This is a genomic window from Nocardioides malaquae, assembly GCF_015070385.1.
Taxonomy (GTDB): Bacteria; Actinomycetota; Actinomycetes; order Propionibacteriales; family Nocardioidaceae; genus Nocardioides; species Nocardioides malaquae.
In genome coordinates this window covers 1-55756 of the sequence record NZ_JADCSA010000016.1, presented here as the reverse complement: position 1 = coordinate 55756, position 55756 = coordinate 1, and the positions used below count along the sequence as shown (strand labels likewise).

The following is a 55756-nucleotide window of genomic DNA, read 5'->3' as shown; positions in this document are numbered from 1 at the left end:
TTCACCCCCCGATGGTCACAGGACGGAGGCCCCGACGGGCACGGATTCGCTGAAGTCCGTCGCGCGGAGGCCTGACCAGGTGGGCGCTCAGGCGTAGCGGGCCGCCCGGTCCGCGGGGGCCCCAGGGCCGGACGCCAGGAGCTGGGTGAGCTCGTGCTCCAGCACCGCGCCCACCCGTCGACAGAACGCCTCGGGCTCCTCGGCGGCGTCGGGGAGCTCCTCGACGATGCGGTCGACCGTGCCGCGCGCGAAGAGGTCGGTCGACCGCACGTGCTGGGCCCGGGCCATGTCCGGCGCGTGGTCGACGGTGCGGTGCACGATGGCACTCGCCCCTTCGGGCGGCAACGGGGAGAGCCACGCGTGCTGGGCGGCGACCACGCGGTCCGCGGGGAGCAGCGCCAGGGCCCCGCCCCCGGTGCCCTCGCCGAGCATCAGCGAGAGCGTCGGCGCGTCGAGGCTCACGAGCTCGGCGAGGCACCGCGCGATCTCGCCGGCCAGCCCGCCGTTCTCGGCCTCGGCGCTCAGCGCGGCACCCTGGGTGTCGATGACGGTCACCAGGGGCAGCTGCAGCTGCGAGGCGAGCTGCATGCCGCGCCGCGCCTCGCGCAGGGCACCGGGTCCCATCGGGTGGTCAGGGGTCTGGCTGCGCCGGTCCTGACCGAGGAAGACACACGGCGCGTCACCGAACCGCGCCAGGGCGATCAGCAGCCCGGGGTCGGCCTCGCCCTGGCTGGTGCCGTTGAGCGGCAGGACGTCGCTGGCCGCGTACTTGAGCAACCGGCGTACGCCCGGACGCTCGGGGCTGCGCGAGCGCGTGACCGACTCCCACGCGTCCACCGCGGTCACCTGCGGGAGGCCCGGGTCCGGCGTCACGGCTCGCGGGTGCCGGGCGCGTTCGATGATCTCGAGGGCCCGGTGCACCACCTCGCCGATCTCCTCGGGGGGCACGACTCCGTCGATGATGCCGCGGGCGAACAGGTTCTCCGAGGTCTGGACGCCCTCGGGGAACGGCTCGCCGTAGAGCGCCTCGTAGACGCGGGGGCCCAGGAAGCCCAGCAGGGCGCCGGGCTCGGCGACGGTGATGTGCCCCAAGGAGCCCCACGACGCCATGACGCCGCCGGTCGTGGGGTGGCGCAGGTAGACGAAGTAGGGCAGTCCGGCGGCCTTGTGCGCCGCGATCGCCTCGGAGATGCGCACCATCTGCACGAAGGCGACCGTGCCCTCCTGCATCCGGGTGCCTCCGGAGACCGGGGCGCCGAGCAGGGGCAGGCCCTCGGCGGTGGCGCGGCGGATGGCCGTCACCAGGCGGTCCGAGGAGGCCGTGCCGAGCGAGCCCGCGAGGAAGGCGAACTCGCCGGCCAGCACCACCACGCGCCGTCCGCGCAGCGTGCCCTCGCCGGTGATGACCGACTCGTCGACGCCCGACCTCTCGCGCGCCGACGCCAGCTGTTCGGCGTACGCCCCGCTCGCCGTGGAGTGGTTGGGCGCGGTGTCCCAGGACTGCCACGAGGAGTCGTCGAGGACCAGGTCGATCAGCTCACGGGCCGAGAGGCGGGTCATGGACACAGGGTAGGCGCCCGGGAGGTGCCGGACGCCGCCCACGTCACAACGGCGCGGAGACCGGTTCGCGAGGGGTGCTGACCTAGCCTGAGCAGGTGTTGATCCGCAACGTCCGCCCGGTGCCGCTGACGGCGGGGCTGCCCGGTGTTCCGGGCGGTGGTGTGCCGGCCTCCAGCGAGCCGGTTGACCTCGAGCTGCCCGACGCCGGCGAGCCCGGCCAGGTCGTCGACGCCGACGGTGCCTGGGCGATCCCCGGGCTGTGGGACGCGCACGTGCACCTGGGCCAGTGGACGTTGGCGACCAGTCGCCTCGACACCAGTGAGGCCGACAGCGTCGAGCAGGCCCTCGACCTGGTGCGCGCCCGCCTCGCCGAGCGCCCGGGGGAGGCGGTCGTGGGATTCGGTCACCGACCGCGCGTCTGGCCGGCCCGGCCCACCACGGAGGCGCTCGACCGGGTCACCGAGGCGGTCCCGATCGTGCTGGTCTCCGGCGACGCCCACCACGGGTGGCTCAACTCGACGGCGTTGCGACTGCTGGGCCTGGCGCACCGCGAGGAGGTGGTCAGCGAGGACGAGTGGTTCGACGCCTCCGCCCGCCTCAGCGACGTCCTCGGCTCCGAGCGGGTCGACGCGTGGGCGTACGAGGCCAGCCTGCGCGCCGCCGCTGCCCTGGGGCTCACCGGGCTCGTCGACCTCGAGTTCGGTGACTCCCCCCTGACGTGGGCCGACCGCTGGACGCCCGCCCTCGACCTGCTGCGCGTCCGCACCGGCACCTACGCCGCCGACCTCGACGACGTCATCGCCGCGGGGCTGCGGACCGGTGACGCGATCGAGGGCCATGACCGGCTGCGGGTCGGTCCGCTGAAGGTGATCAGCGACGGGGCGCTGACCACCGGCACCGCCTGGTGCTGCGAGGAGTACGCCAACACCCACCCACCCACGCAGGGTGCGCCCAACCAGAGCCCCGAGGAGCTGCGCGAGCTGCTCACCCGGGCCACCGGGGCGGGCTGGGAGGTGGCCGTGCACGCGATCGGCGACCGCGCCGTCCAGATGGCCCTCGACGCCGTCGAGGCGGCCGGGGCCCACGGGTCGGTGGAGCACGCGCAGCTGGTGCGCCTCGAGGACGTACGCCGGATGGCGGCGCTGGGGGTCCGCGCGAGCGTGCAGCCCGCCCACCTGATCGACGACCGGGACATCACCGACCGCGTCTGGCCGGGCCGCGGCGCGCGTTCCTTCGCGCTGCGCTGGATGGTCGACTCCGGTGTCCAGCTCGCCCTGGGTTCGGACGCTCCCGTCTCCCGGCTGGACCCGTGGCTCGCGATGGCGGCGGCGGTCCACCGCTCGGGCGACGAGCGCGAGCCCTGGCACCCGGAGCAGTCGTTGACCGCCCGGGAGGCGTTGGCGGCGAGCGTCGACGGCGTGCGCCGACTGCGCGAGGCCCGCGACGTGGTGCTGCTCGCCGACGACCCGCTGCGTGACGTGGGTCCGTCGGCGGAGGTCGCCGCCCACCTGGTGGCGATGCGGCGTCAGGTGCTGGCGACGATCGTGGACGGGCGGGTCGTGCACCACTCCTGACGCGCCAGAGCTCCCGTCAGGGCGCCAGAGCTCCCGTCAGGGCGGCGGCGCTCCCGTCAGGCCAGCGCGATGGTGGCGTCGCGCACGAAGTCGGGGTCGTCCAGCAGCTCCCCGTACGCCTCGCGCAGCTGGCCGACGCGGTAGCGGACGGTCTGCGGGTGCACGAAGAGCGCCTCGGCCACCGCCTCACGCCGACCCCGGTGGAGCAGCCAGGCCCGCAGGGTTTCGGAGAGCTTCGCGCGGGCGCTCGCGGTCAGGTCGTCCAGGGGGGTCAGCACGCGTGCGCGCAGGTCGGCGAGGGCCTCGGGGTCGGAGTGCACGACCAGCGCCGCGAGGTGGGCCTCGGTGTCCAGCGGCGCGGCGGCGCTCGGGTCCTCGGGCAGGTCGAGGGCGAGGGCACGGCGTGCGCGCTCCCACGAGAGGCGCGCCTCGGTCCACGGCCGCGCCGGTCCGACGGCGGCCCTGGGTCCCTGCAGCGTGCGCAGCAGCAGGGCGCGGGGCGCGTCCGGCACCAGCAGCACGACGCGTCCCTCCTCGCCGGTCGGGTCCTCGATCCTCAGCGTCTGCTGGGCGGCGACCCGCATCACCCCACCGGCCTGGGAGTCGGGCATGAGCACGGCCGTGAGGGTGCGAGGTGGCTCCCACTGGGCCCGGGTGGCCGCCGCCACGAGCGCCTCCTCGGCGACGCCGTCGAGCAGGGCCCGGGCGAGCTCGTCGAGGTGCTGCTGGCGTACGCGACCCGACGAGGCCATCTCGTCGGAGTGGCCCGAGACGCTGGCGTCGGAGAGCTGGTCCATGTAGGCGAAGACGAGCTCGGCGAAAGCGGCGATGGTGGCCGCGTCGACGCCCTGGTCGACGAGGAACCGGGCGAGCTGGCGCCACGACTCGCGGCTGCCGACGCGGTAGGCCGCCAGCAGCGCCTCCATGGAGCGACCCGACCGGGCCTCGCCGCGGCCCAGCAGGTAGGCGCCCTCGCGGGCCGGTCCGGTGGGTTGCCGCGGGTCAACCTGGGTGGAGGCGACGGCGAGGTTGATGAACCCACCGAGCGCGAGCTGCACCGCGCCGCGGATGTTCTCGCCCATCTGGCCGGAGAGGGCGCCGGCGTAGGACGGCACGTCGGCGATGATCGCGGTGACGGCCGCCTCGGCGACTGCGGGCAGGCCTCGGCGCATCACGTCGACCACGCGGGGGTCGAGCTGGATCTCGGTCAAGATTCCTCCTGGTCGCCCGTCTTGGAGCGAGTCTATTTGTTCGCACGGTGTGAAGGAGGGGGTCCCGCGGGATGGGCGGCGGTGAGTTCCGCAGTTTTCCGACGCGGGGAGGGCCCCTCTGCCAGAGTTCGTCGCGCGGGTCGCCTCCACCGGCCCCCGAGCGGAGGAGCGAGCATGAGCGAACCCCACATCGGCGAGATCCGGCTCTTCGCCGGCAACTACGAGCCTGTGGGCTGGGCCTTCTGCCACGGTCAGCAGCTGTGGATCAGCGACCACGAGGCGCTCTTCACCCTCATCGGGACGACCTACGGGGGCAACGGCTTCACCCACTTCGCCGTGCCTGACCTGCGTGGCCGGGTGCCGCTCCACCAGGGTCAGGGGCCCGCGCGGGTCCCACGCACGCTGGGGGAGATGGGCGGCCAGGAGTCCGTCACGCTGACGCCCCAGATGCTGCCCCCGCACACGCACACCGTCCGCGCCTCGCAGGAGACCGCGACGTCGCGCACCGCCGTGGGCCAGGCGCCGGCCGTGCTGCCGGGCAGCGGCAAGGCCTACGCGGTCGGCCCAGCCGAGACGGTGCTGAGCCAAGCGAGCCCCGTCGGGGGCGGGCAGCCCCACGAGAACCGCCAGCCCTTCCTGGCCCTCAACTACATCATCGCCCTCGAGGGCATCTACCCCTCGTTCTGAGAGGACCGACATGTCCGGACTCGACCCCTTCGTCGGAGAGGTTGCCCTCTTCGGCTTCGACTACGCGCCCCAGGGGTGGGCGTCGTGCGACGGCCAGTTGCTGCCGATCCGTCAGAATCCCGCGCTCTACTCCATCCTCGGCACCAACTTCGGCGGCGACGGCAGAATCACCTTCGGCCTGCCCAACCTCAACGGGCGGGCCGCCCTGGGTGCCGGCTCCGGACCTGGGCTGTCGTCCTACCAGGTGGGCGAGTTCGGCGGTCAGGACAGCGTCGCCCTGACCCAGTCGGAGATGCCGGTCCACACCCACGCCACGATGGCGTCGTCGGGGGCCGCGACCACCGGAGCTCCGGTCAACGCGGTGCCTGCAGCCGGCAACGTGACCCTGCGCACCGGGGGAGAGGCGACCCTCACCGAGGTCCTCGAGATGGCCGGCGGCGGACAGCCGCACTCCAACATGCAGCCCTCGTTGGTGATGCGCTACTGCATCGCCCTCGCCGGCATCTACCCGCCGCGTTCCTGAGGAGTCACGATGTCCATCGAACCTTTCATCGGCATGGTCAAGTGGGTGGCGTTCGCCCAACCGCCGCGGGGCTGGGCCCGCTGCGACGGGCAGCTCCTGCCGATCAGCACCAACCAGGCGCTCTTCAGCCTCTTGGGCACGCGTTTCGGTGGAGACGGGTGGACCAACTTCGCGTTGCCCGACCTGCGCGGCTGCACGCCACTCGGGGCCGGTGGCGCCTCCACCATGGGTGAGCGGTTCGGGAAGGAGACCCATACCCTCGCCGCGGCCGAGATGCCCCAGCACACCCACGCCTTGCCGGCCTCGGCGAACAGGGCCACCAGCGAGGTCCCGAGCGCTGCTGCCCCGATGCTCGGGGGCGGCCAGCGGGCCTACGTGGACCGAGGGCTCGCCCAGGGCACCATGTCTCCGGCAGCCGTCTCGGCGCTCGGGCAGGGCGCCGCCCACGAGAACATGCAGCCCTTCCTCACGCTCACCGCCATCATCGCGTTGCAGGGCATCTACCCCTCACGGGACTGACGTCTTTGTTCCCTCCGAACAATTAGCTCGCCTTCTTTCACGTCCTCTGGTCGAGAAATGACTCCTTCTGGCCGCCAGACTGGGGGATGTGACAGCCACCCTGGACCCGCACGTGCAGCGCGCCGCCGCCGAGGCGCCGCGCCGCCGCCTGCGTGACCGCGCCGTCCGCCTCCTCGAGGCGACCACGACGCCGTTGCTGCCCGCCGACTACCTCGACCTCTTCGCGCCGCTGCGCTCGGGCGCCGAGCTGCGGGGGCGGATCGTGGGCGTCGAGCCCGAGACCGCCGACGCGGCCACGATCCTCATCAAGCCGGGGGCCGACTGGGCCGGTCACGTGCCGGGCCAGTACGTGCGCGTCGGCATCGACGTCGACGGCGTACGCCAGTGGCGTGCCTACTCGCTGACCCACGGTCCGCGCACCGACGGCCTCATCTCGATCACCGTCAAGGCCGTGCCCGACGGTGTCGTGAGCAACCACCTCGTCCACCACTGCCCGGTCGGCAGCCTGGTCCACCTCGAGCAGGCGGCCGGCGAGTTCGTGCTGCCCGACCCGACCGGTGGCAAGTTCCTCATGGTGACCGCCGGCTCCGGCGTCACTCCGGTGATCGGCATGTTGCGCAACCTCTTCCCGGTCGCCGACTCCGGCGTCGTACGCCTGCCGCGCAGCGAGCGCTTCGACATCGTCGTCGTGCACGTCGCCCCCAGCGAGCCGGACTCGATCTTCCTGCGTGACCTGAAAGCGCTCGACGCGGCCGGACTGATCCGCCTCGTCGCCCGCTACGACGACGAGCACGGTGTGCTCGACGTCAATGACCTCGAGTCCTTGGTGCCCGACCTGGTCGAGCGCACCACCCTCGCCTGCGGGCCCTCGGGCCTGCTCGACGCGCTCACCGAGCACCACGAGCGCATCGGCGTGGAGCTGCTCATCGAGCAGTTCCGTACGTCCCGGGTCGAGCCCGGCGAGGGCGGCACCCTGCACTTCGAGAAGAGCGGCAAGGAGCTCGTCGTCGACGGCGCCACCACGATCCTCGACGCCGCCGAGGACGCCGGGATGCTGATGCGCTCCGGCTGCCGCATGGGCCTGTGCATGGGCTGCCTCATCCCGATGACCGAGGGCACCGTGCGCGACCTGCGCAACGGTGAGCTCACCACCGCCATCCCCGGCGAGTCCGGCACCGTCAAGGTCCAGACCTGCATCAAGACCGCCGCCGGCCCCTGCCACTTCGAGCACTGAACCGCCTCGAGCACCGAAGGAGAGACATGACCGTCATCCAGAACAAGTCCGACAACCCGATCGCCCACCTCACCAAGGCGGACATCGCGGAGCTGGGCCGTGAGCTCGACGCCATCCGCCAGGAGATCATCGACTCCCGCGGCGCCTCCGACGCCGCCTACATCCGCAACATGATCAAGACGCAGCGCTACCTCGAGCTCGGCTCGCGCGGCGTGCTGCTCTTCTCGGTCTTCCCCCCGGCCTTCGTGCTCGGCACGCTGGGCCTGAGCATCTCCAAGATCCTCGAGAACATGGAGATCGGCCACAACGTCCTGCACGGTCAGTGGGACTGGATGCGCGACCCGAAGATCCACTCCTCGACGTGGGAGTGGGACAACGTCACCCCTGCCGACGCGTGGAAGCACTCGCACAACGAAGTGCACCACACGTACACGAACATCGTCGGCAAGGACAACGACCTCGGCTACGGGATCATGCGCGTCGACGAGGACCAGAAGTGGTACCCCTTCTACATCGCGCAGCCGGCCTGGAACTTCATCAACGCCTGCTTCTTCCAGTACGGCATCGCCGCCTACGACCTCGAGCTCGGCAAGAACCTCTCGCGGCCCAAGGAGAAGCGTCCGGCCGACTTCGACGAGCAGGTCAAGAAGGTCCTGGTCAAGATCCGCAAGAACATGACGCGTGACTACGTGATCCACCCGGTGCTCTCGATCCCCACCGGGTCGTTCCTGCCGACCATCGCGGCCAACCTGATCTCCAACTGGGCCCGCAACGTGTGGAGCCACTCGGTCATCATGTGCGGCCACTTCCCCGAGGGCGTCGAGACCTTCGAGAAGGAGATGCTCGACGAGGACGAGACCCGTGGTGACTGGTACCTGCGCCAGATGCTCGGCTCGGCCAACATCTCGGGCTCGAAGTTCATGCACGTCATGACCGGCAACCTGTCCCACCAGATCGAGCACCACCTCTTCCCCGACCTGCCCTCCAACCGCTACGCCGAGGCGGCCGTGAAGGTGAAGCAGGTCTTCGAGAAGTACGGCCTCAATTACCACGAGGACTCGCTGCCCAAGCAGGTCTACTCGGCCTGGCACAAGGTCGTGCGCCTCTCGCTGCCCAACGGCTGGCTCGAGACCACCACGGTCAAGAACCTGCCCAAGCAGGTCGGGATCCTCGCCAAGATGGTCGGCGGCGACAAGCGCACCCGTCGCGTCCTCCAGCGTCAGCTCGACGCCGCCGTCGCGAAGCGTCGCGGTGCCGTGGTGCGCCCCGAGGTCGTCGAGGCTGCCTGACCGGCGTCTCGCCCGACGGGCACGACCTGACGTGTGACCGCGATCACCGCCATGATGGCGGGATGAAGCGAATCGCGTTGGTCGTGGCCGTCGTCCTGGCCCTGGTGGCCCCGACCACGGTGGCCGTGGCCCAGAGCCAGTCCGACCCGGAGCGACCCAACCCCCCGGCCAACGTGCAGGCGAGGGTGGACGGTCTCTCCGTCATCGTCACGTGGGACGCACCCGTCCCCAACGGCGTGGAGATCACGGGCTACACGGTGATCACCAACTCCGGTCCGCTGGGCCCGCGGTGCGACACCGACGGCGCCCTGACGTGCACCTTCGAGGGACTGCCGGTCAACACGCAGCTGCGCTTCTCCGTCGTTGCCAACGGCGGGGGTGGCCTCGGCTTCTCCTACCTGTCCGCAGAGTCGAACCCGGTCGTCATCACGATCGACCCGGTCTCGATCCCGGGCGCCCCGGTCGACGTGCGGGCGAGCGTGCAGGGCTCGGCCGTCACCGTGACGTGGGCCCCGCCGACCACCTCCGAGCCGGTCACCGGCTACACGGTGATCACCAACTCCGGTCCGCTGGGGCCGCGCTGCGACACCGCAGGCGCGCTCACGTGCACCTTCGAGGACCTGGCGCCGGGGGAGTACTGGTTCCAGGTCGTCGCAGTCAACGACGCGGGGATGTCGTTGCTCTCCGAACGCTCCGAGACGGTCGTCGTCGGTGGGGTCACCCCGTCGCCCACGCCGGAGCCGAGTCCCGAGCCGACGGCCAGCCCCACGGCCGGTCCGACCCCGGTGCCCACCCCGACCGCCGAGCCGACCCCGACCCCGACCCCGACCGTCGAGCCGACGCCGGTGCCCACGCCGACCCCGACGGTCGAGCCCACCCCAACGACCGCCCCCACGCCGACCCCGACCGTCGAGCCGACCCCGAGCCCCACGCCGACGGTGGAGCCGACGCCCAGCCCCACCCCCAGCCCGTCCCCGTCACCCACCACGTCGCCCAGCCCGGAGCCCGATGCGAAGCCGATCACGATGGTGCGGGCCCCCCGCATCAAGGGCCAGGCACGCGTGGGCCGCGTGCTGAAGGCCACGCGGGGCGTCTGGCGCCCGGGGCGCGCCAAAGTCCGCTACCAGTGGTTCGTCAAGCGCGGCAAGCGTTTCGCCGCCGTGAAGCACGGTGACCGCGCCCGCCTCAAGGTGACGCGCGCGCTCAAGGGCAAGCGGTTGCGGGTCCGGGTGACCGTCCGTGCCGCCGGCCACGAGACGTACGTCTTCACCAGCCGCCCGACGGTCCGCGTACGCAGGCGCTGAGCGGGGCACCACGACCGGGGTCAGTCGCCCGGCTGGCACCGTGCCGTGAGAGGGTCTGAGGCGCAGCAGCTCAGCGTGAGGGAGTGAGGGCCCATGGGCAAGGACGAAGGCACGGACCCGCAGACGGCGCGTACGCCCCGACGCGCGACACCGGTGGCCAGCGTGGTCATGGTGCTCGTCGGTGGACTGGTGTGGTTCTTCTTGCACAACCTCTCCCCGCTCCACCCGGTCGTGAGCGTGCTCGTCGCAGCCGCCGTCGGCCTGGTGGTCGGGTTCGTGGCCCAGGAGGTCGCGGCGCGCCGTCGCCGATGACCCGGGGCTGACGACGTGGGTTGGGTGCTGATCGCCCTGGTGGTGCTCCTGTGGGGTGCCGTGGGGCCGTGGACGATCGTGATCGTGGCCGGTCTGCTGGCTGTGCCGCGACTGCGCCAGCGGGTCCCGCGGCCGCGGGTGACCCGCCGTGGCGGGCTCATCGCCGGCGCGGTCGTGGCGGCGGTCGCCGCCCTCGTCGTCGTGCTGCCTGACGGGCTCCTGCCCATCCCCGGCAACGGGGGTCTGCTGGTCACGCCGGCCTACGAGGGACGTCAGGTCGCGGCCAGGCCGCTGGAGAGCCAGCAGCCGCCTCAGCATCCGTGGTGGGCGCAGTCGCAGGCAGGACGGCCCGGGCCGCTCGGCGACCGCCCCGAGACCGACACGGCCTGGTACGGGCGCGAGAGCTGTCGCAGCATGCAGTTCGCCTCGTCCGGTCGCCTGGTCGCAATCTGCGAGGACCGCACCGGCCCGCTGCTTCGGGTGCTGGACCCCGACTCGCTTCGACCGTTGGTGACCAAGCGAATGCCGGCTGCACGCGAGACCGACGACGTCGTCGAGGCCGAGGCGTGCTCGGGCCTCCGCTTCCACCTCGACAACGGCGACCGCGCGGTGGTGGCGACCACCGATGGCCGGATCCAGGCGATCGCGACCGACGACGCCTCCGGCGAGCCCGACCTCACCGTCGACCAGACCTGGAACCTGGAGAAGCTGCTGGGCCGCGGTGACTGCGTGGTCCAGGCGCTGACCGACTGGTCGGGGCGCATCTGGTGGACCAGCCACCTCGGTCGGGTCGGGGTGCTCGACACCGTGGCGGGCGGCGCCAAGGTGATCGACCTCGACGAGAAGATCACCCAGCCCTTCGCCGTCGACGAGTCGGGGGTCTTCGTCGCGACCGACACCTCGCTGCACCGCCTCGTGCTCGATGACCGCAAGGTGGTGACGGTGAGTTGGCGCACCGAGTACGACCGCGGCGTCGAGGTGAAGAGCGGACAGCTGGTGCGTGGCACCGGGTCGGGCCCCGCCCTGGTCGACGACAACCTCGTCGCCCTCGCCGACAATGCGGAGCCGCGCACCCGCATCGTCTTCCACGACCGGGCCACCGGCGCTGAGGTCTGCTCCTCCGCGGTCTTCGACGGCGGCGAGTCGGCCGTCGAGACGAGTCTGGTCAGCGTCGGCCACGGCGTGGTGGTCACCAACGACCACGGCAACGGACGGGCCTCCACGGTGCTCGGCTTCACGCCCACCGGGGGCGTCGCCCGGGTCGACCACGAGCGGGGAGCGTGCCGGGTGGTGTGGAGCTCCGACGTCACCGCCGTGGCCGCGCGTCCCGTCGTCTCCTGGGCCACCGGTCTGGTCTACACGGTGACGAAGAAGCCGTCCTGGTGGGGCGTCTCGGCGTGGTACCTCACGGCGCTGGACGTGCGTACGGGCGGCCACGCCTTCTCGGTGCGCACCGGCACCGGCGCGCTGCACCGCACCCTGCACAGCTTCGTGGCCCTGGGTGACGACGGAGCCGCCTACGTCGGCAACCGCAGCGGCCTCGTGCGCGTCCGCGACGTGCAGCGCGACCGGGACTGACCCCCGGCTCAGGGAGTGACGGCCATCCCGGCGACGATGCGCGAGACGAGCTCGGCGTCCCCCTCGGCGTCCACCGAGACACGGTCGGGGCCACGGCGACCGCCGGCCAGCAGGGTGAAGGCCTCGCGGTCGAGGCGCAGCACCACGTCGGCGCTGTCGGGCACCTCGGTCAGCTCCTCGCCGCGTCCGGCGTCGGTGACCCGCCAGGCACGAGGAGCGTGACCGGCGACCTCGAGGCGCAGCGTCGTGCCGGCCGGGGCCTTCGCCCGCTTCGCGAGCACGAGGCCGAGGGACTCGGAGAGGTAGTCGACGGTGTGTCGCGCGCCGGGGCTGTCCATGCCCCCGGGACGTCTGACGGCTCGGCGCACGTCCTGCTCGTGCATCCACAGGTCGAGGGGACGGTTGCGCCACAAGGTGTGGTTGCTCCACCCGATCGAGCCGAAGGGTTCGCGGGCGGGCGCGTCGGCCACCGGGGCGGCGTCGGCGAGGATCGCAGTGTGGGTGGCGGTCGCCGACTCCCGGATCTCGTTGAGGAGGTCGTCGCGTGACCGATCGGCCCGGCCCACCACGCCCTGCTCGGTGAACTGCCCCATGAAGCCGCGGGCGTGGGGCACCTCGTCGAGCTGGACGTCGTCGTGGGCGCCGCCGGCCAGCAGGTGCTCGAGGTGGGCGGTGTGGGCGACGACCGCGCGCACGTCCCACCCGGGCAGGTCGGTGGGCGTGGCCCACTCCTCCTCGGGCAGCTCTTCGAGCAGGCGGGTGAAGTCGTCGATCGAGCTCCACCACAGGTCGACGTAGGGCGTCAGGTCGGTCATGCGCACACCTTAGGGGGTGACGCCGACCACCCGCGCCGCGAGGCGGGCGACCAGCCGCGGGGCAGAATTGCCGGGTGAAGGTACGCGCCCCCGAACTTACCGGCCGAGGCTGGCTCAACACCGACCGCGACCTGACGATCGGCGACCTGCGTGGCCGCTTCGTCCTGCTCGACTTCTGGACCTTCTGCTGCATCAACTGCCTGCACGTGCTCGACGAGCTGCGCCCGGTCGAGGAGAAGTGGGCCGAGGAGCTGGTGGTCGTCGGCGTGCACTCGCCGAAGTTCGTGCACGAGGCCGACCCCGAGGCGCTCGTCGCCGCCGTCGAGCGCTACTCGGTGCACCACCCCGTGCTCGACGACCCCGAGCTGACCACGTGGTCCGCCTACACCGCCCGCGCCTGGCCGACGCTGGTGCTGGTCGACCCGGAGGGCTACGTCGTCGCCCAGTACGCCGGCGAGGGCCACGCCCCCGCCGTCGACGCGCTGCTGGGCGAGCTCGTTGCGCAGCACCGCGAGCGCGGCACCCTGCAGCCCGGCGACTCGCCCTACGTCGCCCCCGAGGTCGCGCCGAGCGACCTGCGGTTCCCGGCTGCGGGCGTACGCCTGCCCGACGGCCGCGTGGCCGTCGCCGACGCGGGCCACGACGAGGTGGTCCTGCTCTCCGCCGACGGCGAGGTCGAGCAGCGCCTCGGTGGCTTCTCCGAGCCCAACGGCCTCTGCCTGCTGCCTGCTGACGTCGCGGAGGAGGTCGGGTACGACCTCGTCGTCGCGGACACCGTCGGCCACCGCCTCGCCGGCGTCATGCTGTCGACCGGCCAGGTGCGTACGCTCGCCGGCGACGGCCGGCAGTGGATGGCCGGCGACGGCACCGACCGTCTCTCCAGCCCCTGGGACGTCGCCTGGTGGCGCGACCGGATCTGGATCGCGATGGCCGGCATCCACCAGCTGTGGACGTACGACCCACGCACCGGCGCCGTGGAGGTCGCCGCGGGCACGACCAACGAGGGCCTGCTCGACGGTCCGCTCGACGAGGCGTGGTTCGCGCAGACCTCCCGGCTCGCCGTCGACGAGGCCCGCGACCGACTCTGGCTGGCCGACTCCGAGACCTCGTCGTTGCGCTGGGTCGAGCTCGACGCCGACGGCACCGGGCGCGTGACCACCGCGATCGGCACCGGCCTCTTCGACTTCGGCTTCCGCGACGGCCCGGCAGATCAGGCGCTGCTGCAGCACCCGCTGGGGCTGGCCGTGCTGCCCGACGGGTCGGTGGCCGTCGCCGACACCTACAACGGGGCGGTGCGCCGGTGGGTGGAGACCGAGCCCGGCGCGGCGCAGTCCGGCGAGGTGACCACCGTCGCCACGGGGTTGAGCGAACCCAGCGGCCTGCTGCTGAGCGTCGACGGCGACGCGCTCGACGTGGTCGAGTCGACGGCCCACCGGATCACCCGCATCCCACTCGGCGGTGTCGTCGAGGTCGACGCGTTCGCCCATCGCACCCAGCGGCCGGTGACCGAGGTGAGCGCCGAGGTCGAGCTCGTCGTCGACTTCACGCCGCCGCCCGGACAGAAGGTCGACGATCGCTTCGGGCCGCCGTCACAACTGCTGGTCAGCGCCACCCCCGAGGCGCTGCTGCGCGAGGGCGCGGGCCGCGGCACCGACCTGGTGCGCCGGCTCGTGCTCGACCCAGCCGTCGGGGAGGGGGTCCTCCACGTCGCTGCCCGGGCCGCGAGCTGCGACGCCGACGGCGGTGAGGGCGCGGCCTGCCACATGGTCAAGCAGGACTGGGGCGTGCCCGTACGCGTCGTCCCCGGCACCGAAAACGACCTGCGGCTGCCGCTGGGCGGGACCGCCTGAGGCGCTCTGCGGGGCTGCGACGTTTCGTCGGGGCCCGGGCCGGGCACCACCTTCCGCAGACAGGTGCGGCACCGGCCGCGCCACACGCAGGGAGGTAGCGCCATGGGACTCGGACTCGGAATCGTCCTGATCGTGCTCGGACTGATCTTCGGTCTGGGCGTCGTCAACATCCCCGGACTCGACGACTACGTCGCCACGGAGACGCTGGGGTGGATCCTCGTCATCGCCGGTGTGCTGTCGCTCGTGCTCGGCCTGGTGATGAACAAGCAGCGCAGCGAGACCCGCCACGTCGAGGAGCGCCGCGTCGACGGTCACGTCGACCGCCGCGACGTCGTCTGAGGTCGTACGCAGGTGGCCGACAGGTCACCCGGACATGACGAAGGGCCGCACCCCGAGGGGTGCGGCCCTTCGTGCGTGATCAGGCGCGGATCAGAACGCCGCCTCGTCGATCTCCATGACCGAGAGGTCGGTGGCCTGGGCGATGGCGAGCTCCGAGCTGATCTTCGGCAGGTTCTGCGTGGCGAACCAGGACGCCGCGGCGACCTTGCCCTCGTAGAAGGACTTGTCCTTCGCGGAGACCTCGCCACCCAGCTTGGCCAGCGCGACCTCGGCTCCGCGCAGCAGCAGCCAGGCGCAGACCACGTCGCCGAGCACCATCAGCACGCGGGAGGTGTTCAGGCCGACCTTGTAGATGTTCTTGATGTCCTCCTGGGCGGACATCAGGTCGTTGATCATGTGGCCGACCAGCGCGTTGGCGTCCTCGAGGGCCTTGGCCAGCAGGCCACGCTCGACCTTGAGGCGCTCGTCGCCCTCGGGGGATCCGATGAAGGCCTCGATCTCCTTCGCCAGGTGGCCCAGGGCGCGGCCCTGGTCCTTGACGATCTTGCGGAAGAAGAAGTCCTGGCCCTGGATCGCGGTGGTGCCCTCGTAGAGGGTGTCGATCTTGGCGTCGCGCACGTACTGCTCGATCGGGTACTCCTGCAGGAAGCCGGAGCCACCGAAGGTCTGCAGCGACTCGGTGCCCAGCAGCACCCACGAGCGCTCGGAGCCGTAGCCCTTGACGATCGGGAGGAGCAGGTCGTTGACGGCGACGGCGAGGCGGGCCTCGTCGGAGTCGCTCGTGCCCTCGTGCTCGGCCTGGATGACCTGGTCCTGCCAGGAGGCGGTGTAGAGCACCAGGGCGCGCATGGCCTCGGAGAACGCCTTCTGCGTCATGAGCGAGCGGCGCACGTCGGGGTGGTGGGTGATGGTGACGCGCGGGGCGGTCTTGTCGGCCGACTGGGTGAGGTCGGCGCCCTGCACGCGGGTCTTGGCGTACTCCAGCGCGTTGAGGTAGCCGGTGGAGAGGGTGGCGATGGCCTTGGTGCCGACCATCATGCGGGCGTTCTCGATGACGTCGAACATCTGCGCGATGCCGTTGTGCACCTCGCCGACCAGCCAACCCTTGGCGGGCTCGCCACCGCCGACCTGCGGGTCGCCGAAGGTGACCTCGCAGGTGTTGGAGACCTTGATGCCCATCTTGTGCTCGACGTTGGTCACGTAGATGCCGTTGCGCTCACCGGTCAGCTCGCCGGTCTCGTGGTCGAAGTGCCACTCGGGCATCCAGAAGAGCGAGAGGCCCTTGGTGCCGGGGCCGCCGGCACCCTCGACGCCCTCGGGACGGGCGAGCACCAGGTGCATGACGTTCTCGGTCATGTCGTTGGTGGCGGAGGTGATGAAGCGCTTCACGCCGGTGACGTTCCAGGAACCGTCCTCGTTGGGCGTGGCCTTCGCGCGGCCGGCGCCGACGTCGGAGCCGGCGTCGGGCTCGGTGAGGACCATGGTGCAGCCCCACTGGCGCTCGACCATGATCTGGGCGACGCGCTGGTCGCGCTCGAGACCGTTGGAGTTGTTCCAAACGACGCCGGCGAACGGCGCGCCCGCGGCATACATGTGCACGGGTGCGTTGGCGCCGAGCACGAGCTCGCCGATCGCCCAGTTGATGGTCGGCGGGGCGAGCGTGCCGCCCAGCTCCTCGCGGATCTGCAGGCGCCAGAACTCGGAGTCCATCCAGGCCCGGTAGCTCTTCTTGAACGACTCGGGGATGGGGGCGCTGTGGGTCTTGGGGTCGAAGACCGGCGGGTTGCGGTCGCTGTCCTCGTAGGAGGCGGCGATGTCCTCGCGGGCGAGACGGTCGACCTCGGCGAGCACCTCGCGGGCGGTGTCGCTGTCGACCTCGGAGAAGGGACCCTGGCCGAGGATCTCGTCGCGGCCGAGCACCTCGAAGAGGTTGAACTCGATGTCGCGCAGGTTGCTCTTGTAGTGGCTCACTGCCCCACCTGTTCCTATCCGTGCAACCGACCTGGTGTCGGTGCGAGCGTGGTTCATGGCCGACCCGGCTACCGGTCGGTAACTTAATTGTGCCCCGGGGTTCCAAGTGGGTCAACCCAACTGCCCACATCTGATGACGCGACGTGAGCCACGCCGCGCGTCACGTGCTTGACGAGACCCTTTTGGGCACCTAAGTTTAGTAATTGGGTTGTCTTTATGGATCGAACCAACTTGGTCGATCCGCTGAGGTCGCCCCCCTCCCGCCCAACGCGCCGACGCCGGCGCTCACGAAAGTCCGTGGCCCCATGCCCCTCCTGGTCCTCCTCGCCGTCTTCGGCTTCGTCGCGCAGCTCGTCGACGGCTCCCTCGGCATGGGATACGGCGTCACGTCGACCACCATGCTGGTGGGCGTCGGCGTCGCCCCTGCAGCCGCCTCGGCATCGGTGCACTTCGCCCAGATCGGCACCACCCTGGCCTCGGGCATCTCCCACGCGAAGATGGGCAACACCGACTGGCGGACCGTCTCCATCCTGGCGGTGCCCGGCTTCGTCGGGGCGTTCTGCGGCGCGGTCTTCCTGGTCAGCCTGGACGCCGAGCTCGCCAAACTGTTGGTGGCCACGCTGTTGCTGCTGCTCGGTGGCTACGTGCTCTTCCGCTTCCTGGTGCTCGGGGGCGGCCGCCCGCGCCTCAAGGAGCGCAACTCGCCGTTCTTCCTCGTGCCGATGGGTCTCTTCGGTGGCACCCTCGACTCCATCGGGGGTGGCGGATGGGGGCCCGTCGGCACCACGACGCTGCTCTCGTCGGGTCGGCTGGAGCCGCGCAAGGTCGTCGGATCGGTGTCGACGACCGAGTTCGTCGTGGCCGTCGGTGGGTCGCTGGGCTTCCTCTTCGCCATGCACTCCGAGGCCATCCCGTGGCGCTTCACCGCCGCCCTGCTGGTCGGTGGAGTGCTGGCCGCCCCCATCGCCGCCTACCTCGTGCGTCACATGGCACCGCGGGTCCTGGGGGTCGCCGCCGGCGGCCTCATCATCTTCACCAACTCCCGCACGCTGGCGATCTGGGCCGGTGCGTCGGGCGCGGCCCAGGCCTGGCTGCTGGGGGCCGTCGCCGCGGTCTGGGTCGGTCTCCTGGTCTGGGTGGTCCGCCGCGAGCGCGCCGTACGACGGTCGCCGGCCGCCGCGGTCGAGGTGCGGGAGCTCGTCGACGCGTGAGGCACACGCCCGCCACGCTCCGGGCGTACGCCCCCGTCGCGTCTGACAGACTGGGAACCATGCGCGTCTCCGCCAAGTCCGACTACGCCCTGCGCGCGCTCATCGAGATGGCCCGCAGCACCGACGGTCGTCCGGTCAGCGCCGAGGAGCTGGGGCGGCGCCAGGAGATCCCGCACGGCTTCCTCCAGGCGATCCTCGCCGACCTGCGCAAGAGCGGGGTCGTCGTCTCCCAGCGGGGCCAGTCCGGCGGCTGGCGGCTGGCGCGCGACGCCTCGGAGGTCTCGGTGGCCGACGTGATCCGCGCCGTCGACGGACCGTTGGTGTCGGTCTACGGCCTACGCCCGGAGTCGGTGGAGTACAAGGACTCCGCCGAGGTGCTCCAGCACGTGTGGATCGCCGCCCGCCACTCGCTGCGTGACGTCTTCGAGCAGGTCTCGATCGCCCAGCTGTCGGCCGGCGACCTCCCGGAGGCGGTCACCTCGCGCACCGCCGACGAGGACGCCTGGCAGCCCCACTGAGGTCGCGCCGTCACTCCTCGGGCTTCGGCTGCGTCGTCAGCCAGGTGAGCAGCGGACGCAGCGCCTCCCAGTCCGTGCGTACGCGCTCCACGAGGTCCGCGCCCAGCGCGTCGGCCTCGAAGCCGTAGGGGCGGCCGACGAAGAGCTGCTTGTGGCGCAGCAGCTCGATCCGCGGATGGTCGACGGTGTAGCCGCGCGGCGCCGTCTTCAGCTGGTCGCCGCCGATCTCCCAGCCGTCCTTCTCGTAGCGCCGCACCAGGCGCGCCAGCGCCTTGCCCGACTTGTCGTCGTCGATCGCGGCGCGCACCGCCGCCAGCCGCGGACCGCTCGCCTCGTAGAAGCCGGCGCCCACGCGCGTACCGCGGGGGGAGATCTCGAAGTACCAGCCCGTGCGCGGGGCGACCGCCACGAACATGCCCTGGTGGGTCTTGTAGGGCGTCTTGTCGGCGCGGAAGCGCACGTCGCGGTGGGGCCGGAAGATCTTCGCGGCGCCGAACTGGGGCGCGAGGGCGGCGGCCAGCGCCTCGATCGGGCGGCGCACGGACTCCAGGTAGACCTGCTTGTGGGCCTCCCAGAACGCCTTGGTGTTCTCCATCTCGAGGTCGTCGTAGAAGTCGAGGGCCGCGACGGGGAAACCGGTGAACTCCACGGCAGCCACCGTACGTGCAACCGAAACCTCGCGCCGCGAGTCGTACCCCTGACAGGCTGGTGCGAGCGCGGGAGGAGAGCGTGATGGGGGAACGACCCGGCGGGCCGGACGACGTGGTCGCGCAGCTCTTCGACGGCGCCTACCGTCGGCTCGTCGTGCAGCTCCACGGCGTCTGCGGTGACCTGACCGAGGCCGAGGAGGTCGTCCAGGAGGCGTTCGTGCGTGCCGTCGCCCGGGGGCGCCGCTTCGCCGAGCTGGAGAACCCCGAGGCGTGGCTGCGCACCGTCGCGGTCAACCAGGCGCGCAGTCGGCACCGACGCCGAAGGCGGGGCGAGGTGCTGCACCTGGTGCGCGAGCGCCAGGCGGACCGGCCGGGTGACCGATCGGGAGCCAGCGACGCCCACGTGACCCTCGTGGCGGCGCTGCGGCAGCTGCCCGCCGCCCAGCGGGAGGCGATCGCCCTGCACCACCTCGCCGACCTGCCGGTGACAGAAGTCGCCCGCACCTTGGGCGTGCCGGTCGGCACGGTCAAGGCGCGGCTCAGCCGCGGGCGTACGGCACTCGCAGCACTCATCGGCGACGAGGCCCCCGTGGACGCCGCACGGGCAACCCCGACGGTCCGGGCCACGAGGAGGGAAGACGCATGACGCGACTCGACGACCTGCTCCGTGCGGAGCGCGAGCGACAGCACGAGGTCGAGGTGCGGCCGCCGTCCTACGAGTCCCTGCGGGAGCGAGGCCTCCGCCGGCGCCACCGTCGGCGGGCGGCCGGAGCGGGGGCGGCGGCGCTCGTCGCGGCGGTCCTCGTGATCGGGGGGCAGGCGGTGGTGGGTGGACCCTCTGCCGACCTGGGCGTGCCGCCGGCGACCTCGCCCACGAGCAAGCCCACGACCTCGCCCACCGACCCGGAGGGGCCTGAGAGGCCCGAGCCTGTGCCTCCTCAGGGCACTGACAAGGCCGCCGCGAGCCCCGACCCGTGGCTGTACCGGCTCGCTGTGGCGCCCGGCGACGACGACGTACGCGCTGCCCTCTGGCGGCGGTGCCCGCGCCGCTGCCCGGGTGGGGAGTGGGAGTTGAAGCTCACCCGCGACGGCTTCGCGACGTCGGTCTCCGTGCCGGTGCCGGGGGCCGACTTTGAGTCGAAGGTGACCGCCCTGGGTGGGGACGCCTTCCATGTCTCCCAGCTGGAGGGGGGACTGGTGGTACGGCCCGACGGCTCCACCACACCCTTGCGGGTGGAGGACGTGCCCGGGCCGATGGAGGACGGCGAGACATTGGTGCGGGCCCAGACCTGGGGCGGGCGTCTCGTCGCCCTCGACCCCGACACCGCCGTGGCGCGCCCCCTCTCCATCCCTGACCCCGGCGCCCAGGTAATGGCCCAGTCCGACGGCACCCTGCTCGGCTGGACCTGGGCGCGAGGCGAGGGCATGAAGGTGATCTGGTCCTCCGACGGGGCGCGGACGTGGCAGGCCAAGGCGTTCGACGGTGGGGTGAGGAAGACCGTCACGCTGCTGCCGTCTGCTCGGCCCGGCGTGCTCGCCTTCGTGGAGAGCGCAGCACAGGTGACCAACGAGGAGGGTTTCACCATCTTCCCGTACGCCCGCGTGCACCGTTCCCTGGACGGCGGCGACTCGTGGGAGACCTTCGAGGTCGAGGGCCGACCGGCGACCTCATACGGTCAGGGCGGCGTCGCTCCTGACGGAACCCTGGTGCTCGACGTGGAGGAGTGGCTGGATGACGCCGGACGACAACCGGGCTTCCACGCCAGCGACGGCCTGGACTGGTCGGAGCTCACCCTGACCCGGGCTCGCTCGGCGGACTCGGACCCCGAGATCACGATCCAGCCGCAGGGTGACGAGGTGGTGATCAGCGTGATCAATGACGGGGTGGGCGTCGTGGAGGTCTCCCGCGATGCCGGTCGCTCCTGGGGCCGCCTCGCGGCCCAGTGACCGCAGGAAATGCAGATGGCGGAAGGTGCGAGTCACCTGGTGACCCGAACCTTCCGCCGTCTGCGCGCGGAGCGGACGACGAGACTCGAACTCGCGACATCGACCTTGGGAAGGTCGCGCTCTACCAACTGAGCTACGTCCGCAACACCGGGGCCGGCCCCGGCTGCTGGAGATGTTAGCCGATCCGCTCCAGCGTCGGGTGCTTGGGCGAGACGGTGTCGCCCGACGAGCGCCCGGTCAGGCGCCGGTGGATCCAGGGCCCGAGGAACTCCTTGGTCCAGCGGACGTTCTCGGCGAGCGCCTCCTTGCGGCTCAGCACCGGGGCGGGTGGCACGTCGTCGCGGACCAGCTCGTGGGGCAGGCCGAGGGCGTCCAGCACCTGGATCGCCATGTACTGGTGGCCGGCCGCGTTGAGGTGCATCCGGTCGGGGTCCAGGTGGGTCGCCAGGTCGACGTCACGCATTCGCCACTGGTCGACCAGCGTCACGTCGTGGGTGTCGGCGATCTCGCGCACCCACTCGTTGAAGATCGCCATCCGGCCGCGCATCGCGCCGTACAGGCCGTAGGTCCCCGGGTCGAAGAGCGTGAAGATGACGACCTTCGCTCCACTCGCCACGAGCTTCTCGATCGCCTGCTCGTAGCGGTGGGCCAGGAGGTCGAGGTCGACCTTGGGGCGGAGCACGTCGTTGCCGCCGCCGTGGATGGTGATGAGGTCTGGGGTGAGCGCGAGCGCCGGGTCGACCTGCTCGTCGATGATCGCCGGCAGCTTGCGCCCGCGGATGGCGAGGTTGGCGTAGCGGAAGTCGTCGTCGAGGGTGGCCAGGTGCTCGGCGACCCGGTCGGCCCAGCCCCGCAGGCCGTTGGGGCGGGTCGGGTCGGCGTCGCCGACGCCCTCGGTGAAGGAGTCGCCCAGGGCGACGTAGCGCGTGAAGCTCATGAGCCCCATTGTCGGGTGCCCACCAAGGAGGCGCCACGTCACCGCGCACAGGATTTCTTGACTCGTGAGGTCCGTCACCGTGGGTCCTCGCGCGCGGGTAGGGTGCGAACGTGCTGCTCTCAGACCGCGACATCCTCGCCGAGATCGACGCCGGACGCATCGGGATCAACCCCTGGGACCCCGAGATGCTCCAGCCCTCGAGCATCGACATCAGGCTGGACCGTTTCTTCCGCGTCTTCGAGAACCACCGCTACCCCCACATCGACCCGGCGGCCGACCAGTCGGACCTGACCCGCATGGTCGAGCCGGAGGGCGACGAGGCGTTCATCCTGCACCCGGGCGAGTTCGTGCTCGGGTCGACGTACGAGGTGTGCTCGCTGCCCGACGACATCGCGGCGCGGGTCGAGGGCAAGTCGTCGCTGGGCCGCCTGGGTCTGCTCACCCACGCCACGGCCGGCTTCGTGGACCCGGGCTTCTCGGGTCACGTGACCCTCGAGCTCGCCAACGTGGCGACGCTGCCGATCAAGCTCTACCCGGGCATGAAGATCGGTCAGCTCTGCTTCTTCCGGCTCTCCTCGCCCGCCGAGCACCCGTACGGTTCGGAGAAGTACGGCTCGCGCTACCAGGGCCAGCGCGGCCCGACGCCCTCGCGGTCGTACGCGAACTTCCACCGCACGCACATCGGCTGAGCGACCGCCCGGGTCGCTGCCCCGGGCCCGGAGGTGGCTGCCGCACCCGCGTCGAAGTGACGTGGGCCACTCGGTGTTGCCAGACGCAGGAGTAAGAAGGTTAGCCTTACCTAAGCAACCTTCCTGCTCCTTCGAACGCCCGAGGAACCACCATGAAGCGCCGTCTTGGCTCCGCGCTCTCCGTCGCCCTGCTGGCCGCCGGTCTGACCGCCTGCTCCACCGGCTCCACCGACACCTCGTCCACTGACGATGGTGCCACCACCAGCAAGGTCGAGGACGGCGCCTACCCCGTCACCATCGAGCACGCCTTCGGCGAGACCACGATCGAGGAGGAGCCGAAGCGCGTCGCCACCGTCGGCTGGACCGACCAGGACCACGTGCTCGCCCTCGGCGTCGTGCCGGTGGGGGCCACCGAGCTCACCTGGGGCGGCAACGACAACGGCTCGTCCGACTGGTTCGACGCCCGCCTCGAGGAGGTGGGCGGCGAGGCGCCGACCCGCTACTCCGACACCGACGGCATCCCCTTCGACGAGATCGCCGAGTCGCAGCCCGACCTGATCCTCGCGACCAACTCGGGCATCACGCAGAAGGACTACGACAAGCTCTCCGAGATCGCCGAGGTCGTGGCCTACCCCGAGGCTCCCTGGGTGACCTCGTGGCGCGACTCCCTCGAGATGGTCGGCGACGCGTTGGGACGCCCCGCGCTGGCCGACGAGCTGCTCGAGGAGTCGGAGCAGGTCATCGCCGACGCCCGCGAGGAGCACCCCGAGGTCGACGGCACCAGCTTCGTCTTCACCTACTTCACGCCGACCGACCTCTCCAAGGTCGGGATCTACGGTGACCAGGACCCGCGCGTCGAGATCATGGAGGAGTTCGGCCTCGTGACCCCCGACTGGGTGACCGAGGTCGTACCGGACGGTCAGTTCTACGCCGACGTCTCCGCCGAGCGCGCCGGCACGGTCGAGTCCGACCTGCTGCTCACCTACGAGGAGACCGAGGGCGACACCGCCAAGCTGGCGGAGAACCGCCTCCTGGGCCGCATCCCCGCGCTGGCCTCCGGCCAGTTCTTCGCGGAGCCCGACAAGGAGCTCGGCATCGCCGTGACCAACCCGACCCCGCTGTCGATCCCCGTGATCGCCGACGACTTCCTGCCCAAGGTCGCCGCCGCCCTGGGTGGCTGATGACCGTCCACACCGTCCGGGTCGCCGAGCCGGACACGCCCACCCTCGGAGCCGACCGCGTCGCCACACCGGTCCGGCGCCGGGGGTGGCTGCCCTTCGCCGTGCTGGCGGCGCTCGCCGGCGCCGCGGTGCTGTCGGCGACCGTGGGGTCGACGCCCGTCGCCCTCGAGGCGTTGTGGCAGGGGGACCACCCCGACCATGGCATCGCCGCCGCCCGGCTCGACCGCACGGCCCTGGGCGCTGCGGTCGGCGCGGCGTTGGCGCTGGCCGGTGCATTGCTCCAGGGCTTGACCCGCAACCCGGTGGCCGACCCGGGCCTGCTCGGCATCAACTCCGGCGCCTCGCTGGCGGTGGTCGTGTCGATCTCGGTGCTGGGGGTCAGCACGACCGTCGGCTACGTCTGGGCCGCGCTGCTCGGCGCCGCCGCCGCCGGCCTGCTCGTGCACACGGTCGCCGCGGTCGGTCCGGGCGGCGCCACCCCGGTGAAGATCGCCGTCTCCGGTGCCGCCGTGACGGCAGCCGTGACCAGCTTGACCAGCGCACTCCTGCTCATGGACCGGGCCGCGATGACCTCGTTCCGCTTCTGGTCCGTCGGCACGTTCGGCGGCCGTGACTGGTCCGTCCTCTCCGCCGGGTTGCCGTTCCTCGCGGTCGGGGTCGTCCTGGCCTTCGCCGGCGCGCGACTCCTCGACGCGCTCGCCTTGGGCGACGACGTGGCCCGCGGCCTGGGGGCGCGGGTGCGCCGTGACCGCGCCGTCGTCGGGCTCGCCGCAGTGCTGTTGGCCGGCACCGCGACCGCCCTGGCCGGACCCATCGCCTTCGTCGGCCTCGTCGTGCCGCACGTCGTGCGGGCGTACACGGGGCCCCGCCACGGCGTCCTGCTGCTCTGGTCGGCGCTCGTGGGCGCTGTCCTGGTGCTGCTCGCCGACACCGTGGGCCGGGTGATCGCGCCGCCCTCGGAGGTCCAGGTCGGCGTGATGGCGGCGCTGGTGGGGCTGCCGTTCTTCCTGGTGCTGGTCCGCAGGATCCGCGGGGGTGGACTGTGAGCACAGGGCTGAGCTCTGGGGTGAGCACGGCCGTCGAGCCCGAAGACGCCGTCGCGACGGTCCGCGCCGCAGCGGCCGTGCCCGTACGCCGTCGGCGCCGGCTCGCCGTCGGCCTCGCCGTCGTGGTGGTCGCGCTGATGGTCGTCCGCGTGCTGCTCGGCGGCTTCACCGTCACCGTGCCCGATTTCTTCCGCATCGTCTCGGGCACCACGATCCCCGGCGCCAGCTTCATCGTGATGGAGGTGAAACTGCCGCGCGCCGTGCTGGGTGCGCTGGTGGGCGTGGCCTTCGGCGTGGCCGGTGCCGTCTTCCAGGCCACGCTGCGCAATCCACTCGCCAGCCCCGACGTCATCGGTGTCTCGGTGGGCGCGAGCGCCGCCGCGGTCGCCGCGATCGTGGGCCTCGGCCTCGACGACTGGGGTGTCTCCGTGGCCGCGGTGGTCGGCGCCCTCGGCGCCGCGGGCCTGGTCCGGTTCGTCGCCGGCGACCACGCCACCCACCGCCTGGTGCTCGCCGGCATCGGTGTGCAGGCCGCGATGCTCTCGGTGATCCACTACTTCTTCACCCGCGCCGACGAGTGGGACGCCCAGTTGGTGCTGCGCTGGATCACCGGCTCGCTCAACCAAGCCGACTGGAGCACGATCGGGGTCCTGCTGGTCGTGCTCGCGCTCCTGCTCCCGGTCACGGCGCTCATGGCCCGCGCGATGCGGGTGGTCGAGCTCGGCGACGACCTTGCGCTGAGCCTGGGGGAGCGTCCCGCACGTCTGGTCGGACTGCTGGCGCTGGCCACGCTGCTGGCCGCCGTGGGGGTGGCCGCGGCCGGCCCGGTCGCCTTCGTCGCATTCCTCTCCGGGCCGATCGCCCGACGCCTCAATGGCGGGCGTACGACCCTGCTCGGCGCCGCGCTCGTCGGCGCCGCCGTCGTGGTCGGCGCCGACTTCGCCGCCGCCGAGCTGCTCGGGGGCACCAACTTCCCGGTCGGTGTCGTCACCGGTGTGCTCGGCGCCCCTTTCCTGCTCTGGCTGGTCGCGACCGGCCGCACCCGAAGGAGGTCGGCATGACCGCCCTGCGCCACCCCCCGGACCCGAGCCCCGTCCGCCCGAAGAGCGGGTCGCGCCTGCGGGCCGACGCCGTCAGCCTCGGCTACGACGGCCGCCGCGTCGTCGACGACCTCACCCTGGCGGTGCCCGACGGCCGGGTCACCGTGGTCGTCGGCGCCAACGCCTGCGGCAAGTCGACCCTGCTGCGGGGCCTGGCCCGACTGCTGCGCGCCGAGGGTGGAGCGGTGCTGCTCGACGGCCGCGACATCCACGACCGTCCCACCCGCGAGGTCGCGCGTACGCTCGGGCTGCTGCCCCAGACCGCCATCGCGCCCGAGGGCGTCACCGTCGTCGACCTGGTGGCCCGGGGCCGCCACCCGCACCGCGGGCTGGTGCGGCGGTGGAGTGACGAGGACGACCGCGCCGTCGCGGAGGCGCTCACCCTCACCGGCACCCTCGACCTGGCGCAGCGCCCGGTCGACGAGCTCTCCGGAGGCCAGCGTCAGCGGGTGTGGGTGGCGATGGTGCTGGCCCAGCGCACCGACCTGCTGCTGCTCGACGAGCCGACCACCTTCCTCGACCTGGCCCACCAGGTGGAGCTGCTCGACGTGCTCGCCGACCTCAACGCCGCCCGCGGCACCACGGTGGTGATGGTGCTCCACGAGCTCAACCTCGCCGCCCGCTACGCCGACCACCTCGTCGCCATGAAGGACGGCCGCGTCGTCGCCGCCGGTGACCCGCGCGAGGTGGTCACCGAGGAGCTGGTGCACGACGTCTTCGGGCTGCAGGCCTGCGTCGTGCCCGACCCCGTGACCGGGACGCCCCTCGTGGTGCCCGCCACCACCCGACGTCGCCCCCTCGGCACGCCGGCACCACCCACCCAGGAGGACCGATGACCGTGACCGACGCCCCCACGCTGCCCATGGTGCTGACCGAGGTCGAGGTGGCGCGCGTCGAGCGCCTCTCCTCCAGCTTCGTGCGTCTCGAGCTCGCCGGCCCTGCGTTGGCCGACGTCGGCCAGCCCACCCCTGAGCAGCCCTGGTTTGACCAGCGCTTCAAGCTCGTGGTGCCCCACGCCGACGGCGGCATCACCGACGTGTCGGCGGCCGACCCGACGTGGCTGACCACCTGGATGGACCGTCCCGAGGCCGAGCGCGGCCACATGCGCACCTACACCGTGCGTGAGCTGCGCGGCACCGGTGCCGACACCCGGGTGGTCGTCGACGTGGTCGTGCACGGCGGCGACGGCGGACCGGGCGAGCGATGGGCGGCCGCGGCGCAGGTCGGCGACCGGGCCGTGGTGCTGCTGCCCCGGCGTGGCGTCCCCTTCGGCGGCGTCGAGTTCGTCCCGCCGCTCGGGGCCGACCTGCTGCTGGTGGGTGACGAGACCGCCGTGCCCGCGATCTGCGCGATCCTCGAGCAGTTGCCCGCCGCCGCCCGGGGCGCAGCGTTCATGGAGGTGCCGCACGCCGACGACGTCCTGGGTGTCCGTGCCCCCGCCGGCGTCGAGGTGACCTGGGTGGCGCGCGAGCAGCGTACGCACGGGGAGGCGCTGACCGCCGCGGTCACCGCATACGTCGACGGCCAGGCCGTGGTGCTCGCCGAGCCCGAGGAGGTCGACGCCGACCTGTGGGAGACGCCGACGTGGTCGTCGTCGGGCGAGGACGTGGTCGGGGTCGCCGACCGCGCCGACCTCTACGCCTGGATCGCCGGCGAGGCCGGGGTCGTCACCAGCCTGCGTCGTTTCCTGGTCAAGGAGCGGGGGCTGGCCCGCGGTCAGGTGGCCTTCATGGGCTACTGGCGCCGGGGTGTGGCCATGAAGTCCTGACTCAGGCGACCTGCTTGAAGGGGTCGTGCTCGGCGAGCAGGCGGTCGATGCGGGCCTGGTCGATGCGGTGGTGCACGGCCTGGTTCTCCTGGTTGTCGCGCACCACCTTGGCGAGCGTGAAGGTCGAGGAGACCAGGAAGAGAGACGTCATCGCGAGGAAGGCGCGCGCCCACGGGTCGAGCGGCAGGAAGACGACGGCCCACGCGATGCCGAGCAGAGCGACGGAGAAGGCGATGACCGACTGCACGTAGAAGGCCTGGGTGTTCTTGGCGGTGGCGGGGGTGTTCTTGTCCATGCCTCCCAGCCTGTCGGGCAGAGAAATGCGGCGGAATGGGTGTGCGTACTCAACCCACCCGGGTGCCGCTACGCGGTCGGGCACGCGCAACTGTGCGCAGGATGCGTCCGCGGGCCGTGGTCTTCGCATCATCTGCACAATCGCCCGGCCAACCGGGAGCGGCCAGCGGCAGTGAGTGCTGACGTACGCACCACTGCGTGCCACGCGTCGAGGCGCCGAGGCGCGTGCGTACGCCCCAGCGTGCGGTCCACGTCGGCCAGCAGGTCGCGCGTGTCGCGCAACAGGTCGCGCGAGGTGTATCCGCGGCGGACCCACCCTGGGGCCTCCACCACCCGGTGGAACTCCCGGATCACCGTCTCCCACGGCGACTCGGACCGGCCGTCGGCCAGCGCGAGGACGCGGGGGAGGCGAGGAGCGCCGCGACGCCGGGCGGCGGCTGCGTGGGCCAGGTGGACCGGGTCCGCCAGCCGGAGGTGGAGCGCCGCAAAGCGCCCCGGGTGACGGGCAGCCATCCCCGACGGGGGTGCTGACCGCTGGAGGTGAGGAGGACGTCCATGGGCGAGAGTCTCGCCACGTCCGGCGTGAGCCGACTGCCCTCGGTGACGGTCTGTGGAGCGTCGGGATGCTGGGGAGGTGCCCTGGCCGGTGGTTCAACGGAACTGTGCGCGAAAGCGTCAGCGGATGGTGAACCGGATGGTGCGCTCGGTCACTGCCCGCGGGCTCGCGTTGTCGGTCACGCGCAGGTAGAGGGTGTATGAACCGGAAAGGGTGAAGGCGTCACTGATGATGCCTTCCGGCACTCGCCACACGACCGGACTCGTGCTGGCGGTGGGGGTGGATGGAGTCGTGTCTGCGGGCCGCCACGTGCCACAGCCGAAGAAGCTGTAGCCGTCGGAGATTCCCGAGGTTCCGGGGTTCCAGCACTGGGTGCCGAACCAGTTGACGCGTTGCAGGCGGTACTCGACCCGGTAGATGCCGTTGGCGTCAGTGGCGGTGCCACACGGAGTGCTGCGGCCGCAGGACAAGATGGCGTCTGCGGAAGCCAGTTCGGGGGAGAGGTAGATGTCACCGTCCTCCGGCGCGGTGAACGTCACGCTGGGCGGCAGGTTCGTCGTGCCGCACTGGATGCCGGTCGCCGTGACCAGCACGCCCACTCGGCGCTCCTGGGCCGAGCGCCACGGCGTGGTCGCGCTGCCCTTGAGTTGCGAGATCCCCACGAGGTTGTAGGCCGCCTGGGTGCTCGAGACCTCCGCCTTGGTGAAGGTGATCGCCACCGGATCGTTGGCCGCGCCCGTCGGCGAGACCGTCTTGATCGGGGAACCGGTGATCGGGCCGTCCACCGGCGTCCGGTACCAGAGCATGCGATATCGGGGAGAGGCCACCTTGGCGTTGACGACGATGTCGGCGCCCGACTGCACGCACTGGTTGGTGTCGGCGAGGTCGAAGATGCGCACCTGGTGGCCCTGGATGACGCCGGCCTCGAACATCCCCGGGTCACTGAAGTAGGCCTCGGTCATGGGCACGGGCGCCAACGACGCCGTGGCCAGTCCGACGGCGGCGACGATCGCAGCACCGGACGCGGCGGTGGCGGCCGCACTGGACCCGGATCGCGGAGTGTCCGGGGCGTCATCGCGCCGCGATCGCCTGCTCCACAGGCTGGCGAGCAGGAGCGCGACGATGATGCCCGCGGCGAACATCGCCCAGGGGCTGGCCATCCAGTTGGCCAGGTAGCCGAGGTAGGGCACGTCGAAGAAGACCCGGTCGACCTCGGTCACCAGGTAGGCCTCGTCGTCGGGGCCGGCGTTGGAGTCGCCTTTGAGCGTAAGGCTGACCTGCTCACCTGCGCCCTCGTCGATCTCCACGACGCGGTGGGTGACCCGGACGCCTTCTGCGCTGATGACGGTGACGATGTCGCCGACCTTCACCTCGCCGGCGTCGACGGTGCGGGCCAGCCCGAGCGCGCCGGCCTCGATGGCGGGAGCCATCGAGCTCGAGCGGAAGATCAGGGGTTGCACCCCGGCGGCGATCGTTGCGATGCCGAGGACCAGGGAGATCGCGCCGAGGAGGGCCGTCACCCACAGCACGGCGTTGCCGGCCACGGAGATCCCCCGAGTCAGCTGCGGGGGGATCACGGCGCGCCGATCTGCTTCGCCTCGAGGGCGACCTGCACGGTCGTCGACGCACTTTGGATGCTGTTGGGCGCGTCGAGGTCGAGGCCCGCCAGGATGCAGACTTGGATCTCCTGGTTGGGGGCCAGAGCGACAGGTGCATTGCCGGGGGTGACCACGCGGGGGGTGGTCGAGAGCTGGTGGGGGTTCCCCGTCCACAGCGTCGCGGTGTTCTCGCCCCACCACATCGTCCCGCCGGTGCAGGTGCCGGTGCGGTTCACGGCCTCGCGGGTGCCGGTGTTGGAGGCCACGCCTCCGAGCATGGTCTTCGCGACGAGAAAGCCCTCGCCGCCTGACCAGAACGAGTTCGTGGTCGAGGTGCCGACGCCGGTGAACGTCAAGGGCGTGGAGCCGACGTTGCGGATGTGCAGCTCCATTGCGACCGACTCACCGGGGGAGACGTTGTCGAGCTGCATCACCGAGTAGTTCCAGTTCTCGTTGAGGCCGACGGCCGACCAGACGACCTGGCCGGTCGCGGGGTCCCGACCACCCAGCTGCAGGTCGAGGCGGCCGGCCGCGATCGTTCCGGTGGTGAAGGTGGCGTTGTCGGCCCAGTAGGCGCTCGTGCCGACGGCGGCGAAGCCGAGGACGAGACCCAGGGAGAGCAGCAGACGCACCTGGACCGACGCGAGCCAACGCCACGCGGTGCGCAGCGGCGTACGCCTCGTGGGGGTCACGGTCTCAGGCACGGTCACGTCGTCTCTCATCCCAGATCAGCTTCTTCGGTTTCATCATGGCGCCGGCGGACAAGCATGACCAGCCAGAAGGCGGCCGCCAGGGTGGCGAACAACCCCGGGAGCCAGAACACCTGGTCGATGCCGTCCTCGAACGGGCGTGCCGCGTCCGGGGCAGCGTCAGGGTCCGGGGAAGGGGTCGGTGTCCCGTCGGGCGTACCGGGCGTCCTCGATGGTGCGCTGGGGCCCGGGAGGGGAGCCAGGGCGTCGTCGGAGCCGGGCGTCGTCACCGGAGGTCCACTGCTCGGGGCCGGAGTCGGGTCGGGGCTCTGGGTCGGCGACGGCGTCGGCGTCGGCGGACGGTCGTCACCGGAGTCCGTGGACGCCAGGAGCGCCCCCACACTGAACGAGAACCCGAGCCCTTGTGAGGCATTGGTGGAGGAGCGCGGCAACGTCGCCCTGATCTCAACGTGCGTACGCTCTCCCGGCGCCAGCGCGTGCGGCGTGCTCCAGGCGGTGTCGAAGGGTTCCCACGCGCCGCCGTCGGCGCGGACGCGGAGGTGGAGGTGGTCGTACGTCGCCGGGTCGTCGACCTGCGGCGTCAGCTGGACCCGGAGCTCGGTCTCGTCGGCCGACTGGTTGCGCGCCCAGAAGCCCGCGGTCTCGGCGTCGCCGGGCACCCAGCGCGCGGCGGGGGAGAAGAGCGGGTCGGTGAGGTTGGCCGTCCAAGGGCCCTGGGGAGCCGAGCTCAGTCCCAGCGCGTGCGCCGGGGCGTCGTCGGAGGCCAGGGCTGACGTGGGCAGCAGGATCACGGCGGCAAGCGTCAGTGCGGCGAGCCGCCTGACGGTGTGCCTCATGATCCTTGCTCCTTCGTCGTGTCGTCCCTGCGTCCGTCCCTGCGTCGCGTCCGGTCGCGCAGTGCACTGCCGAACATCCAGAGGGCGTACGCCCCCAGTCCGCCGGCTACGACGTAGACCGCCGTGTTGCGCTGCTCCTGCTCCAGTGCGTTGCTCATCCAGCCCAGCTTGGGCACCGCGTACCAGAGAGTGCCTCGGATCTGGACCGGGATGACCGGCTCCGCGTCGTCACTGTCGTTGGCGTCGCCGCGGGTGGTGAAGACCCGCTCGCCGTCGGCCCGGTATCCGACCGAGGTGACGCGGTGCGTCACGGTGGCCCGGCGGCCCGACTCGAGCTGGTAGGTGATGACCGTGCCCACTCCGATCTCCTCGACCGGTGTCGGCTTGACCACCACCAGGGTGCCCGGGGGGTAGTTCGGCTCCATCGAGCTGGTGAGGATCGTGTAGGGCGTCGCGCCCGCGATCCTCGGGATCAGCACCGCCACCACGATCGCGGAGGTGGCCCCGAGGATGACGACCCAGGCGATCACCTGGCCGACCCACCGCAGCGCCGCGAAGCGCTTTCGGTCGGTCGTGGTCGTCGTCATGCCTCGGAACCCCTCCTGGGGCGATGGTCGATGCCGGGGTCAGGTAGGCGTCACGGGGCGTCGGTCTGCGTCAGCGTGACCTTGCCGGCGGCAAGGTTGAGGGTCATCCCCTGCGAGTCGTTGTCGACAGCGGTGCCGAACGGGAAGTTGACCACGACGGTGGCGCCGAGCACGTCGCCGTCGTTGGCTTCGGTGATCTCGGCGCCAGCGGTCAGGGGATCGCCCTCGAGCGTGTACGTGTCGTTGACGGTGAGCTTGGCAGCAAGGCTCCCGTCCGCCTCGAGACCGCTGAAGGAGACGTCGGCCTGCAGGTTGTCGCCGGTCGCGTCGATCGTCCACGCGCCGGTGTAGGTGAGGGTGTCACCCGGGACGATGCGGACGGACGAGAGGTTGTTGCCGGTGACGGTGGTGCCGTTCAGCCTCCAGGTGGCGGCCGGGTCGGTGACCGGGTCGAGGGCCAGGGTGCCGGCCTCGATGGCGCCACCGGCGATGGAGCCCTCGGCGTTCCAGTAAGCCAGCGTGCCGGCGCCACCCATCAGGAGGACGGCTGCGGCTCCGGCGGCGATTGCGCCCTTGGTGGACTTGTTCATGTTCTTCATCTCCCGCGTAGTGGTGAATGATCGACCATCGATCACCGCGAGGAGTACGTACCCCTCGCCCATTTAGGGTATGTCGTTTTGTGCATGGCCCATAGGGATTCTGGAGAACTGCGCCCGATATCACAGTCACGCCGGAGGATCTTCGTCGAGCGGCGTCCGATTCGAGTTGGCGCAGTCCACGAAACGACGAGGCCGCCGCCACCCCCAACGGGGTGACGGCGGCCTCGTGACCCAGGTGCCTACAGGTCGAACAGGCTCTCCGCGCCGTGGATGTCGGCGTCGGTGCGCGGCGTGTGTGCCTCGCCGCTGACCTGGACGTCGGCAGCCGGCGCGGTCGGCGCCGCGGGGGTGGCTGGCGCCTCCTCGGCGGCAGCCACCGGCTCCGCCTCAGCCGGCGTCTCGGTCGCAGGTGCCTCCTCTGTCGGGGCGTCCGCGGCGAAAGCTTCCTCGGTGGGCGCCTCCGCGACCGGGGTCTCCTCGACGGCGGTCTCGACGGGTGCTGCCGGCGTCGGGGCCGGCGCGGAGCCCGGCTCGACGGTGACGGCGCCCTCGGGGGCCTCGATGTCGAAGAGCGATCCGCTGGCGTTGATGTCGACGTCCGTACGCGGCGTGCTCGCCGTCCCGCTGCTGGCCACCGGGGCGGCCGGGGTTGCCGGGGCGGCCGGGGCGGCCGGGGCCGGAGTGGCCTCGGGAGCCGGAGCTGCCTCGGCCTCGGGGGCGGGCGCCTCCTCCGGGGTCTGCTCGGCGGGTGCCTCCTCGGCGGCCGGAGCCTCCGTGGGTGCGGCCGGGGCCGGGGTGGCGCCCGGCTCGGCGGTGACGGCGCCCTCGGGGGCCTCGATGTCGAAGAGCGATCCGCCGGCGCTGATGTCGACGTCCGTACGCGGTGCGCTCGCCGTCCCGCTGCTGGCAGCCGGGGCTGCCGGAGCAGCCTCGGCCGGAGCTGCCTTGGCCTCCGGAGCCTCGGCCGGAGTGGCCTGCTTCGCCGGAGCCTCCTCCGCCGGGGCAGCGATGTCGAAGAGCGACCCGCCGGCGCTGAGGTCCTGTGCCGGGGCGGCCTCAGTCGGAGCCGCCTCGGCCTTCGGAGCCTCGGGCGCCGGAGCAGTCGGGGCCGACTTCTCCGCGGGAGCCTCCTGGGTGGGTGCGACGTCGAAGAGCGAGCCAGACCCCAGGTCGGCAGCCGGCTCGGCCTTCGCCTCGGGCGCAGCCTTCTCCTCGGTCGGCGCGACGTCGAAGAGCGACCCGCCGGAGGTGTCGGCCGGTTTCTCCTGCTTGGCCTCCGTCGGAGCCGGGGTGTCGAAGAGCGACCCGCCCGACGCGGCGGGCTTCTCGGCCTCGGCGGGCGCCGGGGTGTCGAAGAGCGATCCGCCGGCGGCCTCGCCCGACGCCTTGGCGTTGGCGCCCACGTCGGCGGGGTCGGTGACGGTGTTCTCGGTCTGGGTGACGTCGCCGACCTCCGGCTCGTCCTTGACCTCCTCGTCGCCCTTGGCCTTCGCCGTGGCGGTGGCGCCGGCGGTGGCCGCCTCCTTGGCGGAGCCGCGGACGGCGCGGGTGGCCTGCTCGCCCTTCACGGAGGCCAGCAGCATCTGCGCGACGTCGAGCACCTCGACGGCCTCGTCGGCGCGTCCGGCGGCCTGCTCGGCGGTGAGGCCGTCGGCCAGCATCACGCGGCAGAAGGGGCAGCCGACGGCGATCTGGTCGGCTCCGGTGGCCACGGCCTCCTGGGTGCGGTTGACGTTGATGCGCGAACCGAGGTTCTCCTCCATCCACATGCGGGCACCGCCGGCGCCGCAGCAGAACGAGCGCTCCTCGGCGCGCTCCATCTCGACGTACTCGGCGCCGGGAAGGATCTGGAGCAGCTCACGCGGCGGCTCGTAGACCTTGTTGTGGCGACCCAGGAAGCAGGGGTCGTGGTAGGTGATGGAGCGCTTCGCGGCGCCCTTGCCCTCCTTGACCGGGGTCAGCTTGCCCTCGCGGACGAGGCGGTTCAGGAGCTGGGTGTGGTGGATGACCTCCAGCTCGATCCCGAACTCCTTGTACTCGTTCTTGAGCGTGTTGAAGCAGTGGGCGCAGGTCGAGACGACCTTCTTGACCTTGTACTCCTTGAACGTCTCGACGTTTTGCTCGGCCAGCGACTGGAAGAGCATCTCGTTGCCGGCGCGACGGGCGGAGTCACCGGTGCAGGTCTCGCCGTTGCCCAGGACGCCGAAGGAGATGCCGGCGATGTCGAGCAGCTCGGCCACCGCACGGGTGGTCTTCTTGGCGCGGTCCTCGTAGGCGCCGGCGCAGCCGACCCAGAAGAGCCAGTCGACCTCTTCGAGCGACTCGATGGTGTCGCCGACGACGGGCACCTCGAAGTCGAGGTCCTTGGCCCAGTCGAGGCGGGCGTTGGGCGACATGTTCCAGGGGTTGCCCTTGCCCTCCAGGCCCTTGAAGAGCTGGTTGAGCTCGGCGGGGAAGTTGGACTCCACCAGCATCTGGTAGCGACGCATGTCGTTGATGTGGTCGACGTGCTCGATGTCGACGGGGCACTGCTGCACGCAGGCGCCGCAGTTGGTGCAGGACCAGAGCACGTCCTCGTCGATGACGTAGTCGCCACCCTCGGGGTTGTAGAACCAGTCGAGCACCTCGGTGCCCTCGCCGGTGGCCGCGTCCTGGTCGCCCTTGCCGATGAGCGAGCGGTTGACGACGCCGGCCAGGGCCGGGTCCTTCTCGAGCAGCGCGGTGGCGGCCTCGGAGCCCTCGCCGCCGGCGTTCAGGTAGGGGGCCTTGGCGTAGGCGTGCTCACGCAGACCCATGACCAGCAGCTTGGGGGAGAGGGGCTTCTCGGTGTTCCAGGCGGGGCACTGCGACTGGCAGCGGCCGCACTCGGTGCAGGAGGTGAAGTCGAGGATGCCCTTCCAGGAGAAGTCCTCGACCTTGCCGACGCCGAAGGTGGTCTCCTCGTCCATCTCCTCGAGGGCCTCCATGGTGAACGGCTTGCCGTCGACCAGCAGGGGCTTCATCGCGCCGAGCGCGACCGAACCGTCGTCCTCGCGCTTGAACCAGATGTTGAACCAAGCAGTGAAGCGGTGCCAGGCGACACCCATGGTGAGGTTGGAGGAGATCACCATCAGCCAGATCATCGCGGAGACGATCTTGATCATCGCGATGGTGAAGATGATGTTCTTCAGCGCGGTCTCGTTCTCGGGGTAGAGGTGCGAGAAGAGCTGCGAGACCGGAAACTCCCAGGCACCGACCGCCTTGTCGGTGTCCATGTTGAAGAGCTTGTACTCCGCGCCGCGGATGAAGAGGATGGCCGACGACTCCAGGATGACCATGGCCTCGACGAAGTAGGCCTGCCACTGGGTGGAGCCGAAGAAACGGCTGCGGCGGCCCTTGGCCGAGGGGCGGTTCTTCAGGCGGTAGATCAGGAGCGGCAGGATCGCGAGCGTGCCGAGCAGGCCGAGGAACTCCGCGATCCAGGTGTAGGGCGGCCAGTGGCCGAAGATCGGCAGCGCGAAGTAGGGGTCGAAGAGCTGTCCGTACGCTCCGCCGACGGCCGTGGCCAGCACGATGAACGCCGCGAAGGCGAACCAGTGCAGGATGCCCACCCACGTCCACTGGAGCATGCGCGTGTGGAGCACCGTCTCCTTGAGCATGGTGAGGGTGCGTCCGACGGGGTTGCCGCTCCGGCCGACGGCCGGCTGGCCGATCTTGATGACGCCGAGCATGCGCTTGACGGCCAGCGCGGTGATGGCGACGCCCACGACCGTGAAGGCCAGTGAGATGACGATCGCTGCGATCTGCATGGGGGAGCTCCTCGTTCAGGCGTGACGCACCGAAGCCTAGGCGAGGGTGCGCTGGGAGACACGGGGTGACGCGTGAGATGGATACTACCGATCGGTAACCTGCGGCGACATGATGTCCCCATGAACACGTCTCCCGGAGCGGACCCGTCCCGCCCCCAGCGCCCCCGCGAGCTCACCCTTCAGGCCGCCCAACTGGCCGTGTCGATGATGGAGAGGGCCGCCCAGGGGGGAGCCACTGAGCTCCCGGCCGCCGAGGTGAAGATCGGGCTGCCGCTCGAGCGCACCGTCGACGTCGACCCGGCCACGGGTCACGCGTTGCACCCCTTCGGCACCTCGGGTGCCGAGGTGGCCGCGACCTACCTGTTGGTGCACTCGCTGCCGCTGGCCTGCCGGGCCGTACGAGTGACCGAGGGCGAGCCCGGTGCCGGCGGGTGGCGCGTCGAGCTCGACGCGCCCGTCGAGGCGTACGTCACGAGCGGCGCCCTGCGCGAGTTCGACGCCGTCTGACGTCAGGCCCGGTGCGTGCCGCCGGTCTCGCCCTGCTGGCCGGTGTCGGGGTGGGTGCCGGCGTCGGGGTCGAGTCGGTCGGCCTCGCGCACCCGGTCCTCGTGCCGGGCGGCCTGCTGGAGGTAGTCGGTCTCGGCGTGCTGGGCGCGCTCCTCAGCACGCTCCGCCTCGCGGCGCAGCTTCTCCGCCCTGACCTGCTCCTCCTTGGCCCGCAGCTCGGCGTCGGGCAGCACCTCCGCCTGGCGGTCGGCCTGCTGCCGCAGCTCGTTGGCCCGCTCGGCGCGCTCGCGGCGCTTCATCTCCTCACGCTCGGCCTTCTTGCGCTTCGCCAGCCATGCGACGAGCCCGACGAGGGCGAGCACCACGACGACGGCGACGACGATCCAGACGATCTCCTGAGTGTCCATGAGAGGACCACTACCCAGGCGCGGCCCGGGAATCACCCGAAGAAACCGAAGATCTTCCTTGCCAGCGGGGCGGGCACCAGCCTCATGGCGCGGTCCAGCAGCGGCGGGAGGCCGCGTACGGCAGCGATCGGGTCTCCCAGCGGCTGGCCCGGCACCGAGCCGAGCGTCATCATGCCGATGGTGGAGGCGGTCAGCGACGCCGTGAGCGCCTCGACGTCGAGGGCGCCCTCCAGTTTGCGCAGCCGCAGGACCTGGCCGATGGCCGCGGAGACGGCGGCGTTCCAGCGCTCCATGTTCTCGTGCAGCATGGCGGCCATCGCGTCGTTGGTGTAGGCCCCGGCGATGATGGTGCTGAGCACCGCCGCGGAACCGTCCTCACGGGCGCGCTCCGCCATGGTGGCTCCCACGCGGTAGAGCTCCTCGAACGAGGAGACGGAGGTCAGGTCGCCCAGGTAGTCGGCGATCATCGAGGTCGTGGCCCGCTCATAAGCCGCTTGCAGCAGCCCGTCGACCCCGTCGAAGTGGTAGTAGACGAGCGCCTGGTTGACGCCGGCCTCGCCGGCGATGCCGCGGGCGGTGAGCGCCTTGGTGCCGGACGTGGCGGTGACCCTCACGGCCGCCTCCATCAGGGCGACCTTGGTCTCCTCGGTGCTCATCGTTCTCCCGGGGTGCTCGACAGGGTGCGGGGGCCCAGGCCCACCGCGTCTCCTATGAGTTGTAGCACCCGGGCCACGCCGGGCAGCCTCATCCACCAGCCCAACCAGGCGAGTGGCAGCGTGGAGTGCTCCAGAGCGCGGGCGAAGGCGCCGATGCCCGACGAGCTCGAGGTGGCGTCCTCCCAGTGCATCCGGCGCAGCGCTCGGGGCGCCTGCTCGGCCGGACGCCGGACGAGGCCCGTCGGTCGCAGCGTGTCCACCACGGCGCCGGTCGCGGAGCAGAGGGGACAGGTCTCGCTGACCCAGAGCGTCGCGGGGCTCGGCACGTGGGGTCGCCAGCGTGGCAGCCAGCCGCGCACGTGCCGGCGGTAGGAGGCGTACGCAGACCAGCGGCGGCTGAGGGTGAGGCGCTCGTGGTGCTCCGCCAGCACCACCGCGAAACCGACGGCGAAGAGCACTCCCACTCCCAGCGTCCGCGAGCCCGACGCCAGGGCCAGCAGTGCGAGCAGTCCTGAGGCGCCCACCTGCATCGGGTTGGCGAGGTAGGCGTAGGGACCGGTGGTGACCAGCCGGGTCGGCGGGTCCCACGGAAACGGGGTGCCGCCGGCGCGGTGGAGCTCGGTCACGGCGGCCAGCGCGGGCACCGCGAACCCGACCGCCGCCGTCAGCAGCAGCGCGCGCACCGGGTAGGAGTGGTCGACCACGTCGTGCCAGCCGAGGCCGTCGGCCGCCAGCGCCAGGTGGGGCAGGAGCCAGCCGAAGAGTCCGGTGAAGAGGGTGGCCTGGAGCGTGACCCGCAGCGGCAGCCACCGGCGCTCGACGGTGGCGCGGCCCAGCAGCAGGCCGGGCGTCGCGGCGGTCACGAGCAGCAGCGCCTCGCCGACCAACCAGCCGTCGTCGAGCTCGACGAGCGGGGTCATCAGCGGCATGGCCACCAGGTCGACCCAGGCGAAGCCGGCCAGCCACGCCCACACCGGTCCGCCCAGCAGGGTCGGCACCGCGCCCCACAGCAGAGCCCAGCCGAGCGAGACCTCGAGGGGCATGCCGGCCACGGTGGTGGGAGCCTCGCGGAAGCGCCACAGGTCGGTCGCCTGCTCGACGGCGAGCACCGTCACGCCCACAGCCAGCGTCGCGAGCGCAGCTGCGGGCGTACGCCCCGCGAGGTCGCCGCGGTGGGCGCGCCACGCCGCGGCGCCCGCGGTGGCGAGCAGCGCGACGGCCAGGACGAGGTTGCGCACGAGGGCGGGGGAGGCGCTGGTGGCGTCGACGGGGTCCATGGTTCAGTCCAGGCTGGCGAGGAAGGCGGCGGTGCCGGCGCCCATGAAGAGCTCGCTGACGGGGCCGAACCAGAAGGCCGGGTCGAGGTCGCGTTCGTAGACGACCTCCATCTCCGCCACGCAGCCCTCGTCGGTCTGCTCCCAAGTCAGCGTGCCCTCGCGCAGGGTGACCCAACGGGTGGTCCGGGCGTCGTCGGCGGTGACGTCGAAGGCGAGGCGCCCGCCGCGCTCGGTGGTCTCGCGGTCGCTGACGACGGTCTCGATGCCGCCCGCCGGCATGGCCAGGCTCCAGGTGTCGCCCACGGCCAGCCCGTCGCCCGTCGCGGAGGTGGGGGTGGGGTACTGGGCCAGTCGCAGCAGCCAGCCCCGGTCGTCCTGGGCGTCGATCTGGGGGCCGCGCTCCAGCGCCGCCAGGAAGTCGCCGCAGTCGGCGGCAACCACCCGGTCGGCGCTGACGTCGTGCTCGGGGCTCACGCGCAGGCCGGGCACGGCTCCCTCGAGGGCCAGAACGACCAGCACGCCGGCCAACGACCAGCGCGTGCGTCGCCTTCGCGCCAGCCTCACGGCGCCGTGGATGGCGAAGGCGACCCCGTAGACGAGAGGGCTGACGATCAGGACGCACAGCGCCCCCTCGTGAAGGAAGGCGGAGACCAACAGCAGGGCCACGGTCACGGCCTGGAAGAGCTGGCCCGAGGAGTCGCGCACCGGCGCCAGCCCGACGACGAGAGCCAGCAGCGCCGGCACGCCCACGAAGAAGAGCGCGGTGTCGAGGCGACCGATCGCCCCGGCCAGCACGGTCGCGACGAGGGCGACGGGCACGACCGCGCCCAGCATGAGCCCGATCCGGGCGCGGGTCGTGGGCAGGTCGTCCGCCGCTCCGGAGGGCTCAGAGTCGGGGCTCGGCGAGGGGTACGTTGGCAGGTTCATGGTTTGAGCATATGTTTCAAACACACGCTCAAGCAAGAGGTGCGTGGGGCGAAGGGCCTGAGCAATGCCCCGGACACGACAGGAGGGCCGCACCCGACGGGTGCGGCCCTCCTGTCTCGGGGGGAGTCCTGGAGCAGTTACCAGACTCGGCGGGCGCTGCCGCCGATCGGGACGAAGTTCAGGATGAGGCCGACGACGATCAGGATGAGACCGATCGTGGTCAGGACCGGCATGCTGAGGACAAGGCCCAGGATGAGCAGGATGAGACCCAGTGCGACCATGGTGGTTTCCTCCTTGGAGGTCACATTGCGAACGAGGCCGTTCGCGCTTGACCCCAAGACTCCCCGGGGCTTCTGGGCTTGAAACCAAGAATTCTCAGACTTCTTTCGTACCGCATATCGGTCAAGTGGGGCGTGGAGTCTGCGCTCAGCGCACCGAGGCGGCGTTGACCCCGCCCCCCGACGAGTGTCAGCCTCGTGCCTGGGAGGACAGACACATGAGGGAACACGCACGCCTGCGTCACGCCGTCGTCGCGGCACTGGCCGCCGTCGTGGCGCTGCTGCTGGCGCCCGCGGCGAGCTGGGCCGAAGACCCCGAGGTGACGCTGAGCAGCAGCAGCCTCCGGGTGGGCGACCAGGTCCAGGTCACTGCCCGCGGCTTCGCCCCCGGGGAGGCGGTCACGGTCGCTGTCTGCGGCGCGGCCGACGCTTCGGGTCGCCTGGCCTGCGCCCAAGGAGTCGACGCGGTCGTGGCGGCCGACGGCACGCTCAACCAGGCCCTGGCCGTGGGAGAACCGGCCGGACCGTGCCCCTGCACCGTGGTCGTCGACGGACTCGAGGGTCCGCCCCACACGGCCCGGATCGATCTCCTGGGCTATCCGGTGCTCAAGAAGCCCAAGGCGCCCGAGGTCGTCGTCGACTCCGCGACGCTCCAGGGCAGCGGTGGCATCGGCCACTGGTTCGGCCTGTCGCCTGAGCCGACTCTGGAGCTGGTGCTGCGCAACGCCGGTGTCTCGGCCGCCCAGCCCGCCCTCGACCTCTCCTGGCGTGACGGCGACGACGAACCCGTCGCGATCGTCGACTCCGGGGTGCCCGTCATCGAGCCCGGTGACTCGGTCACCTTCTCCATCCCCCTGGACCTCGGCACCTTTGCGCAGGGTGAGCACACCGTCGTCGGCCAGGTGGTGGTGGGCGACCTCTTCGCGCCGGTCGAGGCCCGCACGACCGTGGGGCCCTGGGGCCTGTACGCCTTGGTCCTCGCTGCCCTGGTCGGCGGCGCGGTGATGCGGGCCCGTAGCGTCACGGCCGGCTCCGCCAGCCCCGTCCGCTCGGCCAGCCCTGCTGCCACGCCGCAGCGCTCGCGGCGCCGCGCTGCCCCCGCTCGCAGCGTCTCGGCCCCCCGCACGCCAGCGCCCCGCACGCCAGCACCCCGCACGCCAGCACGCGGCGCTGCCCCGGCCGCCGAACGCCCTGGGCGTCCTGAGAGCCCCCAGCGGCCGGCGCGCGAGGACCGCAGGTCGCGTGCCGGCCGCGAGCCGGCGTACGTCGGTCCGCCGCGGCTGGAGTCCACCCCCCTCGCGCCCCTGCCCTCCCGCGGGGACCGCTCGCCGGCGCAGGACGAGCGGGCCTCCACCCAGACCATGTCGCCGCTCGAACGGCTCAGTGCCTCGGCTCCCGGGCGTACGACGGCGACGGCGACCGCACCGGGCGTGCGGGTGCCCAGCCAGGGGGTGGCGCCGCGCGTCCCCACGCGGGAGGCCCCTCCGGCGCCCGCACCTGCGCCCGCGCCGGAGGTGCCGGCCGTGCAGGCGCACCAGGACCCCCAGCAGGACATGGCGACCGTCGCCCAGGCGCTGGCAGTGATCGCGGAGCGCGCCGAGGAGGCCCCGGCCCGGCTCCCCGACACCTATGCCGCGCCGGCTCCGCAGCCGGGCCGACGTGCCGACCGTGGCGGCAAGCGTGCGGCGCGCCCCGCGAAGGGCGCGTGGATCACCCGCCGCTGAGGATGCACTGAGCCCTCACGCACGAGGCCCCCGGGACGTCCCGGGGGCCTCGTGCGTGGTGGCGTGCGTCGCGGGGAGGTGTCAGCCCTCGAGGGCGGTGATCGCCTCGTGGATCGAGAGGGTCCGGCGCGCCGACTCGACGTGCAGGTTCTCGACCATCTTGTTCTTGTAGGTGACCACGCCGCCGTCGGAGGACTCGAACGCCTCGATCAGGCCACGGGCGTCCTCGACCGCGTCGGCGGAGGGGGCGAACGCCTCGTTGGCGCCCTCCACCTGGCCGGGGTGGATCAGGGTCTTGCCGTCGAAGCCCATCTGGCGCCCCTGCTCGCACTCGGCGAGGAAGCCCTCGGTGTTCTTGACGTCGTTGTAGACGCCGTCGATCACGGCGATGCCGGCGGCTCGCCCCGCGAGGAGCGCGGTGTGCAGCGACGGGAGGATCGGCGCGCGGCCGGGCACGTGCTCGGCGTAGAGCTCCTTGACCAGGTCGTTGGTGCCGAGCACGAAGGCGCCCAGGCGGTCGGAGGCGGTGGCGATCTCCAGGCAGTTGAGGATCGCGACCGGAGTCTCGACCATGGCCCAGAGCTTGGTGTTGGCCGGGGCGCCGGCTGCCTCCATGGCGGCGACGAGCTGGCGCACCTCCTCGGCGGAGTTGACCTTCGGCACGACGATCGCAGCGGGGCCGGCCTTCGAGGCGGCGGCGATGTCGTCGTCGTGCCACTGGGTGCCGATGCCGTTGACGCGGATGGTCACGGTGCGGCGACCGTACTCGCCGGACTCGACGGCGGCCACGGCCTTGCCGCGGGCCTCCACCTTGGCGTCGGGGGCGACGGCGTCCTCGAGGTCCAGGATCAGGCCGTCACAGGCGATGGTCTTGGCCTTCTCCAGCGCCCGCTCGTTGGAGGAGGGCATGTAGAGGACGGACCGCAGGGGGGTGAACTCAGTCATCTCGGGTGTCCTCTCAGTCCACGACGATCGCGTCGTACTTGGCCTTCAGGTCGGGGTCGATCGCCGCGAGCTCCTCGGCCAGCGCGACCATCACCTTGCACTGCTTCACGGAGGCGTCGTCCTCCATCTTGCCGTCGAGCATGACCGCGCCGGTGCCGTCGCCCATGGCGGCGATGACGCGGCGGGCGTGCTTGACGTCCTCCACCGACGGCGAGAAGACCTTGTTGGCGATCTTGATCTGCACCGGGTGCAGCGACCAGGCGCCGACGCAGCCCAGCAGGAAGGCATTGCGGAACTGGTCCTCACAGGCGACGGTGTCCTTGATGTCGCCGAAGGGGCCGTAGTAGGGGTAGATGCCGTGCATGGCGCAGGCGTCGACCATGCGGGCGATCGTGTAGTGCCACAGGTCCTGCTGGTAGGTGGTGCGCTCGCCGTCGTAGAGCGGGACACCGTCGGCGCCGCGCTCGGGATCCTGGCGGACCAGGTAGCCGGGGTGGCCGCCACCGACGCGGGTGGTCTTCATGCGACGGTCGGCGGCCAGGTCGGCCGGGCCGAGCGAGAGGCCCTGCATGCGCGGGCTGGCGGCGCAGATCTCCTCGATGTTGGCGACGCCGCGGGCGGTCTCGAGGATCGCGTGGATGAGGATCGGCTTCGTGATGCCGGCCTTGGCCTCGAGCTGGGCGAGGAGACGGTCGACGTAGTGGATGTCCTCGGCGCCCTGCACCTTCGGCACCATGATGACGTCGAGCTTGTCGCCGATCGCGGGCACGAGGGTGGTGAGGTCGTCGAGCACCCAGGGGCTGTCGAGCGAGTTGATGCGGGTCCAGAACTGGGTGGGACCGAAGTCGACCTCCTGGCCGATCTTCACGAGACCCTCGCGGGCGATCTCCTTGTTCTCGGCCTTGACCGCATCCTCGAGGTTGCCCAGGAGCACGTCGACGGTGCCGACCATGTCCGGGACCTTGGCAGCCATCTTGGGGTTGCCGGGGTCGAAGAAGTGGATCGCGCGGCTGGGGCGCGCGGGGATCTCGCGGACCGGCGCGGGGGCGCCGACGGCGAGCGGGGCGAAGAAGTCCTTGGCAGTGCGCATGCGCCGGAACATAACAGCGGATCCCTACCGGCAGGTATGACCCACCCCACCGTGGACCCCTCGCGTCAGGTCAGTCCGTCGGACCCCGACCTCGCCGCCACCACCGACGCGCCGGGGGCGGCGACGACGCTCGCCGCGCGAGGGCGGCACGTTGGGCCTCGATCCGGGCCGTACGCCGCGCGTGCCACCGCTCGACCTCCGCGTCGACGTCGCGCTGCCGGGTCACGACGGGGAACGCGGGCTGGTTGCCGACGGGAGGGGTGTAGATCGCCCGCCGCACCGCCGCGTTGAACTCCTCGACCGCAACTCGCACTCGCGCCTCGTCGGTGATCGCGTCGAGGCGGTCGTCGAGCTCGGCGTCGTCCTTGCGCAGCTGGAGGGCCGGCGGGAGCACGCCGGTGACCTGCTCGCGCTCGACGAGCTTCTTCAGCCACCAGTTCGGGTCGTGCTCGGTGCCGAGGCCCTCGAGGGGCTTGCCCATGCCGGGCAGGTTGTCGAACGCCCCGCGCTCCTGCGCGCGGCGGATCTGCTGCTCGACCCACTGGGTCTGGTGCTGGATCCGGGCAGCCGCGGCCGAGGAGCCGGTGCGGTCGTCGCGCTCCGGCTCACGGGGTCGGCGCTCAGGGCTACGTGCCATCCCCCTCGACGATACGTCGCGGCGCGAACCCATTCACGCGCTCGGAAGCCGTCAGCCGGTGACCACCGGCATCGCGTCCTCGGCGCCGGCGCCCTCGAACACGTCCTTCGGGGCGAGCAGCAGCAGGCCGGCTGCGACGAAGCCGGCGACGGAGCAGATGGCCCAGACCGTCATGTACCCCTCCAACGAGGCGTGCCCCGCCTGGGCGTCCTCGATCGACCCGGTCGCCGCCAGCGCGATGGCGAAGATCGACGACGCGATCGCGCCACCGACGGTCTTGGTCGCGTTGGTCATGCCGGTCGCGAACCCCGTGCGCTCGGGCGGCGCGGCGGCCGCAGCGGCGGCGGGCAGCGCGGCGACCAGCAGGCCCGAGCCCACACCCGCGAGCGCCATGTTGACCATCGCCTGCGCGACGGTGTCGTGCAGCGGCAGCCAGAGGGCGTACCCGACACCCACCAACCCGGCGCCGAAGACCAACGCGTTGCGCGCGCCCAGCCACCGCGACCACAGCGGCAGGCTGAAGGCGCCCGCTGCCATCGAGAGCACGTAGACCGCGATCAGGTAGGAGACCTGTTGGCTGTCGACGCCCAGGCCGTAGCCCAGGTCCTTCGGTGTCTGGGCGAAGGTCGACAGCGGGATCTGGGCCCCGAGCACCGAGAAGCCGAACAGAAAGGCGGTCAGCTGCAGCGGCCACTGCTGGGGCGAGGCGAGGAGGCGTACGTCGACCAACGGCTCCGCCAGCCGTGCCGAGTGGCGGGTCAGCGGCACCAGCAGGAGCAGGCCGGCCACGATCAGCAACCAGGCGATCGGGGAGGCGGGCCCCTCGAGACGGACCGCGATCAGGCCGGCCATCACCAGCGCCAGCGACGAGGTCACGAGCGCGAAGCCGCGCACGTCCAACCGGCCCGTCGAGGTGGGGGGCAGGTCGGCGATCCCGAACCAGATGAGCAGGCCGCAGAGCGTGACCACCACGGCCGGGATGCTCAGCAGGGCCGGCATCGAGAGCTGCTCGACCAGGGCACCGCTGGTCAGGGCGGCCACGATCACGCTGGTCTCCAGCACCCCCACCAGGATGGCGGCAGAGCGCCGGGTCAGCAGGCCTTGGCGGCCCGTGCCGGCCGTCATGCGGTAGACCATCGCGACCTCGATCGGCAGCCACACCACGTAGGCACCCTGCAGCGCCCAACCGACGAGGAACGTCGTGAAGGAGGGCGCGAAGACGATGATCCACGACCCGATCGCGGTCACCACGGTGGAGAGCAGCAACACCTGCTTGTGGCCGATGAGGTCGGCCATCCGCGCCAGCAACGGCACGCAGAGCGCCGAGACGATGAGCTGGGCCGCCTCGAACCAGTTGAGGTCGCCGTCGCTGATCGACAGGTGGTCGGCGATCTGCGTGAAGATCGGGGTGTAGAACCCCTGCAGCATGCCGCTGGCGAACTCCACCGCGGCGAGGAAGCCGACGACGGCCACCAGCCCCTGCACCGTCTGCTTCTTCATGGGCACGCTCATGGGCAAGTTCTACCCCGTCCCCGGGCCCGGCGGTGCGGAACGCCGCGCGAGTGTCGCGTCAGGTGAGTGCGCGCAGCAGCCGGGCGTACCACTCGACGCCGGCATCCAGGTCGGCCACGCCGATGCGCTCGTCGTGGGCGTGGATCGAGTCGCGCTGGGCCTTCGTCATCCGGAAGGGCGCGAAGCGGTAGACCCGCTCGCAGATCTCGGTGAAGGTGCGGCTGTCGGTCGCGCCGTTCTGCACGTAGGGCGACGTCACGGCGTCGGGGAAGACCTCGGCCACCACCTGCTCGAGCAGCGCGAACGCCGGGTCGTCGAGGTAGGGGGAGACGGGGCTGGGCTCGCCCGCCTCCAGCATGTCGACGTGCACGTGGTCGTCGTGCACGGCGCGGCGCACGTGCTCGGTCGCCTCCGCGACGCTCTCGCCCGGCATGATCCGCAGGTTGACCCCCGCCTTGGCGGTCGAGGCGATCACGTTCAGCGCCGGCGACCCCGACAGAGTGGTCACCGCGATGGTCGTGCGGGCCAGTGCGGCAGGCTCGTGACCGGCGGCCACCAGGGCGCGCGCCAGCACCGGCTGCAGCTGGGCGGCCCGGGCGAGCAGCGGCCTGAGCGGGCCGCGGGCGTGGGGCGCCAGCCGGGTGAAGAGCTCGACGGTGGGTGCGGGCAGGCGCGGGGAGAACTGGTGGCGCTCGAGCCGGGTGATGGCCCGGGCGATGCGCGCCGTGGGCCCGTTGCGGGCCGGGGTGGAGGAGTGGCCGCCCGAGCCGTCGGCGCGCAGCTGGAGGAAGGTCGTGCCCTTCTCGGCCACGCCGATGACGGCGACCGGCTTCGCGACCCCCGGGAAGGCGTCGTGCGCGACGGCCCCGCCCTCGTCGAGCACGAACCACGGGCGTACGCCCCGCTCCCGCAGCACCGCGACGGCCTCGGCGGCGTCGGGGCCGGAGACCTCCTCGGTCGCCCCGAAGGAGAGCCAGACGTCCTGGGCGGGGGTGAAGTCGGTGGCCAGCAGCCGCTCGACGGCCTCGCAGATGCCCACCACGCAGCCCTTGTCGTCGAGGGTGCCGCGGCCCCAGAGGAAGCCGTCGCTGATGACGCCGTCGAAGGCCGGGTGGGTCCACGTGGAGTCCTCGTCGACCGGCACCACGTCGAGGTGCGCCATCAGCACCACCGGACGCTCCTGCGACGCCCCACGCCAGTGCAGCAGCAAGCCGTGGGTGCCCACCCGGGTGAGCTCCAGGCGGCTGTGCACCAGCGGGAAGAGGTCGGCGAGCTCGGCCAGCAGACGGTCGAACTGCTCGGTGTCGACCGACGCGGGGTCGCGGTCGGAGACGGTCGGGATCTGCACCAGCCGCTGGAGCTTGCTGACCGGGGCGAGGGCGTCGGGGGTGCTCACGCGGGGAGTCTCCCACCGGACCGGTAGTCTTTGCCACGCCGACCCGCGCCCGCCACCCACGAGAGGTCTGCCCTTGCTCCTGGTGATCGCCGCCCTCTTCGCGCTCGCGGCGATCAGTCCCTGGATGCTTCTCCGATGGGGCCGGCGCGCGTTCCTGCCGGTGGCCGCGGTGCCGCTCGCGGCGACGGTCTGGTTGGCGACCTTCACGCCGTCGGTCGTCGACGGGCAGGTGCACACCGAGGTCGTCTCCTGGGTGCCGTCGATCGGCTTGGGCCTGTCGTTCGCGCTGGGTCCGCTGCAGCTGCTGCTCGGGCTGATCGTCCTGGGGATCGGCGCGGTCGTGCTGGCCTACTGCACCTGGTACTTCCACGACGACAGCGCCGGGGTGCCCCGGTTCGGCGGCGTGCTGGTGGCCTTCGTGGCCGCCATGCTGGGTCTCGTCCTGGCTGACGACCTGCTGCTGATGTACGTCTTCTGGGAGCTGACCACGGTCTTCTCCTTCCTGCTGGTGGGTCACGACCCCACCCGCCGCACCTCGCGCCAGGCGGCCATCCAGGCACTCATCGTCACCACGCTCGGTGGCCTCGCGATGCTGGTCGGCGCCCTGGCGCTGGCCCACGAGGCCGGCACGATGCGCATCAGCGAGATCCTCGCGGCGCCGCCGGAGGGCACCCTGGTGACCGTCTCGGTCCTGCTGCTCCTGGTGGGCGCGATCTCGAAGTCGGCCCTCTTTCCCTTCCACTTCTGGCTGCCCGCCGCGATGGCGGCTCCGACGCCGGTGAGCGCCTACCTCCACGCCGCCTCGATGGTGAAGGCCGGCGTGTACCTGGTGGCGCTCCTCGCTCCGGCCTTCGCCGACGTGCCCGGGTGGCGCGGCGTGCTGGTCGGCCTCGGCCTGCTCACGATGGTGCTCGGCGGGCTGCGCGCGCTGCGCCAGCACGACCTCAAGCTGCTGCTGGCCTTCGGCACCGTGAGCCAGCTCGGTTTCATGATGCTGGTGCTGGGCCTCGGCACGCGCTCGGCGATGCTGGCCGGGCTGGGCCTCGTGCTCGCCCACGCGCTCTTCAAGGCCACGCTCTTCCTGGTGGTGGGTCTCATCGACCGCACCACGGGCACGCGCGACCTGCGCAAGCTGACCGGCCTGAGTCGTCGGATGCCGTGGGTGGCCGCGGCGTCGGTGCTCGCCGCCCTGTCGATGGCCGGCATCCCGCCCCTGCTGGGCTACGTCGCCAAGGAGAGCGTCTTCGTGGCGCTCGTCGACGTCGCGGAGTACGGCGACGGCACCGGCCTCGACGGCCCAGCCGGGTGGTTGCTGCTCGCCGGGGTGCTGCTCGGCTCGATCCTGACGGTGGCCTACTCGCTGCGCTTCGTGTGGGGCGCGTTCGCCGACCGCGAGGTGGCCGAGGAGCTGCGCGACGTGGACGTCCCGGCGGGGTTCGCCGCGGGCCCGCTCCTGCTCGGCGTGCTCGGCCTCGCCGCCGGCTTCGCCGGACCGACCCTCACCACCGCGTTCGCCCCCCACGTCGAGTCGCTGCCCGAGGGCGTGCACCACGCCGAGCTCTCCCTGTGGCACGGGGTCGGGCTGCCGCTGCTGGCGACCGGCGTGGCGATCGCCCTCGGTGTCGTGCTCTTCCTGCTGCGGCGTCCGGTCGCCACCCTGCAGGGCGCGCTGGCGCTCGACCTCAGCATGGAGCGGGGCTACCGGGCCGGCATGCGGGGACTGGACCGTTTCGCGGTGGAGCTGACGGCCGTCGTGCAGCGAGGTTCGGCTGCGGCCTACCTCGCCATCATCCTGGTCGTGGTCGTCGTCGTGCCCGGTTCGACGCTGTTCCTCACGTTCGACTCCATCCGGGTGAAGGCTTGGGACACGCCCTTCCAGGCACTGGTCGGGGCGGTCATCATGCTGGCAGCCTTCATGGCCACCCGCTCGCGGCGCCGTCTGCGCGCCGTGCTCCTGGCGGGCGCCACCGGCTTCGGCGCGGCGGTCCTCTTCGTGATGCACGGCGCCCCCGACCTGGCGCTCACCCAGGTCCTGGTGGAGACCCTCACCGTCGTGGTCTTCGTGCTGGCCCTGCGACGGATGCCGGAGTACTTCACCGACCGTCCGCTGAGCGCCCGCCGCTACTGGCGGATGGCCCTCGCGGTCGCCGTCGCCCTGGCCGCTGCCGGCTTCATCCTCGTGGGAGCCAGCGCGCGCATCCACACCCCAGTCTCGCTCGACCTGCCGCGTCTCGCGGTGGAGTACGGCGGCGGCTACAACATCGTCAACGTCGTCCTGGTCGACACCCGCGCCTGGGACACCCTCGGTGAGATCGCGGTGCTGGTGGCCGCCGGCACCGGCGTGGCCAGCCTGATCTTCCTCGACGTGCGCGGCGCCGGCATCCGTCGGGTGCACGAGATCCCCTTCCCCGAAGGGGTGAAGAAGCACGCCACGGACGCCGGTCGGCGGGTCTGGCTGCCCGCGCCCCGCACCCTGGCGCCGGAGAAGCGGTCGATCATCTTCGAGGTCATCACCCGCCTGCTCTTCCACAGCATCATCGTGCTCAGCCTCTACCTGCTCTTCGCCGGGCACAACGCGCCCGGTGGCGGCTTCGCCGGCGGCCTGACCGCCGGACTGGCGCTGGTGATCCGCTACCTCGCGGGTGGCCGCTACGAGCTGGACGAGGCCGCCCCCGTCGACGCCGGCAAGCTGATCGGCGCCGGGTTGGCCTTGGCGGCCCTGGCGGCGCTCCTGCCCGTGGCCTTCGGCGGGACGATCCTGGAGTCGGCGATCCTCGACGTGGAGGTGCCGGTGCTGGGCAACGTGCACCTGGTCTCCTCGGCGCTCTTCGACATCGGTGTCTACCTGGTCGTCCTGGGCCTGGTGCTCGACCTGCTGCGCGGGCTCGGCTCGCAGATCGACCGGCAGGTGATGCGCGAGAAGCGTGACGCCGAGGCCGCCGAGTCCCAGACGACCGAGGCGGTGGCCCGATGAGACTCCCCGTCCTCCTCCCGAGCATCGACCCCGGCGGCGGCACCGTCGCCGCGACCGGCGAGGTCAACCTGACGATGGTGGCCGTGGCCGCAGGCCTGATCGGCTGCGGTGCCTACCTGTTGCTGGAGCGCAGCCTCTCCCGGGTGCTGGTGGGCCTGGTGATGATGGGCAACGGCGTGAGCCTGGCGTTCCTCGTCGCCGGCGGACCCGCCGGTCGCGCGCCGATCGTCGAGGGCACCGAGGGCACCTACGTCGACCCGCTGCCCCAGGCGATGGTGCTCACCGCCATCGTCATCATGCTCGCGACCGTCTCGTTCGTGCTCGCGATGGCCTACCGCTCGTGGCAGCTCACCGGGCACGACGACGTGCAGGACGACGTCGAGGACGCGCTGATCCGCACGATGGCCCGCAAGGACGTCGAGTCGGAGTCCTACCGCGCCGAGAGCACCGAGGAGGAGGACGTCGTGGCGGTGGCCTCCGACTTCACCGTCGAGGAGCTGGCCGAGGCCGCGGAGGCCGCCGAGCGGGCCGAGGAGCGTGCGGCCGCCGCTAAGTGGGCCGAGGAGAAGGCCGCGCTGGAACGGCGACAGGCCAAGCAGCGTGACGACCAGGAAGGAGAGCGGAAGTGAACTGGCTCGTCCCGATCCCCGTTCTCCTTCCGGTCATGGGCGCCGGACTCTCGCTCGTGCTCTACCAGCGTCCGCGACTCCAGCTGTGGCTCAGCGTCTCGGTGCTGGTCGCGATGGCGTCGGTGGCCGCCGTGCTCATGTGGCAGGCCGACACCCAGGGCCCGCAGACGTTGTGGATCGGCGCCTGGCCCGAGACGGTCGGCATCGTGCTGGTGGCCGACCGGTTGGCGGCGCTGATGCTGCTGGTGAGTGCCGTGGTCACCCTCGCGGTCCTCGGCTACTCGATCGGTCAGGGCATGATCGAGGACGAGGAGTCGGCACCGCTGTCGGTCTACCACCCCACCTTCCTGGTGCTGGTGGCCGGCGTCGCGAGCGCCTTCCTCGCCGGCGACCTCTTCAACCTCTTCGTCTCCTTCGAGATGCTGCTCTTCGCCTCCTACGTGCTGCTCACCCTGGGTGGCACGGGTCCGCGCATCCGGGCGGGCACGATCTACGTGCTCGTGGCGCTGCTGTCGTCGATGCTCTTCCTCATCACGTTGGCCGTCACCTACGCCGCCACCGGCACCCTGACCCTGGCCCACCTCGGGCAGCGCCTCGCCGAGCTGGACCCGGCGGTGTCGTTGATGGTGCAGCTGCTGCTGTTGACGACCTTCTCGATCAAGGCGGCCGTCTTCCCGCTCTCGTTCTGGTTGCCCGACTCCTACCCCACGGCTCCGGCTCCGGTCACCGCGGTCTTCGCGGGCCTGCTGACCAAGGTGGGTGTCTACGCGATCCTGCGGGTGCAGATGGTCGTCTTCCCCGACTCGCCCCTGACCGACCTGCTGCTCTGGGTGGCGCTGACGACGATGGTCGTCGGCATCCTGGGCGCCATCGCGCAGAGCGACATCAAACGTATGTTGTCGTTCACCCTCGTCAGCCACATCGGCTACATGGTGCTCGGCATCGCGGTGGCGGGCACGGCCGGCGTCTCGGGCACGATCTTCTACGTCGTGCACCACATCACCGTGCAGACGGCGCTCTTCCTCGTGGTGGGCCTGGTCGAACGGAGAGCCGGGTCGACGTCGTTGCTGCGCATCGGCGGCCTGGCCCGCATCGCGCCCCTGCTGGCGGTGCTCTTCTTCGTGCCGGCGATGAACCTCGCGGGCATCCCGCCCTTCTCCGGGTTCATCGGCAAGGTCGGCCTCATGGAGGCGACCATCGACCTCGGCACCCCGCTTGCGTGGGCGCTGGTGGCCGGTGCGGTGGTCACCAGCCTGCTGACGTTGTACGCGGTCGCGAAGACGTGGGCGGTCGTCTTCTGGCGCACGCCGGAGGAGGCCCACCAGGCGCTCGTCGACCTCAACGCGCTGGACGCGCAGCCGTCAATGACGCGGGTGAACCGGTCGACCGAGCACCGGGGTCACCTCCACACCCCGCAGGGTGTCGTGCCGGCGGCCAGCATCGCCGAGGCGCAGCAAGTGACCGACGCGGGCATCGACGAGCGTGACTTCCACCAGCTGATCGAGGCCGGTGAGGACACCCGGCACCTGCCCGTGAGCATGCTGGGTCCGGCGTCCGCGCTCGTCGCGGTCTCCGTGGTGCTCAGCATCGTGGCCGGGCCGCTGTACGCCTACGCCGACCGGGCCGGACATGACCTGGTGGAGCGCCGCACCTACGTGCAGGCGGTCCTGGGGGAGGACGAGCGATGAGTCCTCAAGTCAGGGTCACGCGCCGGGGCAAGGTCAAGCCGGTGCGCTACCGCGCCCTGCAGCCGTGGTCACTGCTGTGGTTGACCCTCTTCTGGGTGGGTCTGTGGGGCAGCATCACGCCCAACATCGTCCTGGCCGGCGTCGCGGTCGCGGTCGCGGTCTCGCTCGCCTTCCCGCTGCCTCCCATCGACCTCGGGGCCCGCGTACGCGTGGTGCCGCTGGTCTGGCTGGTGGCGCACTTCCTCTACGACATCGTGAAGGCCAGCATCCTGGTCTCGGTCGTGGTGCTGCGTCGCCGCCCGGTGCGCAACGCGGTGGTTGCGGTCGACCTGCGCTCCAACTCCGACTTCGTGCTCACCGCCGTCGGCGCCATGCTGACCTTGGTGCCGGGCTCGATCATCGTCGAGGCCCGTCGCTCCACCCACACGCTCTACCTGCACGTGCTCGACGTGGACACGCCGGACGAGGCCGCCGCGTTCCGTCGGGCGGCGCTCGAGGTCGAGGCCCGCTTCCTGCGCGCCTTCGAGCCGAAGCCGGGCACGGCGTTGGCGACCGAGGAGGCGGCCCGATGACCTACGTGTTGGTGGCGGCCGGTGGGTTGCTGGTGCTGGCCGGGGTGCTGCTCGTGGTGCGGATGACCGTCGGGCCGACCATCCTGGACCGCTCGATGGCGCTCGACGTGCTGATGTCGGTCATGGTCTGCGCGGTGTCGCTCAAGGCGATCCACCGCGAGGAGTCGTGGGCGATCCCCATGCTGCTCGCGTTGGCGATGATCGGCTTCGTCGGTGCGGTCTCGATCGCGCGTTACGCCAGCGGCGCCGAAGACATCGACACCCGCGACGACGAGCGCGACGACGAGGGGGTGGAGCGCCGATGAGCTGGGTCGACGTGATGGACGGCGCCTCCGCGGTGCTGCTGCTGGCCGGCTCGGTCTTCGCGCTGATCGCGGCGATCGGCGTGGTGCGCCTGCCCGACCTGCTGAGCCGGATGCACGCCGCCACGAAGCCGCAGGTCATCGGGCTGATGCTCGTGGTCTCCGGGCTCGCGCTGCGACTGCGTGACCCCTCGGTGCTGGCGATGCTCTTCTTCGTGGTGCTGCTGCAGATGGGCACCAGCGTGGTCTCCAGCCACATGGTGGCCCGGGCCAACTACCGCACCGGGCGCCTGCGCAAGGACCTCCTGGTGCTCGACGAGCTCACCGCCGAGCAGAAGAACTGGGAGGACCAGCGCGGGGCGCCCTGACGGGGCTGCTGATCCCGTGCCGCCCCCGCGTTGACCTCGGCGAGCTTGCCGGGTTGGCTGGACGCATGCAACAGACGAGCGACCGGCCCGGCGTGGGACGAACCTTCCGGTTCGATTTCACCGGAGAGGTCGACCACGACGCGGACACGCCGCTGGGGGAGCGGCACGACCCGTTGTTGACCTTCGCGATGACGGTGCTGGCCGCCAACAAGCAGGCACGTCTGGGTGGACGCCTCGCCTCCTTCGGGCGGGTCGAGGTGGCGCCCGGAGGCCGGGGCACGGTGGCCTCCGTGGTGACCGCGTGGTTGGACGTGCGGGCGGCGTCGGCGGTCGCGCTCGACGAGTTGGTGGCGACGATCCGTACGCAGGCGGAGCAGCGGGCGGAGCGGGACGGCACCCGGGTCGTGGTCACGCCGGAGGCTGAGTGGTGACCGTTCCGCTGGCTGTACCGGTGCTCCAGGGCACGCTCGTGCGGCTGCGGCCCCATCGGGAGTCGGACCTGGATGCGGTGCTGGAGCGTTGCCTCGACGCGGAGACCCAGCGGTGGACGACGATCCCCCTGGGCTACACGCGGGACATGGCGGAGGAGTACCTCGCGGGCCTTCTGGAGCCCTCGCCGGAGATCGCGTCGTGGGCCATCGAGGTGGAGGGACGCTACGCCGGAACGATCGACCTGCGCGCCATGCCGGTGGACGGCGGGGCGGGAGACCTGGGGTTCGTGACCCATCCCGCCTTCCGGGGGCGCGGCGTGATGACGGAGGCGGTCGGCCTGGTGGTCGGCCGGGCGCTGGACGCGTGGGGGTGGCAGCTCGTCCGGTGGCAGGGGCACGTGGGCAACTGGGGCAGCGCCAAGGCGGTGTGGCGCCACGGCTTCCCGGTGCCGGTCTACGTGCCCGACCTGCTGCTGCAGCGCGGTCAGCTGGTCGACGGATGGATGAGTACGTTGCGCCGGGAGGCTCCGCGCGCGCCCAGCGTGGCGTGGGACGAGGTCGTGGCCGCACTGGGCTGAGGTCGGGTGCGGTCAGGCTGTGGGTACTGCGCTCGGAGTCGTGGCGCGTGGAGGCGGGACGGGTGGTCGCGGGACGG

The 55756-nt window shown here is 71.7% G+C and carries 56 protein-coding genes and 1 tRNA gene (1 of these 57 cut by a window edge); 31 read left to right on the top strand and 26 right to left on the bottom strand.

Annotated features, from left to right (window positions below):
* Both IEQ44_RS14295 and IEQ44_RS14290 read right to left on the bottom strand, forming a co-directional pair.
* A protein-coding gene (locus IEQ44_RS14295) for a hypothetical protein (protein WP_193639145.1) crosses the window boundary here: on the bottom strand, positions 1–5 show its start. The gene continues 562 nt to the left of window position 1, outside the view; the window shows 5 of its 567 coding nt (coding positions 1–5); the start codon lies at positions 3–5; the stop codon falls past the left edge of the window.
* An 82-nt stretch (positions 6–87) separates the two neighbouring features.
* Positions 88–1560 carry a carboxyl transferase domain-containing protein gene (locus IEQ44_RS14290; protein WP_193639144.1) on the bottom strand — a complete coding sequence of 491 codons (1473 nt, stop codon included), beginning with the start codon at positions 1558–1560 and terminating at the stop codon, positions 88–90.
* Positions 1561–1655: 95 nt separating this feature from the next.
* Between IEQ44_RS14290 and IEQ44_RS14285 the strand changes: the two genes are divergently transcribed.
* Entirely contained in the window at positions 1656–3134 is a 1479-nt protein-coding gene (locus IEQ44_RS14285; RefSeq protein ID WP_193639143.1) for an amidohydrolase, read from the top strand.
* 56 nt (positions 3135–3190) lie between these two features.
* On the opposite strand, the gene IEQ44_RS14280 is transcribed toward IEQ44_RS14285, so the two are convergent.
* Positions 3191–4345 (bottom strand): PucR family transcriptional regulator, encoded by a 1155-nt coding sequence (locus tag IEQ44_RS14280; protein ID WP_227487517.1) that lies wholly within the window; start codon positions 4343–4345, stop codon positions 3191–3193.
* Between the two features lie 174 nt (positions 4346–4519).
* Between IEQ44_RS14280 and IEQ44_RS14275 the strand changes: the two genes are divergently transcribed.
* The 8 genes from IEQ44_RS14275 to IEQ44_RS14240 all read left to right on the top strand — a co-directional run bounded on the left by IEQ44_RS14275 (position 4520) and on the right by IEQ44_RS14240 (position 11791).
* Positions 4520–5032, top strand: coding sequence for a phage tail protein (locus IEQ44_RS14275; RefSeq protein WP_193639142.1), 513 nt, complete (start codon positions 4520–4522; stop codon positions 5030–5032).
* A 10-nt stretch (positions 5033–5042) separates the two neighbouring features.
* Positions 5043–5555, top strand: coding sequence for a phage tail protein (locus IEQ44_RS14270; protein ID WP_193639141.1), 513 nt, complete (start codon positions 5043–5045; stop codon positions 5553–5555).
* Positions 5556–5564: 9 nt separating this feature from the next.
* Positions 5565–6074, top strand: a complete 510-nt coding sequence (locus IEQ44_RS14265; protein ID WP_193639140.1) for a phage tail protein — start codon at positions 5565–5567, stop codon at positions 6072–6074.
* Positions 6075–6162: 88 nt separating this feature from the next.
* A complete protein-coding gene (locus IEQ44_RS14260; protein WP_319804689.1) occupies positions 6163–7308 on the top strand; it encodes a ferredoxin reductase in 1146 nt (381 codons plus the stop codon).
* A gap of 26 nt (positions 7309–7334) precedes the next feature.
* The gene (locus tag IEQ44_RS14255; protein WP_193639139.1) at positions 7335–8597 is read left to right on the top strand and encodes a fatty acid desaturase family protein; all 1263 of its coding nucleotides are present in this window, start codon (positions 7335–7337) and stop codon (positions 8595–8597) included.
* Positions 8598–8659: 62 nt separating this feature from the next.
* Positions 8660–9901 carry a fibronectin type III domain-containing protein gene (locus IEQ44_RS14250; protein ID WP_193639138.1) on the top strand — a complete coding sequence of 414 codons (1242 nt, stop codon included), beginning with the start codon at positions 8660–8662 and terminating at the stop codon, positions 9899–9901.
* A gap of 93 nt (positions 9902–9994) precedes the next feature.
* Positions 9995–10213: a hypothetical protein gene (locus IEQ44_RS14245; protein WP_193639137.1), complete on the top strand. Its 219-nt coding sequence runs from the start codon at positions 9995–9997 to the stop codon at positions 10211–10213.
* Between the two features lie 15 nt (positions 10214–10228).
* Complete coding sequence (locus IEQ44_RS14240; RefSeq protein ID WP_193639136.1) at positions 10229–11791, top strand: hypothetical protein; 1563 nt, start codon at positions 10229–10231, stop codon at positions 11789–11791.
* An 8-nt stretch (positions 11792–11799) separates the two neighbouring features.
* Here the strand turns inward: IEQ44_RS14240 and IEQ44_RS14235 are convergent, their stop codons facing one another.
* The gene (locus IEQ44_RS14235) at positions 11800–12606 is read right to left on the bottom strand and encodes a maleylpyruvate isomerase family mycothiol-dependent enzyme (protein WP_193639135.1); all 807 of its coding nucleotides are present in this window, start codon (positions 12604–12606) and stop codon (positions 11800–11802) included.
* A gap of 74 nt (positions 12607–12680) precedes the next feature.
* Between IEQ44_RS14235 and IEQ44_RS17990 the strand changes: the two genes are divergently transcribed.
* Positions 12681–14456, top strand: a complete 1776-nt coding sequence (locus IEQ44_RS17990) for an NHL domain-containing thioredoxin family protein (protein ID WP_193639134.1) — start codon at positions 12681–12683, stop codon at positions 14454–14456.
* Between the two features lie 102 nt (positions 14457–14558).
* On the top strand, positions 14559–14795 hold the full coding sequence (locus IEQ44_RS14225) for a DUF6458 family protein (protein ID WP_193639133.1): 237 nt from the start codon (positions 14559–14561) through the stop codon (positions 14793–14795).
* A gap of 90 nt (positions 14796–14885) precedes the next feature.
* On the opposite strand, the gene IEQ44_RS14220 is transcribed toward IEQ44_RS14225, so the two are convergent.
* On the bottom strand, positions 14886–16766 hold the full coding sequence (locus IEQ44_RS14220; RefSeq protein WP_193639132.1) for an acyl-CoA dehydrogenase: 1881 nt from the start codon (positions 16764–16766) through the stop codon (positions 14886–14888).
* A gap of 305 nt (positions 16767–17071) precedes the next feature.
* On the opposite strand from IEQ44_RS14220, the gene IEQ44_RS14215 reads away from it, so the two are divergent.
* Positions 17072–17977, top strand: coding sequence for a sulfite exporter TauE/SafE family protein (locus tag IEQ44_RS14215; RefSeq protein ID WP_193639131.1), 906 nt, complete (start codon positions 17072–17074; stop codon positions 17975–17977).
* Positions 17978–18036: 59 nt separating this feature from the next.
* Positions 18037–18495 (top strand): RrF2 family transcriptional regulator, encoded by a 459-nt coding sequence (locus tag IEQ44_RS14210; RefSeq protein ID WP_193639130.1) that lies wholly within the window; start codon positions 18037–18039, stop codon positions 18493–18495.
* Positions 18496–18505: 10 nt separating this feature from the next.
* Here the strand turns inward: IEQ44_RS14210 and IEQ44_RS14205 are convergent, their stop codons facing one another.
* Positions 18506–19144, bottom strand: coding sequence for a DUF2461 domain-containing protein (locus tag IEQ44_RS14205; RefSeq protein ID WP_193639129.1), 639 nt, complete (start codon positions 19142–19144; stop codon positions 18506–18508).
* Positions 19145–19227: 83 nt separating this feature from the next.
* Here IEQ44_RS14205 and IEQ44_RS14200 point away from each other — a divergent pair, with 83 nt between their 5' ends.
* Positions 19228–19791, top strand: a complete 564-nt coding sequence (locus IEQ44_RS14200; RefSeq protein WP_193639128.1) for an RNA polymerase sigma factor — start codon at positions 19228–19230, stop codon at positions 19789–19791.
* Positions 19788–21092 carry a hypothetical protein gene (locus IEQ44_RS14195; protein ID WP_193639127.1) on the top strand — a complete coding sequence of 435 codons (1305 nt, stop codon included), beginning with the start codon at positions 19788–19790 and terminating at the stop codon, positions 21090–21092. The genes IEQ44_RS14200 and IEQ44_RS14195 overlap by 4 nt, the downstream gene beginning before the upstream one ends.
* A gap of 70 nt (positions 21093–21162) precedes the next feature.
* Here IEQ44_RS14195 and IEQ44_RS14190 read toward each other — a convergent pair.
* Positions 21163–21235 (bottom strand) — tRNA-Gly (locus IEQ44_RS14190).
* Between the two features lie 32 nt (positions 21236–21267).
* Positions 21268–22029, bottom strand: a complete 762-nt coding sequence (locus tag IEQ44_RS14185; protein ID WP_193639126.1) for an SGNH/GDSL hydrolase family protein — start codon at positions 22027–22029, stop codon at positions 21268–21270.
* Positions 22030–22139: 110 nt separating this feature from the next.
* Between IEQ44_RS14185 and dcd the strand changes: the two genes are divergently transcribed.
* From dcd to IEQ44_RS14155, 6 genes are all read left to right on the top strand, one after another.
* Positions 22140–22718 carry a dCTP deaminase gene (gene dcd, locus IEQ44_RS14180; protein ID WP_193639125.1) on the top strand — a complete coding sequence of 193 codons (579 nt, stop codon included), beginning with the start codon at positions 22140–22142 and terminating at the stop codon, positions 22716–22718.
* A gap of 152 nt (positions 22719–22870) precedes the next feature.
* Complete coding sequence (locus IEQ44_RS14175; RefSeq protein WP_193639124.1) at positions 22871–23899, top strand: iron-siderophore ABC transporter substrate-binding protein; 1029 nt, start codon at positions 22871–22873, stop codon at positions 23897–23899.
* Positions 23899–24945 carry a FecCD family ABC transporter permease gene (locus IEQ44_RS14170; protein ID WP_193639123.1) on the top strand — a complete coding sequence of 349 codons (1047 nt, stop codon included), beginning with the start codon at positions 23899–23901 and terminating at the stop codon, positions 24943–24945. Before IEQ44_RS14175 ends, IEQ44_RS14170 begins: the two co-directional genes overlap by 1 nt.
* 20 nt (positions 24946–24965) lie before the next feature.
* Positions 24966–26006, top strand: a complete 1041-nt coding sequence (locus tag IEQ44_RS14165) for a FecCD family ABC transporter permease (RefSeq protein WP_319804688.1) — start codon at positions 24966–24968, stop codon at positions 26004–26006.
* Complete coding sequence (locus IEQ44_RS14160) at positions 26003–26881, top strand: ABC transporter ATP-binding protein (protein ID WP_193639122.1); 879 nt, start codon at positions 26003–26005, stop codon at positions 26879–26881. The genes IEQ44_RS14165 and IEQ44_RS14160 overlap by 4 nt, the downstream gene beginning before the upstream one ends.
* A complete protein-coding gene (locus tag IEQ44_RS14155) occupies positions 26878–27813 on the top strand; it encodes a siderophore-interacting protein (protein WP_193639121.1) in 936 nt (311 codons plus the stop codon). The genes IEQ44_RS14160 and IEQ44_RS14155 overlap by 4 nt, the downstream gene beginning before the upstream one ends.
* Position 27814: 1 nt before the next feature.
* On the opposite strand, the gene IEQ44_RS14150 is transcribed toward IEQ44_RS14155, so the two are convergent.
* The 8 genes from IEQ44_RS14150 to IEQ44_RS14115 all read right to left on the bottom strand — a co-directional run bounded on the left by IEQ44_RS14150 (position 27815) and on the right by IEQ44_RS14115 (position 36781).
* Positions 27815–28108 carry a YiaA/YiaB family inner membrane protein gene (locus tag IEQ44_RS14150; protein WP_193639120.1) on the bottom strand — a complete coding sequence of 98 codons (294 nt, stop codon included), beginning with the start codon at positions 28106–28108 and terminating at the stop codon, positions 27815–27817.
* Positions 28109–28236: 128 nt separating this feature from the next.
* Positions 28237–28620: a hypothetical protein gene (locus IEQ44_RS14145; RefSeq protein ID WP_193639119.1), complete on the bottom strand. Its 384-nt coding sequence runs from the start codon at positions 28618–28620 to the stop codon at positions 28237–28239.
* A gap of 162 nt (positions 28621–28782) precedes the next feature.
* Positions 28783–30240: a signal peptidase I gene (locus tag IEQ44_RS14140; protein WP_193639118.1), complete on the bottom strand. Its 1458-nt coding sequence runs from the start codon at positions 30238–30240 to the stop codon at positions 28783–28785.
* Complete coding sequence (locus IEQ44_RS14135; protein ID WP_319804687.1) at positions 30237–30965, bottom strand: SipW-dependent-type signal peptide-containing protein; 729 nt, start codon at positions 30963–30965, stop codon at positions 30237–30239. Before IEQ44_RS14135 ends, IEQ44_RS14140 begins: the two co-directional genes overlap by 4 nt.
* Before the next feature lie 14 nt (positions 30966–30979).
* A complete protein-coding gene (locus IEQ44_RS14130) occupies positions 30980–31807 on the bottom strand; it encodes a hypothetical protein (protein WP_193639116.1) in 828 nt (275 codons plus the stop codon).
* On the bottom strand, positions 31804–32394 hold the full coding sequence (locus IEQ44_RS14125) for a signal peptidase I (protein WP_193639115.1): 591 nt from the start codon (positions 32392–32394) through the stop codon (positions 31804–31806). Before IEQ44_RS14125 ends, IEQ44_RS14130 begins: the two co-directional genes overlap by 4 nt.
* Positions 32395–32444: 50 nt before the next feature.
* Positions 32445–32984, bottom strand: coding sequence for an alternate-type signal peptide domain-containing protein (locus tag IEQ44_RS14120; RefSeq protein ID WP_193639114.1), 540 nt, complete (start codon positions 32982–32984; stop codon positions 32445–32447).
* 248 nt (positions 32985–33232) lie between these two features.
* Positions 33233–36781, bottom strand: a complete 3549-nt coding sequence (locus IEQ44_RS14115; protein WP_193639113.1) for a (Fe-S)-binding protein — start codon at positions 36779–36781, stop codon at positions 33233–33235.
* A gap of 120 nt (positions 36782–36901) precedes the next feature.
* On the opposite strand from IEQ44_RS14115, the gene IEQ44_RS14110 reads away from it, so the two are divergent.
* Positions 36902–37288: a hypothetical protein gene (locus tag IEQ44_RS14110; RefSeq protein WP_193639112.1), complete on the top strand. Its 387-nt coding sequence runs from the start codon at positions 36902–36904 to the stop codon at positions 37286–37288.
* Between the two features lie 2 nt (positions 37289–37290).
* Here the strand turns inward: IEQ44_RS14110 and IEQ44_RS14105 are convergent, their stop codons facing one another.
* The 5 genes from IEQ44_RS14105 to IEQ44_RS14085 all read right to left on the bottom strand — a co-directional run bounded on the left by IEQ44_RS14105 (position 37291) and on the right by IEQ44_RS14085 (position 40836).
* Positions 37291–37695 carry a hypothetical protein gene (locus tag IEQ44_RS14105; RefSeq protein ID WP_193639111.1) on the bottom strand — a complete coding sequence of 135 codons (405 nt, stop codon included), beginning with the start codon at positions 37693–37695 and terminating at the stop codon, positions 37291–37293.
* 32 nt (positions 37696–37727) lie between these two features.
* The gene (locus IEQ44_RS14100; RefSeq protein ID WP_193639110.1) at positions 37728–38351 is read right to left on the bottom strand and encodes a TetR/AcrR family transcriptional regulator; all 624 of its coding nucleotides are present in this window, start codon (positions 38349–38351) and stop codon (positions 37728–37730) included.
* On the bottom strand, positions 38348–39628 hold the full coding sequence (locus IEQ44_RS14095; RefSeq protein ID WP_193639109.1) for a methyltransferase: 1281 nt from the start codon (positions 39626–39628) through the stop codon (positions 38348–38350). Before IEQ44_RS14095 ends, IEQ44_RS14100 begins: the two co-directional genes overlap by 4 nt.
* Positions 39629–39631: 3 nt before the next feature.
* Positions 39632–40555 (bottom strand): hypothetical protein, encoded by a 924-nt coding sequence (locus tag IEQ44_RS14090; protein WP_193639108.1) that lies wholly within the window; start codon positions 40553–40555, stop codon positions 39632–39634.
* 137 nt (positions 40556–40692) lie between these two features.
* On the bottom strand, positions 40693–40836 hold the full coding sequence (locus IEQ44_RS14085) for a hypothetical protein (protein ID WP_193639107.1): 144 nt from the start codon (positions 40834–40836) through the stop codon (positions 40693–40695).
* A gap of 215 nt (positions 40837–41051) precedes the next feature.
* On the opposite strand from IEQ44_RS14085, the gene IEQ44_RS14080 reads away from it, so the two are divergent.
* Positions 41052–42557, top strand: coding sequence for a hypothetical protein (locus IEQ44_RS14080; protein ID WP_193639106.1), 1506 nt, complete (start codon positions 41052–41054; stop codon positions 42555–42557).
* Positions 42558–42638: 81 nt separating this feature from the next.
* On the opposite strand, the gene IEQ44_RS14075 is transcribed toward IEQ44_RS14080, so the two are convergent.
* The 5 genes from IEQ44_RS14075 to IEQ44_RS14055 all read right to left on the bottom strand — a co-directional run bounded on the left by IEQ44_RS14075 (position 42639) and on the right by IEQ44_RS14055 (position 48137).
* Positions 42639–43502 (bottom strand): HpcH/HpaI aldolase/citrate lyase family protein, encoded by an 864-nt coding sequence (locus IEQ44_RS14075; RefSeq protein ID WP_193639105.1) that lies wholly within the window; start codon positions 43500–43502, stop codon positions 42639–42641.
* Positions 43503–43515: 13 nt separating this feature from the next.
* Positions 43516–44592: an HpcH/HpaI aldolase/citrate lyase family protein gene (locus tag IEQ44_RS14070; protein WP_193639104.1), complete on the bottom strand. Its 1077-nt coding sequence runs from the start codon at positions 44590–44592 to the stop codon at positions 43516–43518.
* 70 nt (positions 44593–44662) lie between these two features.
* Positions 44663–45229: a DnaJ family domain-containing protein gene (locus IEQ44_RS14065; RefSeq protein WP_193639103.1), complete on the bottom strand. Its 567-nt coding sequence runs from the start codon at positions 45227–45229 to the stop codon at positions 44663–44665.
* Between the two features lie 51 nt (positions 45230–45280).
* Positions 45281–46741 (bottom strand): MFS transporter, encoded by a 1461-nt coding sequence (locus tag IEQ44_RS14060; protein ID WP_193639102.1) that lies wholly within the window; start codon positions 46739–46741, stop codon positions 45281–45283.
* A 58-nt stretch (positions 46742–46799) separates the two neighbouring features.
* A complete protein-coding gene (locus tag IEQ44_RS14055; RefSeq protein WP_193639101.1) occupies positions 46800–48137 on the bottom strand; it encodes a M20/M25/M40 family metallo-hydrolase in 1338 nt (445 codons plus the stop codon).
* On the opposite strand from IEQ44_RS14055, the gene IEQ44_RS14050 reads away from it, so the two are divergent.
* The 8 genes from IEQ44_RS14050 to IEQ44_RS14015 all read left to right on the top strand — a co-directional run bounded on the left by IEQ44_RS14050 (position 48130) and on the right by IEQ44_RS14015 (position 55679).
* Positions 48130–51111, top strand: coding sequence for a Na+/H+ antiporter subunit A (locus IEQ44_RS14050; protein WP_319804686.1), 2982 nt, complete (start codon positions 48130–48132; stop codon positions 51109–51111). The two genes, IEQ44_RS14055 and IEQ44_RS14050, sit on opposite strands and share 8 nt — an antisense overlap.
* Positions 51108–51740 carry a Na(+)/H(+) antiporter subunit C gene (locus IEQ44_RS14045; RefSeq protein WP_227487514.1) on the top strand — a complete coding sequence of 211 codons (633 nt, stop codon included), beginning with the start codon at positions 51108–51110 and terminating at the stop codon, positions 51738–51740. The genes IEQ44_RS14050 and IEQ44_RS14045 overlap by 4 nt, the downstream gene beginning before the upstream one ends.
* On the top strand, positions 51737–53428 hold the full coding sequence (locus IEQ44_RS14040; RefSeq protein WP_193639099.1) for a Na+/H+ antiporter subunit D: 1692 nt from the start codon (positions 51737–51739) through the stop codon (positions 53426–53428). The genes IEQ44_RS14045 and IEQ44_RS14040 overlap by 4 nt, the downstream gene beginning before the upstream one ends.
* The gene (locus IEQ44_RS14035; protein ID WP_193639098.1) at positions 53425–54000 is read left to right on the top strand and encodes a Na+/H+ antiporter subunit E; all 576 of its coding nucleotides are present in this window, start codon (positions 53425–53427) and stop codon (positions 53998–54000) included. Before IEQ44_RS14040 ends, IEQ44_RS14035 begins: the two co-directional genes overlap by 4 nt.
* On the top strand, positions 53997–54305 hold the full coding sequence (locus tag IEQ44_RS14030; RefSeq protein ID WP_193639097.1) for an MrpF/PhaF family protein: 309 nt from the start codon (positions 53997–53999) through the stop codon (positions 54303–54305). Before IEQ44_RS14035 ends, IEQ44_RS14030 begins: the two co-directional genes overlap by 4 nt.
* Positions 54302–54670, top strand: coding sequence for a monovalent cation/H(+) antiporter subunit G (gene mnhG / locus IEQ44_RS14025; protein WP_193639096.1), 369 nt, complete (start codon positions 54302–54304; stop codon positions 54668–54670). The genes IEQ44_RS14030 and mnhG overlap by 4 nt, the downstream gene beginning before the upstream one ends.
* Positions 54671–54735: 65 nt before the next feature.
* Positions 54736–55101, top strand: coding sequence for a hypothetical protein (locus IEQ44_RS14020; protein WP_193639095.1), 366 nt, complete (start codon positions 54736–54738; stop codon positions 55099–55101).
* Positions 55098–55679, top strand: a complete 582-nt coding sequence (locus IEQ44_RS14015; protein ID WP_193639094.1) for a GNAT family N-acetyltransferase — start codon at positions 55098–55100, stop codon at positions 55677–55679. Before IEQ44_RS14020 ends, IEQ44_RS14015 begins: the two co-directional genes overlap by 4 nt.
* Positions 55680–55756: the final 77 nt, after the last annotated feature.

Coding starts and splice junctions, on each gene's coding strand:
- IEQ44_RS14090 (WP_193639108.1), bottom strand. CDS start 40,555: ATGAACCTGCCAACGTACCCCTCGCCGAGCCCCGACTCTGAGCCCTCC.
- IEQ44_RS14045 (WP_227487514.1), top strand. CDS start 51,108: ATGAGACTCCCCGTCCTCCTCCCGAGCATCGACCCCGGCGGCGGCACC.
- IEQ44_RS14130 (WP_193639116.1), bottom strand. CDS start 31,807: ATGAGGCACACCGTCAGGCGGCTCGCCGCACTGACGCTTGCCGCCGTG.
- IEQ44_RS14070 (WP_193639104.1), bottom strand. CDS start 44,592: ATGCGCACTGCCAAGGACTTCTTCGCCCCGCTCGCCGTCGGCGCCCCC.
- IEQ44_RS14085 (WP_193639107.1), bottom strand. CDS start 40,836: ATGGTCGCACTGGGTCTCATCCTGCTCATCCTGGGCCTTGTCCTCAGC.
- IEQ44_RS14245 (WP_193639137.1), top strand. CDS start 9,995: ATGGGCAAGGACGAAGGCACGGACCCGCAGACGGCGCGTACGCCCCGA.
- IEQ44_RS14265 (WP_193639140.1), top strand. CDS start 5,565: ATGTCCATCGAACCTTTCATCGGCATGGTCAAGTGGGTGGCGTTCGCC.
- IEQ44_RS14120 (WP_193639114.1), bottom strand. CDS start 32,984: ATGAACAAGTCCACCAAGGGCGCAATCGCCGCCGGAGCCGCAGCCGTC.
- IEQ44_RS14160 (WP_193639122.1), top strand. CDS start 26,003: ATGACCGCCCTGCGCCACCCCCCGGACCCGAGCCCCGTCCGCCCGAAG.
- IEQ44_RS14290 (WP_193639144.1), bottom strand. CDS start 1,560: ATGACCCGCCTCTCGGCCCGTGAGCTGATCGACCTGGTCCTCGACGAC.
- IEQ44_RS14020 (WP_193639095.1), top strand. CDS start 54,736: ATGCAACAGACGAGCGACCGGCCCGGCGTGGGACGAACCTTCCGGTTC.
- IEQ44_RS14150 (WP_193639120.1), bottom strand. CDS start 28,108: ATGGACAAGAACACCCCCGCCACCGCCAAGAACACCCAGGCCTTCTAC.
- IEQ44_RS14145 (WP_193639119.1), bottom strand. CDS start 28,620: ATGGCTGCCCGTCACCCGGGGCGCTTTGCGGCGCTCCACCTCCGGCTG.
- IEQ44_RS14065 (WP_193639103.1), bottom strand. CDS start 45,229: ATGGCACGTAGCCCTGAGCGCCGACCCCGTGAGCCGGAGCGCGACGAC.
- IEQ44_RS14175 (WP_193639124.1), top strand. CDS start 22,871: ATGAAGCGCCGTCTTGGCTCCGCGCTCTCCGTCGCCCTGCTGGCCGCC.
- IEQ44_RS14100 (WP_193639110.1), bottom strand. CDS start 38,351: ATGAGCACCGAGGAGACCAAGGTCGCCCTGATGGAGGCGGCCGTGAGG.
- IEQ44_RS14225 (WP_193639133.1), top strand. CDS start 14,559: ATGGGACTCGGACTCGGAATCGTCCTGATCGTGCTCGGACTGATCTTC.
- IEQ44_RS14185 (WP_193639126.1), bottom strand. CDS start 22,029: ATGAGCTTCACGCGCTACGTCGCCCTGGGCGACTCCTTCACCGAGGGC.
- IEQ44_RS14235 (WP_193639135.1), bottom strand. CDS start 12,606: ATGACCGACCTGACGCCCTACGTCGACCTGTGGTGGAGCTCGATCGAC.
- IEQ44_RS14080 (WP_193639106.1), top strand. CDS start 41,052: ATGAGGGAACACGCACGCCTGCGTCACGCCGTCGTCGCGGCACTGGCC.
- IEQ44_RS14110 (WP_193639112.1), top strand. CDS start 36,902: ATGAACACGTCTCCCGGAGCGGACCCGTCCCGCCCCCAGCGCCCCCGC.
- IEQ44_RS14030 (WP_193639097.1), top strand. CDS start 53,997: ATGACCTACGTGTTGGTGGCGGCCGGTGGGTTGCTGGTGCTGGCCGGG.
- IEQ44_RS14035 (WP_193639098.1), top strand. CDS start 53,425: ATGAGTCCTCAAGTCAGGGTCACGCGCCGGGGCAAGGTCAAGCCGGTG.
- IEQ44_RS14075 (WP_193639105.1), bottom strand. CDS start 43,502: ATGACTGAGTTCACCCCCCTGCGGTCCGTCCTCTACATGCCCTCCTCC.
- IEQ44_RS14095 (WP_193639109.1), bottom strand. CDS start 39,628: ATGGACCCCGTCGACGCCACCAGCGCCTCCCCCGCCCTCGTGCGCAAC.
- IEQ44_RS14170 (WP_193639123.1), top strand. CDS start 23,899: ATGACCGTCCACACCGTCCGGGTCGCCGAGCCGGACACGCCCACCCTC.
- IEQ44_RS14115 (WP_193639113.1), bottom strand. CDS start 36,781: ATGCAGATCGCAGCGATCGTCATCTCACTGGCCTTCACGGTCGTGGGC.
- IEQ44_RS14125 (WP_193639115.1), bottom strand. CDS start 32,394: ATGACGACGACCACGACCGACCGAAAGCGCTTCGCGGCGCTGCGGTGG.
- IEQ44_RS14200 (WP_193639128.1), top strand. CDS start 19,228: ATGGGGGAACGACCCGGCGGGCCGGACGACGTGGTCGCGCAGCTCTTC.
- IEQ44_RS14215 (WP_193639131.1), top strand. CDS start 17,072: ATGCCCCTCCTGGTCCTCCTCGCCGTCTTCGGCTTCGTCGCGCAGCTC.
- mnhG (WP_193639096.1), top strand. CDS start 54,302: ATGAGCTGGGTCGACGTGATGGACGGCGCCTCCGCGGTGCTGCTGCTG.
- IEQ44_RS14255 (WP_193639139.1), top strand. CDS start 7,335: ATGACCGTCATCCAGAACAAGTCCGACAACCCGATCGCCCACCTCACC.
- IEQ44_RS14210 (WP_193639130.1), top strand. CDS start 18,037: ATGCGCGTCTCCGCCAAGTCCGACTACGCCCTGCGCGCGCTCATCGAG.
- IEQ44_RS14105 (WP_193639111.1), bottom strand. CDS start 37,695: ATGGACACTCAGGAGATCGTCTGGATCGTCGTCGCCGTCGTCGTGGTG.
- IEQ44_RS14250 (WP_193639138.1), top strand. CDS start 8,660: ATGAAGCGAATCGCGTTGGTCGTGGCCGTCGTCCTGGCCCTGGTGGCC.
- IEQ44_RS14060 (WP_193639102.1), bottom strand. CDS start 46,741: ATGAGCGTGCCCATGAAGAAGCAGACGGTGCAGGGGCTGGTGGCCGTC.
- IEQ44_RS14195 (WP_193639127.1), top strand. CDS start 19,788: ATGACGCGACTCGACGACCTGCTCCGTGCGGAGCGCGAGCGACAGCAC.
- IEQ44_RS14275 (WP_193639142.1), top strand. CDS start 4,520: ATGAGCGAACCCCACATCGGCGAGATCCGGCTCTTCGCCGGCAACTAC.
- IEQ44_RS14155 (WP_193639121.1), top strand. CDS start 26,878: ATGACCGTGACCGACGCCCCCACGCTGCCCATGGTGCTGACCGAGGTC.
- IEQ44_RS14270 (WP_193639141.1), top strand. CDS start 5,043: ATGTCCGGACTCGACCCCTTCGTCGGAGAGGTTGCCCTCTTCGGCTTC.